Source organism: Azospirillum sp. B21, from assembly GCF_008364825.1.
GTDB lineage: Bacteria > Pseudomonadota > Alphaproteobacteria > Azospirillales > Azospirillaceae > Azospirillum.
On the sequence record NZ_VTTO01000005.1, the window covers coordinates 219,350 to 277,020 of the forward strand.

49 protein-coding genes and 1 pseudogene (2 of these 50 running past the window's edge) are annotated in these 57,671 nt (G+C 66.0%); 18 read left to right on the top strand and 32 right to left on the bottom strand.

Annotated features, from left to right (window positions below):
- From eno to FZ983_RS14515, 8 genes are all read right to left on the bottom strand, one after another.
- Positions 1-493: the start of a phosphopyruvate hydratase gene (gene eno / locus FZ983_RS14480; RefSeq protein WP_149224220.1), read on the bottom strand. Its footprint begins 785 nt before the window's first position; only the first 493 of its 1,278 coding nucleotides appear in the window; its start codon is at positions 491-493; its stop codon lies beyond the left edge, outside the window.
- A gap of 187 nt (positions 494-680) precedes the next feature.
- Entirely contained in the window at positions 681-1,562 is an 882-nt protein-coding gene (locus tag FZ983_RS14485) for a formate/nitrite transporter family protein (RefSeq protein WP_149224221.1), read from the bottom strand.
- Between the two features lie 275 nt (positions 1,563-1,837).
- The gene (locus FZ983_RS14490) at positions 1,838-3,232 is read right to left on the bottom strand and encodes a sensor domain-containing diguanylate cyclase (protein WP_188092329.1); all 1,395 of its coding nucleotides are present in this window, start codon (positions 3,230-3,232) and stop codon (positions 1,838-1,840) included.
- Between the two features lie 464 nt (positions 3,233-3,696).
- Positions 3,697-5,013, bottom strand: a complete 1,317-nt coding sequence (locus tag FZ983_RS14495; protein WP_188092330.1) for a four-carbon acid sugar kinase family protein — start codon at positions 5,011-5,013, stop codon at positions 3,697-3,699.
- A 5-nt stretch (positions 5,014-5,018) separates the two neighbouring features.
- On the bottom strand, positions 5,019-6,299 hold the full coding sequence (locus tag FZ983_RS14500) for a ribulose-bisphosphate carboxylase large subunit family protein (RefSeq protein ID WP_149224223.1): 1,281 nt from the start codon (positions 6,297-6,299) through the stop codon (positions 5,019-5,021).
- 188 nt (positions 6,300-6,487) lie between these two features.
- Positions 6,488-7,027: a VOC family protein gene (locus FZ983_RS14505; RefSeq protein WP_109075811.1), complete on the bottom strand. Its 540-nt coding sequence runs from the start codon at positions 7,025-7,027 to the stop codon at positions 6,488-6,490.
- Positions 7,028-7,072: 45 nt separating this feature from the next.
- A complete protein-coding gene (locus FZ983_RS14510; RefSeq protein WP_149224224.1) occupies positions 7,073-8,971 on the bottom strand; it encodes a TRAP transporter large permease subunit in 1,899 nt (632 codons plus the stop codon).
- A 52-nt stretch (positions 8,972-9,023) separates the two neighbouring features.
- Positions 9,024-10,052, bottom strand: a complete 1,029-nt coding sequence (locus tag FZ983_RS14515; protein WP_149224225.1) for a TRAP transporter substrate-binding protein — start codon at positions 10,050-10,052, stop codon at positions 9,024-9,026.
- Positions 10,053-10,207: 155 nt separating this feature from the next.
- Between FZ983_RS14515 and FZ983_RS14520 the strand changes: the two genes are divergently transcribed.
- From FZ983_RS14520 to FZ983_RS14530, 3 genes are all read left to right on the top strand, one after another.
- Entirely contained in the window at positions 10,208-11,296 is a 1,089-nt protein-coding gene (locus FZ983_RS14520; protein WP_149224417.1) for a LacI family DNA-binding transcriptional regulator, read from the top strand.
- 147 nt (positions 11,297-11,443) lie between these two features.
- Entirely contained in the window at positions 11,444-12,370 is a 927-nt protein-coding gene (locus FZ983_RS14525; RefSeq protein ID WP_149224226.1) for an ABC transporter ATP-binding protein, read from the top strand.
- Complete coding sequence (locus FZ983_RS14530; protein WP_149224227.1) at positions 12,367-13,128, top strand: ABC transporter permease; 762 nt, start codon at positions 12,367-12,369, stop codon at positions 13,126-13,128. Before FZ983_RS14525 ends, FZ983_RS14530 begins: the two co-directional genes overlap by 4 nt.
- A gap of 197 nt (positions 13,129-13,325) precedes the next feature.
- Here the strand turns inward: FZ983_RS14530 and FZ983_RS14535 are convergent, their stop codons facing one another.
- The 10 genes from FZ983_RS14535 to FZ983_RS14580 form a co-directional block, all read right to left on the bottom strand.
- On the bottom strand, positions 13,326-14,735 hold the full coding sequence (locus FZ983_RS14535; protein ID WP_149224228.1) for an adenylate/guanylate cyclase domain-containing protein: 1,410 nt from the start codon (positions 14,733-14,735) through the stop codon (positions 13,326-13,328).
- A gap of 8 nt (positions 14,736-14,743) precedes the next feature.
- Entirely contained in the window at positions 14,744-15,256 is a 513-nt protein-coding gene (locus tag FZ983_RS14540; RefSeq protein WP_149224229.1) for a hypothetical protein, read from the bottom strand.
- Positions 15,253-17,496, bottom strand: coding sequence for an ATP-binding protein (locus FZ983_RS14545; protein WP_149224230.1), 2,244 nt, complete (start codon positions 17,494-17,496; stop codon positions 15,253-15,255). Before FZ983_RS14545 ends, FZ983_RS14540 begins: the two co-directional genes overlap by 4 nt.
- Before the next feature lie 574 nt (positions 17,497-18,070).
- Positions 18,071-18,655, bottom strand: a complete 585-nt coding sequence (locus FZ983_RS14550) for a gamma carbonic anhydrase family protein (RefSeq protein WP_149224231.1) — start codon at positions 18,653-18,655, stop codon at positions 18,071-18,073.
- A 25-nt stretch (positions 18,656-18,680) separates the two neighbouring features.
- Complete coding sequence (locus FZ983_RS14555; protein ID WP_149224232.1) at positions 18,681-19,919, bottom strand: CaiB/BaiF CoA-transferase family protein; 1,239 nt, start codon at positions 19,917-19,919, stop codon at positions 18,681-18,683.
- Positions 19,912-20,859, bottom strand: coding sequence for a hydroxymethylglutaryl-CoA lyase (locus tag FZ983_RS14560; protein WP_149224233.1), 948 nt, complete (start codon positions 20,857-20,859; stop codon positions 19,912-19,914). The genes FZ983_RS14555 and FZ983_RS14560 overlap by 8 nt, the downstream gene beginning before the upstream one ends.
- Before the next feature lie 87 nt (positions 20,860-20,946).
- Positions 20,947-22,230, bottom strand: coding sequence for a TRAP transporter large permease subunit (locus tag FZ983_RS14565; RefSeq protein WP_149224234.1), 1,284 nt, complete (start codon positions 22,228-22,230; stop codon positions 20,947-20,949).
- Positions 22,230-22,805, bottom strand: a complete 576-nt coding sequence (locus FZ983_RS14570) for a TRAP transporter small permease (protein WP_149224235.1) — start codon at positions 22,803-22,805, stop codon at positions 22,230-22,232. Before FZ983_RS14570 ends, FZ983_RS14565 begins: the two co-directional genes overlap by 1 nt.
- A 14-nt stretch (positions 22,806-22,819) precedes the next feature.
- Positions 22,820-23,857 (bottom strand): TRAP transporter substrate-binding protein DctP, encoded by a 1,038-nt coding sequence (dctP, locus tag FZ983_RS14575; protein WP_211102908.1) that lies wholly within the window; start codon positions 23,855-23,857, stop codon positions 22,820-22,822.
- A 159-nt stretch (positions 23,858-24,016) separates the two neighbouring features.
- Positions 24,017-24,970 (bottom strand): LysR substrate-binding domain-containing protein, encoded by a 954-nt coding sequence (locus FZ983_RS14580; RefSeq protein ID WP_149224236.1) that lies wholly within the window; start codon positions 24,968-24,970, stop codon positions 24,017-24,019.
- Between the two features lie 202 nt (positions 24,971-25,172).
- Here FZ983_RS14580 and FZ983_RS14585 point away from each other — a divergent pair, with 202 nt between their 5' ends.
- Positions 25,173-25,715 carry a hypothetical protein gene (locus FZ983_RS14585; RefSeq protein ID WP_149224237.1) on the top strand — a complete coding sequence of 181 codons (543 nt, stop codon included), beginning with the start codon at positions 25,173-25,175 and terminating at the stop codon, positions 25,713-25,715.
- A 272-nt stretch (positions 25,716-25,987) separates the two neighbouring features.
- Here the strand turns inward: FZ983_RS14585 and FZ983_RS14595 are convergent, their stop codons facing one another.
- Entirely contained in the window at positions 25,988-26,413 is a 426-nt protein-coding gene (locus FZ983_RS14595; RefSeq protein WP_149224239.1) for a PAS domain S-box protein, read from the bottom strand.
- A gap of 36 nt (positions 26,414-26,449) precedes the next feature.
- Positions 26,450-27,445, bottom strand: a complete 996-nt coding sequence (locus FZ983_RS14600) for a PDR/VanB family oxidoreductase (RefSeq protein ID WP_149224240.1) — start codon at positions 27,443-27,445, stop codon at positions 26,450-26,452.
- A gap of 199 nt (positions 27,446-27,644) precedes the next feature.
- On the opposite strand from FZ983_RS14600, the gene FZ983_RS14605 reads away from it, so the two are divergent.
- The 3 genes from FZ983_RS14605 (at position 27,645) to FZ983_RS14615 (ending at position 31,652) form a co-directional block, all read left to right on the top strand.
- Positions 27,645-28,280 carry an SH3 domain-containing protein gene (locus FZ983_RS14605; RefSeq protein ID WP_149224241.1) on the top strand — a complete coding sequence of 212 codons (636 nt, stop codon included), beginning with the start codon at positions 27,645-27,647 and terminating at the stop codon, positions 28,278-28,280.
- 225 nt (positions 28,281-28,505) lie between these two features.
- A complete protein-coding gene (locus FZ983_RS14610) occupies positions 28,506-29,999 on the top strand; it encodes an ATPase domain-containing protein (RefSeq protein ID WP_149224242.1) in 1,494 nt (497 codons plus the stop codon).
- A gap of 9 nt (positions 30,000-30,008) precedes the next feature.
- Positions 30,009-31,652, top strand: a complete 1,644-nt coding sequence (locus FZ983_RS14615) for an ATP-binding protein (RefSeq protein ID WP_149224243.1) — start codon at positions 30,009-30,011, stop codon at positions 31,650-31,652.
- A gap of 122 nt (positions 31,653-31,774) precedes the next feature.
- Here FZ983_RS14615 and FZ983_RS14620 read toward each other — a convergent pair whose 3' ends face one another.
- Complete coding sequence (locus FZ983_RS14620) at positions 31,775-33,004, bottom strand: MFS transporter (RefSeq protein ID WP_149224244.1); 1,230 nt, start codon at positions 33,002-33,004, stop codon at positions 31,775-31,777.
- 98 nt (positions 33,005-33,102) lie between these two features.
- Here FZ983_RS14620 and FZ983_RS14625 point away from each other — a divergent pair, with 98 nt between their 5' ends.
- The gene (locus tag FZ983_RS14625) at positions 33,103-34,041 is read left to right on the top strand and encodes a LysR family transcriptional regulator (RefSeq protein ID WP_188092331.1); all 939 of its coding nucleotides are present in this window, start codon (positions 33,103-33,105) and stop codon (positions 34,039-34,041) included.
- Between the two features lie 15 nt (positions 34,042-34,056).
- Here the strand turns inward: FZ983_RS14625 and FZ983_RS14630 are convergent, their stop codons facing one another.
- The 6 genes from FZ983_RS14630 to FZ983_RS14655 form a co-directional block, all read right to left on the bottom strand.
- Positions 34,057-35,739, bottom strand: coding sequence for a cache domain-containing protein (locus tag FZ983_RS14630; RefSeq protein ID WP_149224245.1), 1,683 nt, complete (start codon positions 35,737-35,739; stop codon positions 34,057-34,059).
- Between the two features lie 176 nt (positions 35,740-35,915).
- Positions 35,916-37,241 carry an MFS transporter gene (locus tag FZ983_RS14635; protein ID WP_211102909.1) on the bottom strand — a complete coding sequence of 442 codons (1,326 nt, stop codon included), beginning with the start codon at positions 37,239-37,241 and terminating at the stop codon, positions 35,916-35,918.
- Between the two features lie 257 nt (positions 37,242-37,498).
- Positions 37,499-38,131 (bottom strand): N-carbamoylsarcosine amidohydrolase, encoded by a 633-nt coding sequence (locus FZ983_RS14640; protein WP_149224246.1) that lies wholly within the window; start codon positions 38,129-38,131, stop codon positions 37,499-37,501.
- Between the two features lie 11 nt (positions 38,132-38,142).
- The gene (locus FZ983_RS14645) at positions 38,143-38,844 is read right to left on the bottom strand and encodes an Asp/Glu racemase (RefSeq protein ID WP_211102922.1); all 702 of its coding nucleotides are present in this window, start codon (positions 38,842-38,844) and stop codon (positions 38,143-38,145) included.
- Between the two features lie 69 nt (positions 38,845-38,913).
- Positions 38,914-39,741, bottom strand: a complete 828-nt coding sequence (locus FZ983_RS14650; protein WP_149224248.1) for an alpha/beta hydrolase — start codon at positions 39,739-39,741, stop codon at positions 38,914-38,916.
- Entirely contained in the window at positions 39,738-40,886 is a 1,149-nt protein-coding gene (locus tag FZ983_RS14655; RefSeq protein WP_149224249.1) for an FAD-dependent monooxygenase, read from the bottom strand. Before FZ983_RS14655 ends, FZ983_RS14650 begins: the two co-directional genes overlap by 4 nt.
- Before the next feature lie 468 nt (positions 40,887-41,354).
- Here FZ983_RS14655 and FZ983_RS14660 point away from each other — a divergent pair, with 468 nt between their 5' ends.
- The 4 genes and pseudogenes from FZ983_RS14660 to FZ983_RS14675 all read left to right on the top strand — a co-directional run bounded on the left by FZ983_RS14660 (position 41,355) and on the right by FZ983_RS14675 (position 47,168).
- Positions 41,355-42,404 carry a 2,5-dihydroxypyridine 5,6-dioxygenase gene (locus tag FZ983_RS14660; protein ID WP_149224250.1) on the top strand — a complete coding sequence of 350 codons (1,050 nt, stop codon included), beginning with the start codon at positions 41,355-41,357 and terminating at the stop codon, positions 42,402-42,404.
- A gap of 106 nt (positions 42,405-42,510) precedes the next feature.
- Positions 42,511-42,993, top strand: a complete 483-nt coding sequence (locus FZ983_RS14665) for a MarR family transcriptional regulator (protein WP_247883756.1) — start codon at positions 42,511-42,513, stop codon at positions 42,991-42,993.
- Positions 42,994-43,075: 82 nt separating this feature from the next.
- Positions 43,076-43,513: pseudogene (locus FZ983_RS14670) on the top strand ((2Fe-2S)-binding protein); the annotation flags it as partial.
- A 43-nt stretch (positions 43,514-43,556) separates the two neighbouring features.
- Positions 43,557-47,168, top strand: coding sequence for a molybdopterin cofactor-binding domain-containing protein (locus tag FZ983_RS14675; protein WP_149224252.1), 3,612 nt, complete (start codon positions 43,557-43,559; stop codon positions 47,166-47,168).
- 75 nt (positions 47,169-47,243) lie between these two features.
- On the opposite strand, the gene FZ983_RS14680 is transcribed toward FZ983_RS14675, so the two are convergent.
- Positions 47,244-48,638, bottom strand: a complete 1,395-nt coding sequence (locus FZ983_RS14680) for a PLP-dependent aminotransferase family protein (protein ID WP_149224253.1) — start codon at positions 48,636-48,638, stop codon at positions 47,244-47,246.
- A 146-nt stretch (positions 48,639-48,784) separates the two neighbouring features.
- Between FZ983_RS14680 and FZ983_RS14685 the strand changes: the two genes are divergently transcribed.
- Together FZ983_RS14685 and FZ983_RS34080 are read left to right on the top strand one after the other, a co-directional pair.
- The gene (locus FZ983_RS14685) at positions 48,785-49,645 is read left to right on the top strand and encodes a DMT family transporter (RefSeq protein WP_149224254.1); all 861 of its coding nucleotides are present in this window, start codon (positions 48,785-48,787) and stop codon (positions 49,643-49,645) included.
- 73 nt (positions 49,646-49,718) lie between these two features.
- Complete coding sequence (locus FZ983_RS34080) at positions 49,719-49,895, top strand: hypothetical protein (protein ID WP_188092351.1); 177 nt, start codon at positions 49,719-49,721, stop codon at positions 49,893-49,895.
- A gap of 4 nt (positions 49,896-49,899) precedes the next feature.
- Here FZ983_RS34080 and FZ983_RS14690 read toward each other — a convergent pair whose 3' ends face one another.
- The gene (locus tag FZ983_RS14690) at positions 49,900-50,874 is read right to left on the bottom strand and encodes a nitronate monooxygenase family protein (RefSeq protein ID WP_149224255.1); all 975 of its coding nucleotides are present in this window, start codon (positions 50,872-50,874) and stop codon (positions 49,900-49,902) included.
- A 390-nt stretch (positions 50,875-51,264) separates the two neighbouring features.
- Here FZ983_RS14690 and FZ983_RS14695 point away from each other — a divergent pair, with 390 nt between their 5' ends.
- The 4 genes from FZ983_RS14695 to FZ983_RS14710 are packed head-to-tail and all read left to right on the top strand — an operon-like array spanning position 51,265 to position 55,868.
- Positions 51,265-53,535: an ATP-binding protein gene (locus tag FZ983_RS14695; RefSeq protein WP_211102911.1), complete on the top strand. Its 2,271-nt coding sequence runs from the start codon at positions 51,265-51,267 to the stop codon at positions 53,533-53,535.
- 4 nt (positions 53,536-53,539) lie between these two features.
- Positions 53,540-54,013, top strand: a complete 474-nt coding sequence (locus FZ983_RS14700; protein WP_149224257.1) for a response regulator — start codon at positions 53,540-53,542, stop codon at positions 54,011-54,013.
- The gene (locus FZ983_RS14705; RefSeq protein ID WP_149224258.1) at positions 54,013-55,503 is read left to right on the top strand and encodes an HWE histidine kinase domain-containing protein; all 1,491 of its coding nucleotides are present in this window, start codon (positions 54,013-54,015) and stop codon (positions 55,501-55,503) included. Before FZ983_RS14700 ends, FZ983_RS14705 begins: the two co-directional genes overlap by 1 nt.
- Positions 55,500-55,868, top strand: coding sequence for a response regulator (locus FZ983_RS14710; protein ID WP_149224259.1), 369 nt, complete (start codon positions 55,500-55,502; stop codon positions 55,866-55,868). Before FZ983_RS14705 ends, FZ983_RS14710 begins: the two co-directional genes overlap by 4 nt.
- Before the next feature lie 65 nt (positions 55,869-55,933).
- Here FZ983_RS14710 and FZ983_RS14715 read toward each other — a convergent pair whose 3' ends face one another.
- From FZ983_RS14715 to FZ983_RS14725, 3 genes are all read right to left on the bottom strand, one after another.
- Positions 55,934-56,452 carry a copper chaperone PCu(A)C gene (locus tag FZ983_RS14715; RefSeq protein WP_149224260.1) on the bottom strand — a complete coding sequence of 173 codons (519 nt, stop codon included), beginning with the start codon at positions 56,450-56,452 and terminating at the stop codon, positions 55,934-55,936.
- Between the two features lie 121 nt (positions 56,453-56,573).
- A complete protein-coding gene (locus FZ983_RS14720) occupies positions 56,574-57,038 on the bottom strand; it encodes a DUF2946 domain-containing protein (RefSeq protein WP_247883758.1) in 465 nt (154 codons plus the stop codon).
- A gap of 108 nt (positions 57,039-57,146) precedes the next feature.
- Positions 57,147-57,671: the 3' portion of an ABC transporter ATP-binding protein gene (locus FZ983_RS14725; protein WP_247883759.1), read on the bottom strand. It continues 153 nt past the right edge of the window; 525 of the gene's 678 nt are visible here — the last part of the coding sequence; the start codon falls outside the window, past its right edge — the gene reads right to left on this strand; its stop codon occupies positions 57,147-57,149.

Here is a 57,671-nt window from a genome sequence, read left to right on the forward strand (position 1 = left end):
ATTCCTGGATGTCGATGGGGTTGTCGGCATGGGCGCCGCCGTTGATGATGTTCATCATCGGCACCGGCAGCAGCGAGGCGAAGGCGCCGCCGACATAGCGGTAGAGCGGCAGGCCGGCATCCTTGGCGGCGGCGCGGGCGACCGCCAGCGACACGCCCAGGATGGCGTTGGCGCCCAGCCGGCTCTTGTTCTCGGTGCCGTCGATCTCGATCATGGTCATATCGAGCACGCGCTGGTCGGCGGCATCCATGCCGATCAGGGCCTTGGCGAGTTCACCGTTGACCGACTGCACGGCCTTCAGCACGCCCTTGCCGCCGAAGCGGCCCTTGTCGCCGTCGCGCAGTTCGACCGCTTCATGGGCGCCGGTGGAGGCGCCCGACGGCACCGCGGCCCGGCCGAAGGCACCGGTTTCGAGGGTAACGTCGACCTCGACGGTGGGGTTGCCGCGGCTGTCCAGGATTTCGCGGGCGCGGATTTCGGTGATGGCGCTCATGGGAAGGGATGTCCCGTATCTTGAAGGGTTGTTCGGTAGGGCCGATAGCCACTTTGATTTCGACCGTCATTCCCGCGGAAGGCGGGACTCCAGGGCATGCGGAGGGAAGCCGGCGAGGCGGCCTGGATCCCCGCTTTCGCGGGGATGACGGATTGGAGAAAGGGCGCGAAAGGACGTACGCGGCTGCTCAGCGCAGCTTGGGGCGGCGGTAGATGAACCAGTAGACCGCACCCACCATGACCGCACCGCCGATCCAGTTGCCGATGGTGACCGCGGCGAGGTTGACCAGATAATGGCCGACCGGGATGGAGGGAGCGGAGCGGCCGAGGTCGGCCCAGAAGCTGTCCGGCGCGCCCCATTCGATCAGCAGGCCGAGCGGGACGAAATACATATTGGCGACGCAGTGCTCGAAGCCGGCGGCGACGAAGGCGGCGACCGGGAAGGTGATCGCCAGGATCTTGTCGCCGACGCTGCGCGCGCCGAGCGCCAGCCAGACGGCAAGGCAGACCAGCACGTTGCAGAGTATACCGAGGAAGAAGGCCTGGCTTGTCGGCAGCGAGCTTTTGGCCACCGCGAAATACAGCGCCGATGCGCCGACCGCGCCGTGCCCGAAGGTATATTGCCCCGACAGGAAGACCAGCAGCGCCGTGCCGGCGGCGCCGACGAAGTTGCCGATCCACACCGTGGTCCACACCCGCATCATCTCGCGGGCATGCAGCCGGCCGCTGGCCCAGGCCATCACCATCAGCGCGTCGCCGGTGAACAGCTGCGCACCGCCGACGATCACCAGGATCAGGCCCATGGAGAAGACCAGCCCGCCCAGCAGCCGGGTCAGACCGTAGGGCAGCATGCCTTCCGCCCCCGACATGGTGACGGTGGCGAACAGGCCGCCCAGCGCAATGAAGGCGCCGGCCAGTACGGCCAGCGCGAACAGGGTGGGGGTGTCGTAATGTGCCTTCTTGACGCCGAGGTTTTCGGCGGCGAGAGCGATGGCGTCGGGCATCAGTGCGTCGAGAGTTTGCGGAGTCGGCTGGCTCCAGCCCCCCACGTCCTTGCTGTCCATGTTCATCGGTCGATGTCCTTGCTGCCGCGCATCGGTGCAGGCCCGTCGGCGGGAAGCGGTCCCGGACCCTGCCGGTTTCCGCTCCCGCCTTGTAGCTTTACTACATACTCCTGTCGGGGCAGACCGTGCAAGCGCGCCCCCTGGGTAATTCCGTCGCAGGGGGCGCAGGGGCGGCAGGTTGGAAAACAAGGATTTTCCAGGAAAATGCTGCGGATGCGTGCTTGGGTTGCGGCTCTGTAGTGTTGCTACATCATGCCTGGAAGGCGGCCGGCGCGCGCGGTTCAGCGGCGCGGATCGCAGACGGCATAGCGGCCCCGCCCGGCATGCTTGGCACGGTAGAGCGCGTCGTCCGCCGCCTTCACGAGGGACCGGACGTCGTCGGCATCCCGCGGGTACAGCGCGATGCCGATGCTGGCGCCGACCGCCACGCGCTCGCCGCCGAACGTGATCTCCGCCGACAGGGCGCGGATCAGCTTGCCGGCGATCCGCTCCGCATCGACGGGCGAGCCGATTCTCTCCAGCAGCACGGTGAACTCGTCACCGCCGATGCGTGCGACGAGGTCGGAGCCGCGCAGGCATCCCGACAGCCGATCCGCCGTCACACGCAGCACCTGGTCGCCCGCGCCGTGGCCCAGCCGGTCGTTCACCGGCTTGAAGCCGTCCAGATCGATGAACAGCAAGGCCAGCGGCTGGCCGATGCGGCGCGACCGTTCAAGTTCGGATTCGGTGCGGGCGAAGAACAGCCGGCGGTTCGGCAGGCCGGTCAGCGGATCGTGGTTGGCGAGATGGTCCTTTTCCGCTTCGCTGCGCCGAAGCATTTCCTCCATGGCGCGGCGGTCGGTGACGTCGCGGGAAATGCCGACGACGCCGAGAACGGTCCCTTCGCGGTCGCGGCAGACGGTCTTGACGGTTTCCATCAGCCGCTGCCGGCCGTCGGGGTAGACGAACCATTCCTCGTTGCGCGCCATTCCCTGTTCCATGGCGCGCAGATCCCCCTGCCGGCGGCGTTCCGCCGTTTCGGTGTCGACCAGATCGGCATCCCGCAACCGGTCGTCGGGAAGCGGCCGCCAGCCGACATAATCGAGGGCCGCAAGGTTGTAGTTGAGGTAGACGCCGTCCCGGTCCTTGAAGAAGACGATGTCCGGCATCGAATCGATCAGGCTTTGCAGAACCGCGCGCTCATGGTGCAGAGCCTCCAGCGTGGCGCGATGATCGGTCACATCCTCCATCAGCCAGACCTCGCCGCCCTGGGTCAGATAGGCGAAGAAGCGGATCCAGCGCCGGTTGCCGTTTTTGCAGGTGATCTCCAGGTCGGTCAGGACCGAGGCTTCGGCCAGCCGTGCGGCGTCGTAGCGGCTGCGGATCTTACGGTCATGGCCGGGGTAAGCGGTGGAGAACCATGCGTCCATGCTGGGCAGATCTTCCTGCCGGTAGCCGGTCAGCCGCTCCGCCGCCTGGTTGATGAAGATCCGCTCGTCCTCGACATAGGCCGCCGCCATCGGCAGATGTTCCACCATCCGCGACAGGTGCAGCGCGGAGGGCGCCGCCGATTCGGCCGGACGCGACCTGCCATGCACGAGCATCGCCATCCGCCCGTCCGTCAGACGGATGCCGGAGCAGTGGCAGGACAGGGAGGCCGGGCCGGACGCAGCCGCAATGATCCAGCGCTCGCTCACGCGGGCGCCGTTCGAAAGCAGAAGGGCGTATTCGGGAAGCCGCTGCCGGACCGACTCCGGCAGGATGCAATCGGCGTTCGAGGGGAGTTCATGCGGCGACCGCAATCCCCAAAGGGTGCAAGCCGCGCCGTTCGCCCAGAGGGCGTGGCCGGTCCGCAGATCGGCGACCCAGATCGGGTCGTCAATCAGGGTAAGTGCTGAAAAATCATTCGTTGACCAATGTTGGCCGGACGTATGGTTGATGCAGGCTGCCGCGCCCATGTCGGAGTACGTCCAAGATGACAATTGTAAGCATTTTATCAGACCGAAACGTTAATTTCATACGAACGCAACACGTCGGACTCTCCGAATTGCGCGGAGAGGTTGGGGCATTTCATTTGGACGCTTAAGTATTTTTATGCGGCGCGTTGGGAAATGAAAGATTGCCTTGGGTGCGGCTTTAAGGCCCACGCAACCGGCAGTCGTCAGCCAAGCAGTTGTTCGAACAGGTCGCCGCCGCCCATCTGGCCGCCTTTCAGCATCAAATCCAGCCCGTCCGCCGCGGGATCGTCGGCATGGGTGCGGCTGACGGTGACGCCGGGCGCCAAGGTGCAGCGGTAGGACAACCCCCAGCAGCCGAGCGCCCGCACCGCGAGGCTCGATGTGTCGCCGCCGGCGATGCCGACCCGGCGCAGGGGCACCGCGCGCAGCACCGCTGCGACGAATGCCGCCGTGGCCGCTGCGACCCGTCCGGCGCGGGTGGTGTCGGCGCTTCCCGGCTCGGCCGGCGCGGTCCAGACCAGCGTGTGGCGTCCGGCGGCCAAGGAGGAGGCAACCTCCCCCAGCAGACTTGCGCCATAGGTGGGATCGTCGCACAGGGCGGCGGCATCGGCCTGGATGCGGTTGTAGGACTTGGCCGCTTCGATCTGCCGGCGGGTTACCGGCGACAGGCTGCCGGCCATCAGGAAGACCGGAGCTGTCGCGGCGGCGAGCGGCGTCTCCCCGATGACTGCGGGCGGGGATTGGGCGTCCCAATGAGCGGTCAGAGCCTGGGCGACGCTGCTCGGTCCCAGCGCCAGCAGTGGCCGGCGCCGGGCATGGCTCCAGATCAGCCGGCCGACGGGGGCGAGATCGGGGCTGCGGGATACGTCCAGAAGCACGGCGGGGGGATGCTCCGCCAGCAGGCGTTCCAGCCGGATGTCCAGCGCGGCGTCGTCCAGGCAGTAATCGGGATAGTGCAGAGCCGCCGTCCCGTCGAGCCCCTGCGCGGCGAGGTGCCGGCGCAGGTCGGCTTCCGCCATCGGGGTGACGGGGTGGACGCTCATGGTCGGGTGACGGTCGATGCGGTGGACCGTGCCACCGGTGCCGGCTGCGGCGAACAGGGTGCTGAACAGGCAGTAGCGGCCGATGTTCGGCTGCCCGCCGACCACCGGGCGGAAGCGGTTGGGGAAATGGGGCGCAAGGGTGCGCACCGCCTCCCCGAGGCTGCCGATTTCAGGAGCGCTGTCGAAGGTCGAGCAGCATTTGTAATGCATCACCGGCACACCCAGCGCCGAGAAGAAGCGGCCGACCGGCTCCAGTTCCATCCGCATGGCGTCGGGTGGCATGCTGCGGGCCGCCCCGGCGATGCCGACGGCGTCGAGCGGGCCACCGGCGTTTCTCTGTGCGGCACCCAGCCGGGCGACATCGGGCACATCGAGGAACAGCAACGCCCGCCGCCCGGCCTTCGCCAGCGCGGCCAGCGTGTCGGTCGCCCCAGTGAAGTCGTCGCCGTACCAGCCGAGCTTCGGGATCGCCGCCACGGGGTTCAGCCCTTCTTTCCGAAAAAGTCCAGCGACCGGCGCAACTCCGGCAGGTCCGCCGCGGCGTCGTCGAGGGTGCGCCCGGCGCGGACGGCGTCCCAGGCCTGCCGGATGCTCTGCACGCCAGCCGCCGGTCCATCTGGATGGGCCATGATGCCGCCGCCGGACATGAACATCAGGTCTGCCGTGCCAACCGCTTCCCAGGTGACTGGCACCGTGCCGGCCCATTGGCCGGAGGAGAAGGCGGGCATGACGGCGTCCGCGGCGTCGGACGCATCGGCGGCCAGCGGGGCAAGACAGGCGCGGGCGCCGTCGATCACCTCGGCGTCGGGCTGGGCGAATTTGCCGTTCAAGCCGTGGACATGCATGTGGTCCACCCCGGTCAGCCGCCAGAGCGCCTGATAGGCGTCGAAGCCGATGCCCAGCAGCGGGTGGCGCGACAGGGCGCCGAAACCGTTGCGGTGGCCGTGCAGCACCAGCCCGCTGTGCCGGCGCAGGGTCTGCACCGCCGAATGGCCGCACCAGTTCAGGCTGACCATGATGCAGGACCCGCCTTCGCGCTCCACCAGATCGGCGTGGCGGCGCATGGCGTCGGTCTCGTCGGTGATGTTGAAGGCGACCATCACATGCTTGCCGGTGCGGTCCTGATGGCGGCGCACCCGGTCCATCACCGCGGGGATGCGTTGGACCAGGGGCGCATGGGCCGGGTCGGCGCAGATCTCGTCGTCCTTGATGAAGTCGAGCCCGGCGGCACACAGCGTGCCGACCAGATCGCCGGTCTCCTCGGCCGACAACCCGACATTCGGCTTGATGATGGAGCCGACCAGCGGCCCGTCCGCCACCCCGGTCAGCCGGCGCGTGCCGGCGACGCCGTGGCGGGGCAGGTCGAACTGCGCGCGGTAGGCCTGCGGAATGCGAAGGGATTCCAGGCGGAGGCCGGTGACTTCTCCGAGATCATAGAGATTGCCGGCGACCGTGGCGGCCAGCGTGGGCAGGTTGGCGCCGATGTTGGCGGTGGGGAAGGAGATGGTGATGCGGGCGCGTTGCCACGGGCCGGGAGTGCGCTGACGCTCCAGCCACGTGTTGGGGAGGGCAGGGGTGTCGGCGGTGTCGAGCTTCTCCACCGATTCGACGATGGCGCGGGCACGGGCGCGCAGGTCGTCGGTCTCGCCGTGGACGCGGGTGAAGGTGCCGCAGGACTGCTCGCCCGCCATCACCTCCGCCACCTTGGCCGGGGCGAGGGGGGTTTCGATCAGGTATGTGGCTTCGATGCGGTCGGCGTGCATGGGCTTGGCCTTGTTCGGTCGCATGGAGGGGCGGTGGCTGCCGAGCGCCCCCTCCCCATCCCTCCCCCGCTTCGCGGGAGAGGGGGTTGGATGCTTGCGGGGGATTTGCAAAGGAGTGGCGGCAGTCCCCTCTCCCGCGAAGCGGGGGAGGGTTAGGGAGGGGGCAAGACGCTCCTACGAAACGCCCCTTACAGCTTGCTCAAATCCGGAAACGGCCGCACCGGATCGCTGCCGTCCCAGCCCATGGACGCCTCGCGGATCAGGTCGAACATCTTGCCCTTCGGCCCGGCGACCTCCGACAACTCGATCACCGTGCCGGGGTGGTACTCGGTATCGAAATAGATGAAGCGGCCCTTCTCGCCGACCTCGCCGCTCATCACCGGCTTGAAGCCCTGGCCGAGCAGCCGTTCCAGGTCGGCGTCGTAATCCTCTGTCCAGTAGGCGACATGCTGCAGGCCCGTGTTTCCGGCCTGGAGGAAGTCGCGGTACATCGACGGCGCGTCGTTGCGGGTCTGGATCAACTCCATCTGCAGCGGACCGGAGTTGGCCAGCGCCACCGAATTGTGAACCTCGTAGGATTCGCCGCGGTAGGTGTAGTTCCGGATCGGAACCCGCTCGTTGTAGAACCAGGGACCGATGCCGAGCGTGCGGCTCCAATAGTCCATGGCGGCCTCGATGTCGCGCACGACGTAGCCAGCCTGACGGATCTGGCCGAAGAATCGGCTCATTGAAGGAACTCCGGATAAGAGGGAATTTGAGGAAACCGGCGGCTCTCAGCGAGCCAGGAAGCCGGTCGAAATCCAGGGAATGGCGGCGACGATCACCAGGCCGACCAGCAGCGCGCCGACATAGCCCCAGATGTGCTTCAGGCCGTCGTCGGGGTTCACCTTGCTGATGGCGCAGGCGCCGTAATAGCCGACGCCGAATGGCGGGGCGAACAGGCCGATGCCCATGGCGAAGATGACGACCATCGCGTAATGGACCTCGTGCACACCAGCGGCCCGGGCGATGGGGAACAGCAGCGGGCCGAACAGGACGATGGCGGGGATGCCCTCCAGAACGCTGCCCAGGATGATGAAGGCGACGATGGAGATGGCGAGGAAGCCATAGGCGCCGCCGGGGATGCCGGCCATGAAGCGGGCGAGATCGGACGAGAAGCCGGACTGGGTCAGGCCCCAGGCCATCGAGGTGGCGCAGCCGACGATGAAGATGATGGCCCCGGTCAGCGACGCCGTTTCGATCAGCATCGGCTTCAGCCGGCCCCAGTCGAACTGGCGGTAGATCAGCAGCCCGACGATGGTGGAATAGGCGATGCCGATGGTCGACACCTCGGTCGCCGTCGCGATGCCCTCGACCACAGCGGCGCGGATGACGAAGGGCAGCAGGATGGCGGGCAGCGCCACCATGGCAAGGCGGGCGATCTCGCGGCTGGGGGTGCGCTCGACATGGCTCAGATCCTCGTGCCGGTAGCGCCGCCAGACGACGAAGCACAGGCAGGCGCCCAGGACCACGCCCGGCAGCATGCCGCCGGTGAACAGCGCCGCGATCGACACGCCGGTGACCGACCCGATGGTGATCAGCACGATGCTGGGCGGGATCGTCTCGGTCTGCGCACCCGTCGCCGACAAGAGCGCCACCAGATCGCCCGGAGGGGCGCCGCGCTTCTTCATCTCCGGGAACAGCACCGGGGCGATGGCCGCCATATCGGCGATCTTCGAGCCGGAGATGCCGGACACCAGATACATCGCACCGATCAGCACATAGGACAGGCCGCCGCGCACATGGCCAAGCAGGCTGGCCAGAAACTGGATCATGGCTCGGGCCATGCCGGTCATCTCGATCAGGAGGCCGAGGAAGACGAACAGCGGCACCGCCAGCAGGATCAGGTGGCTCATGCCCTCGTCCAGCCGGCCGACCATCACCAGCAGCGGCGTGGAGGTGGTCAGCGCCAGATAGGCGAAGGTGGCGAGCGCAAAGGAGAAGGCGATGGGCACGCCGGCGAAGACGTTGGCGGCGACCAGCCCGACGAAGAAGATGATGAGGTTCAACTGCCCCAACGGCTTCAGCACAGGGCCGGCGACCCAGAAGCCGGCGACGATGGCGCCGGTCACCAGCGCAGCCGCCAGGACGGTCAGCGGCCGGGCGACCCGCAGCAGGCGGAACAGCGCGGCCACCAGCATCAACCCGAGCCCGACCGGCAGGGCCGAGGCGCGCCAGGCATTGGACACCTCCATCGCCGGTGTGGTGATGAACTGCTCCTCGATCGCGTAATCGACCGCGTGGTAGAGCACCAGCGCCAGGAAGGCGATGGGGGCGGTGATGGCGATGCATTCCAGCAGGCTGCGCGCCTGCGGGCCGACGCGGCTGACCAGCCCGGTCATCCGCATATGCTCGCCCCGGCGCAGCGCCACCACGGCCCCAAGCATCGACAGCCAGAGGAACAGGATCGAGGCCAGTTCGTCCGACCAGACCAGCGGAGTGTGGAACAGGTAGCGGGCGACGACGCCGGCCAGCAGGACGACGATCTCGACCAGCACCAGAAGTCCCGCCGCCATCTCCACCCCGACCGACAGGCCGTGGTCGATCTTGCGGACCAGCGAAGAGGCACCGCCGGTGCCGAGGCTGCCGGGTGCCTCCGCGAAGCCGTGGACCGGTTCGGACAGGTGGGACATGACGGGGGATTCCTTCATGGGTGGGAGGACCGGACGGGGCAGGGGTGGCGGATCAGGCGAGCTTGCCGACCGCTTCCTCCAGCAGGCCCCAGGCCTCGTCCCCGAAACGGCCCTTCCATTCGCCGTAGAAGCCGCTGTCGCGCAGCTTGGCGCGGAAGCTGTCGGGCGACGGCTGGTTGAAGGCCAGTCCCTTCGATTCCAGATCCGTCTTCACCGACTGGTTCAGCGCCTTGATGTCGCCGCGCTGGGCCATGCCGGCGTCGTTGATGGCGTTGGCGACGATGGTCTGCATGTCCGCCGGCAGGCCCTTCCAGGCGCGGCCGTTGGCGATGAACCAGAAGCCGTCCCAGATGTGGTTCGACAGGGAGCAGTATTTCTGCACCTCGTACAGCTTGGCGACCTGGATGATCGGCAGCGGATTCTCCTGCGCGTCGACGATCCGGGTCTGCAGCGACGAATAGACCTCGCTGAACTGCAGGCTGGTGGGGGCGGCGCCCAGGCCCTTGAACATGGCGATGCTGAGCGGGCTGACCGGAACGCGGATCTTCAGGCCGCTCATGTCGGCGGCCGAGCTGATGGCCTTGTCGCCGCTGGTCATCTGGCGGAAGCCGTTGTCCCACATCTTCTCGAAGGCGTAGAGGCCAACCTTGGAGATGGCGTTGCGGACATGGGCGCCCAGCTTGCCGTCCATCGCCTTCCACACCTGATCGTAGTCGGAGAAGGCGAAGCCGACAGCGTTGATGGCGGCGACCGGAACCAGCGTGGCGATGACCAGCGCCGACGGCGTGAAGAAGGTCAGCCCGCCGCTGCGCACCTGGGACAGCATGTCGGTGTCGCCGCCAAGCTGGTTGTTGGGGAAAATCTTGACCTCGACCCGGCCTTTCGACTCCTTGGCGATGCGCTCCGCCGCCTCGTGGGCGCGGACGTTCAGCGGATGGGTCAACGGCAGGTTGTTGCCGTATTTCAGCTCGAACTCGGCGGCGCGTGCGATGTGCGGCATGCCGATGACGGCACCGGCGGCACCAATAGCGGGGGCGGTGGCGAAGGCCTTCAGCATGGTGCGGCGGGTCAGATTGGTCATGTTCGATCCTCCCATAGGGTTCCGGCCGACATTGCTGCTTCCGGCCTTGCGTTTCTGATGTGATCTGATGTCAATTGATGATTGTTGGGTGGACGGTAGGTCCAGGGCTAACAAGTGTCAAACGCGAATGATGATGGTTTTTGATGGTTTTGCCGATGGATGATGCGGGCACCAAGGGACTCCAGAGCGGAACCCAGCGCGGTCTGCCGCGGGTGGTCGACATCGCGCAGGCGGCGGGCGTGTCCACCGCAACGGTCGACCGCGTGCTGAACCACCGGCCGGGCGTGCGCGCCGCCACGGTGCAGCGGGTGCTGAAGGCTGCGGCGGAGCTGGATTATCTGCCGGAGTCCGAACTGCATGCGGCAGCGGTGCAGAAGCCGATGCGGCTGTCCTTCCTGCTGCCGGCCGGAAACAACCGCTTCCTGACCGGGCTGGGCGAGATGATCCGGCGGGCCGACGCCATGCTGGCTCCGCACGGGGTGAAGGCGCAGGTGGAGTTCATCAAGAGCTTCAACCCGGAACTGCTGGCCCGCAGCCTGTTCCAGCATGGCCGCAGGGCCGACGGTGTCGCCTTCATGGCGCTGGAGCATCCGGCGGTGCGCGAGGCGGTGGACGCGCTGGCGGAGCGCAACGTGCCGGCGGTGACGCTGATCTCCGACATCCTCAACTGCCGCCGCGCCGGCTATGTCGGGCTGGACAACCGGGCGGCAGGGCGGACGGCCGGCTACCTGATCGCACGTTTCCTGGGGAAGCGGCCGGCGAAGGTGGCGATGATCGCCGGCAGCCTCAGCTACCGCGCCCATGAGGACCGCGAGATGGGGTTCCTGCATGTCCTGAAGGAGATCGCCCCCGACATTGAGGTGGTCGGCCTGCGCGAGGGCCATGACGACGAGGGCAAGAGCTACCGCCAGACCCGCATGCTGCTGGGCCTCCACCCCGACCTCGCCGGGGTCTACAACATCGGCGGCGGGGCGGAGGGCGTCGCCCGCGCGTTGAAGGAGACGCGGCGGGAACGGGAGATGGTCTGCATCGGCCATGGGCTGACCAACGAGACGCGCGGCCTGCTGATCGACGGTACGCTGGACGCGGTCATCACCCAGGACCCGCGCAACACGCTGTCGGCCTGCGTGGCGATCTTCACCAACCTGCGGGCCGGCCGCCCGCCGATGCAGGGGGTGGAGACGCCGCGGGGCGAGGTGATCTTCCGCGAAAACCTGCCGCAGGGCATGCTGCCGGACGAGTGACGGCTGTTTGCCCGGCGGCCTGTGGCGCGCCCTTATCGCATATGGGGTGTTACCGGTAACGCGGGTGCGGCATGGTCCATCAGACGCTATGCTGGCGCCCGCTCCAATGGCGCCCGCACCCGGCGCATCCGCAAGCCGAGGGGAGATATGCAGCCAATCATTCAGATTCGTGGGTTGGAAAAGACCTACGCATCCGGCTTCCAGGCCCTGAAGGGCGTCGATCTCGACATCCGCCGCGGCGAGATCTTCGCGCTGCTGGGTCCCAACGGCGCCGGCAAGACGACGTTGATCAGCATCGTCTGCGGCATCGTCCGGGCGACGGCCGGCAGCGTGACGGTGGACGGCCACGACATCATGCGCGACTGGCGCGCCGCGCGCTCCCTGATCGGTCTCGTTCCGCAGGAACTGACGACCGAGTCGTTCGAAAGCGTCTGGGCGACGGTCAGCTTCAGCCGCGGCCTGTTCGGCAAGCCGCCCGACCCGGCGGTGATCGAGCGGATCCTGAAGGACCTGTCCCTGTGGGACAAGAAGGACACCAAGGTCATGGCGCTGTCCGGCGGCATGAAGCGGCGCGTGCTGATCGCCAAGGCGCTGTCGCACGAGCCGCGCGTCCTGTTCCTGGACGAGCCGACCGCCGGCGTGGATGTGGAGCTTCGTCGCGGCATGTGGGAGATGATCGGACGCCTGCGCGACAGCGGCGTCACCATCATCCTGACCACCCACTACATCGAAGAGGCCGAGGAAATGGCCGACAGCATCGGCGTGATCTCCGGCGGGCGGATCATCCTGGTGGAGGAAAAGGCCGCGCTGATGGAAAAGCTGGGCAAGCGGCTGCTGACCCTGCAGCTGCTGAACCCGCTCGACGCCATTCCGCCCGAATTTGCCGGCTATCCGCTGACCCTGTCGGCCGATGGGCGGGAACTGGTCTACAGCTTCGACACCCAGGGAGAACGCACCGGCATCGCCGGGCTGCTGCGCAAGCTGGGCGACCACGGCATCAACTATACGAACCTGCGCACCGAGGAGAGCTCCCTGGAGGAGATCTTCGTCAGCCTCGTGAAGGAGCGGGCATGAACCTGCATGCGATCAAGGCCATCTACATCTTCGAGCTGGCCCGCACCTGGCGCACGCTGTTCCAGAGCATCGCCGGGCCGGTGATCTCCACCTCGCTGTACTTCATCGTCTTCGGGGCGGCGATCGGCGGACGATTCGCGTCGGTGGAGGGCGTCAGCTACGGCGCCTTCCTCGTCCCCGGCCTCGTCATGATGTCGGTGCTGACGGAGAGCGTGTCGAACGCCTCCTTCGGCATCTACATGCCGCGCTACTCCGGCACGATCTATGAACTGCTGTCGGCCCCCGTCTCCGCCTTCGAGACGGTGATCGGCTATGTCGGGGCGGCGGCGACCAAATCCGTCATCCTCGGCACGCTGATCCTGCTGACCGCGAGGCTGTTCGTGGACTTTTCCATCGCCCACCCGTTCTGGATGGTCGCCTTCCTGGTGATGACGTCGGTGACCTTCAGCCTGCTGGGCTTCATCCTGGGCATCTGGGCCGATGGCTGGGAAAAGCTGCAGATCGTGCCGATGCTGATCGTCACGCCGCTGGCCTTCCTGGGCGGCAGCTTCTATTCGATCAGCATGCTGCCGCCCTTCTGGCAGAAGGTCACCCTGTTCAACCCGGTCGTCTATCTGGTCAGCGGCTTCCGCTGGAGCTTCTACGGAGCCGCCGACGTGCCCGTCGCGCTGAGCCTCGTCATGGTCGCTCTGATGATGGCGATCTGCCTCGCCGTCGTCTGGTGGATCTTCCGCACGGGCTACAAGCTGAAGAACTGAGGGCGCGTTTCACGGGTGAGGCGGTTGCCGTTCTGGAAGCAAAAGCCTCATCCTACCATCCACAGCCGCGCCACGGCATCCTTTCGCAAAGGGTGCCAAAAGCGGGAGAGGGGCTCGATCTTCACTGCTCCACCTGGCCTCCGAACATTGTAATGGGTGAATACAGCTGGCTATCCAATCGCACGATCGGGTGGTCTTTACGGCGCTGGAAACGCGACATCTCGTGCAACAGCCGACCGCATGCGCCTTACAGCGGCCAATGCACCGGAACACGGAGCCTCCGCACCATCCTCGTTGTAGGCCAGCGACAGAGCATTTGTGCAGGTCTGTTCAATCCAGTTGCTCGATTCCGTGCTCAAAGGATGGGTTCTCGAAAGCACCCACACACGATATTGATGATCCTCGGGATATCCCTTGGCGATGAAATTCTTGGGGCGGCACTTCAGTCCAGGGCACCCACCGTCGTCCATGAAGTTGTGGAAGGTGTTGACCGTCATCAGGATCCTGCCGGCCTTGGCACCGGACGACATCCGGCAGGCATCCACCACGCCTGTACCGACCACGATCAACTGATTGTCACGGTCATTTTCCCAGTGAGCCCAATCCCGGGCAATCCCGACGCCAGCACCGAACAAACCGCTGTCGAAGCGAATGAAGGGCTGCACGGCATGCAAGAGGATGCTTGTGGCCTCGATCATCTCGTCAGCACAGGACACAGCGGCCAGAACCCCCGAACGTGGCATCTCGCCGGACAATGCTCGGATGTCTCTGACGAGGAAATGAGCGAGTATGCCGTCGCCGGTGAATTTATCGAATACACCCAGATGTCGGTGAACGATAGAACGCAAGACCTGCACCATTGCAGACAGCCATTTTGCAAAATATTCTGGTTGTACTGCCTTTTCCATCATCTGAGTGGATTTGCGCAAATCCAAGGAAATGGTGATAGTGTCAATACCATCTCCACCCTTGTCATGCCTTAGCCACGGCGGATCGAGAGCAATTCCCTTGTTTCTTCTTGTATGAGCTTGGCGGAGATAGAAAGCCGAAAGAACAGGAGGAAAGGCTTGCAATGCAGCGCGGCGCCGTCGGACCGCCTCGTCGAGCATCATGGCAATCACAAAAAGAGCAGAATCCGATCGGAAGTTTGATTGATCGCAGAAGTAGCTATCCTTTTCCACAAGCAATGCACATCGCATTTCCTGTCGATAGTTCTTCCCCTGGCTAAGAAGTCTTGCGATAAACAATATCCTAAAGTCCTCAAATTTTTCCTCATCTTGTGGGCAATCTGCATCCTGGTGGTAAAATATACCATCATCCAACTCATAGATATGGTCATTCTGCTTTAAACTCCAAGTTTTTGCCTTCATAGTAAGGCGATGTATCATTTTTTCGGCAACGGCGTCGCTGTCTTTTATGTGAGGAGCGATGACGAGCGCATCATCAATATCCTTGCCAAGGCAAGCGAAAGCGCAAATGCCGGGAATATTAATAAACGCACTGACAAGAGCGCGATCAAGATCTTTCTCTCCAATGCACCCTCGAAGCTCAACAGCCACTTGAGCGACTTCGGGTATTTCGTACGACCTTCCATCCAGTGTCATCATGTTGATCCTCATTTGGGAAGTCGCAGTCTTGAGACTACCTCATGAATAAATGCTGCCGTCTTTGGTGGTTTTGGCCAAATATTGTACTGACCAATCTGTGCAGCGATTTCCGGTGGCACTCGATCGGCATAGGCAGTCAGAAAGAATGTTCCCGCAAAGTCCTTGCCTTTACACTCATCAAACAGAGTATTTCCAACTAGCGTAAGCCCGGATTTTCCCGGACGCATCAAATCAAAAATGAGAACGCATCTTTCGGGCGTATCTACATTGCTAACAATTCCATGGAAATCATCTCTTGTTCGCGAGATCCTGTAAATGACTCGTATCCCACGTTGGGCCACGGTGATGGTCATACTGGAGCCGTCTGGAGCAATGACATTTGCTTCAGGGGCGTCTTCTAGGCCGATGTAGCGGTCGCACAGAATGTCAAATATTGTACGCCGCAGAGGGCGGATATTGGCCGGCTCATCATCGAAATGAAGAATGGTATAATCCGTGTATTCTTTAGAATTTGTCATCATCGCGCTTTCAATAGACGTGGAATGGGAATGGTGAAGCAGGTGCGCCAACTACCATCAGATTGCTCTATGGAATCGACTTCAATTTCACGCGTGGGGTCATGGGCCGTCAGGATCATGGCCGAGACGGACAGGCCCAATCCGGTGCCGGGACGGCGAGAATCGGGAGCCATTCCACTGCTTTCCCTGTGAAACAACTGGAAAATCGTCTGGCGCTTGTCCTTTGGGATGGGAACGCCAAGGTTAATCACACGAATGCGCCATTGATCTTGGCTGGCACCGATTTCTATATTTATGGTTCTGTCACGGAATGAATATTTGATGGCATTGTCAATTATATTAAAAAGCAAAATATATATCAGATCACGATCAGCCCAACCAGTTGATAGATCAGGAGAAATTTTTTTCTCAAAACTAATTCTACATCCGCGATCACTTGCTTCCGGCATAAGGCAGTTGATGGCCTCATCCAGCACACGTTCAATATCAAAAAATGTGATTTTCAGAGTGTTAGAGTTCAAGTTATCCAAAAGCAATCGAGTCTCATCGATGAAGACCGCTGTCTTCTGCACAAATAATGTTGCCCAATCCAAAGATTCGCTGAATTCCCGATCATGCACCAATACCTCATACAGCCTGTCCGGGCCTTTGCTTCGATAGCGATGGTAAATACGTCGGATCGCGTCGAGATTGGTGACCACGCCGGTCAGACCAGACCTCAATGCGTGTCTGGTCTCCGTCAAATCCTTGATCATCTTGCGATAACGCAACCGATCTCCAATCAGGCTACCGAATTCGCGGCAAAGATATCCTAGGATGGTTTTTCTATATTTTAGAATATCGTTTGTCGAAATTCCAATGACGAGCTTGTTTCCTCCGCTCTCCAGATGTGCGAGAGGTATGACATAGGCATTGCCATTTCCTACTGTGATGATGGCTTCACTGTTTTTTGCGTCGATTCTGGGAACGGCACTATCTACCGCGTCTCTGAAGGACTCATCGGACAGATGAAGAAGGTTGCCGCTCCCGACGACCGCAGAGAACGTGGAGCATGGTGCGATCTGTCTGACGAGCTTTTCCAAGCTGAAAAAAACGTTCAGAACATCCTTTCCGGTATCGATGATCGCTGTGGAATTGGATTCGATAATCTCGATTTCATCCGCAACCAGCTTTTGTGCCTCAAGCATTTCAAGGCGAGGCAGCGCTTCCGCCAGCATATTGGCGATGCCACTCACAAAATTTTCGTCTTGATTGCTGAATGAGGAATAAAAGTGGCCGCTGCTGTTTTTTCCGATCACCTCGATTACGCAGGCAACCCCTTCAATTCTCTTGGCATTTTCACCACACCAACTTTCCACCAGAACCGGCACTGCCATGGCAGCGTTTGGCGAAAGCCGTCCAGAAACAAAGTTGGAATTTGCCGTCTGGATTGCCGGGGCCTCTCCCGCCCCCCGCCGGATTGCGTGTTTCCTTTCCACCACATTCTGGATCAGTTTTTGCGAAGATTGGAGTTCGCTTCCTCGAGCGCGGCTTTCCGCTTTGATGATTTCCTGTCTGTGGTCGCATCGAGTGTAGGTGATGGAACTGTATTGCGCCCAGCATCCCTTCCGCACCGCCTCCGCCATGATCTGCAAGGCACGTTCGACCGAATCGATTGCCATCAGCTCCGCGCCGATTTCTTTCTGGCGATTCCATATTCGGTACTCACGGCTGCGTCTGATCTGATCGGCCAAGGCCCTGGTCGCAAGAGGCAGAACCACTGCATTATCCTCTCCGATGGGAAAGGCGTTTGCCGCCACCACCTGAATACAGCCGATATCCTCGCCATCGTGTCCCGCCAATGCGTGGAACGACTCATCCCCTTCGAGCGGACCAACCTCCTTGCTTATGGCTTGCAGAGGCCCGCTTTGCAATCTGTGTGAAATTGTTCGCTTGGCCAGGGCATCAATGGACTCGCACTGGCCGCCGGGTGGCAGCACCGCGAAAACACCACCAAAATGAAACTGTGATCTGGTGAATTTCTCACTGACACCATCAGGTTTCAGTTTGACGATCTGATCGAGGCGCAATTCGTTTCGCCCCTCATTTGCATCCAGCAACCAGAGGCAAACCCATACATTATGCTCGCCGAACAGAGAGCCAATAATTTCCATGAATCTCGCACGGTCCTCATAGTGCTTGTCCATGGAATAGGGGCGACACAGAAGTTCAACCAACATCTTTAAATGATCGATTCCGGCCATTTATTCTTCCTAAGGTTGATTCTATCTTCTATATGGCTGCCACCGATGTCGCATGTTCTTCTTAATCCATCTTATCATAACTGCAAGGTGCCACCACCTTGTTTTACGGTTGCATATGCAGCAGATTTCTATTTGAACGCTAAGGGATTTTTTGGGTGGATTTCGTCAGAGGGGCCGTCCCACGGCCACCTGCCGGAATAGTGCGACAACGTTGATCGAATTGTGAATGCTCAGGCTTTGTTCCCGATTCCGGCATACGTTCGGCCTGCCCGTCCTGGCGCATCATCGAACCTGGAACTCAAAAGGTTACGCACGCCGTCATGAGCTCGGCAAGGCAGGGCTCACCCATAGCGTTGCGATGGATTCGAAGCGCACCCTTCGTCACTCAGAGCGCCGAGAAGAAACTCGATCTGGTGCCCGAAGGCCGTTGATCCACCTGCCCTGCAGGCCGGCCCCGTTCTGTGTGCCAACAGGGCGGTGATGGCAGATCCAAAGCATGGCTGACGGGCGATGCCGGACGCATCAACCATCGGTGCGGCGATTTGCTGCCAATCAGCCCCGCTTCCGGTCAGCCTCACCCGCGACCCGAAGCGGTCTGCGCAAGCCCGGCATAGTGCCGGACGTCGAAGGCGATGAACTCGACCTCTGCGTCGGTGACATCGCGCAGATGCTTGGCCGGGCTGCCGGCCCAGAGCTGGCGGGCGGGGATGCGCTTGCGTGGGGTCAGGACGGCGCCCGCGGCCAGCATGGCGCCGCTTTCCACGACGGCCCCGTCCAGCACGATGGAGCCGATGCCGATCAGGCAGCCGTCCGCCAGCGTGCAGCCATGCATCCGCACGCCATGGCCGATCACGACGTCGGCGCCGATGACGGTGGGATACTCGTTCAGCATGACATGGATGATGGTGCCGTCCTGGATGTTGGTGCGCGGCCCCACCGTGATGCTGTGGTCGTCGCCGCGCAGGACGCAGCCATACCAGACGCTGGCCTCCGCCCCGATGGTCACGTCACCCACAACCACCGCGCCGGGGGCGATGTAGGCGTCGGCGGCGACGCGCGGCCACACCCCCTTGAAGGGCTGGATGATGGCGCCGGGATGGCGGGCCAGCAGGGCCTCACCGGTCTCAAAAGCCGTTTCTGTCGCGCTCTCGGAGGTCATTGCTTCTTTCCCTTTTTTGTGCCGGTCAGGAGGCGAGCCGTTCCTCCCCCGCCTCTGCCTTCGGTCCATCGGCCGGATCGGCCACCACCCCGGCGGCGAGCAGCCGCTCGATCTCCGCCTGACTATAGCCCAGTTCGGCCAGCAGCGCCGCGCTCTGCGCGCCGACCGGCGGCAGCGCCATGCGCGGGCCCAGACGCTGCCCGTCCAACGTCAGCGGCAGCAGCGGCACGCGCGTCTCTCCGCCGGTCTCGGTGGTGATGGAGGCGAGTCCGCCGCTCTGGTTCAGGTGGGGATCGTCGAACAGCTCCTCCGGCCGGTTGATCGGGGCATAGGGCAGGCCGTTGCGCTCGAAGAGTTCGGCGATCTCGGCCTTGCTGTAGGCGGCAAGGCGGCGGCGGATTTCGGGCAGCATCCAGTCGCGGGCGAGGCAGCGCTTGGTGTTGCCGTCCAGCCTGGGATCGGCCAGCAGGTCGTCGAAGCCGAATGCGGTGCAGAAGGTCCGCCATTGCACGTCGCTGACCGCGCCCAGGAAGATCTGCTCGCCGTCCTTCACCTCGAAGGTGTCGTAGATGCTGAAGGCGGCGATACGCTCGGGGAAGGGGGGCGGGGCTTCGCCGGTCACGGCGAACTGCTGCATGTGCTGGGCCGACAGCAGGACGCAGGTCTCATACAGGCCGGATTGGATGTCCTGGCCGCGGCCGGTGGCCTCGCGGGTGCGTAGCGCCGCCATGATGCCGATCACGCCGAACATGCCGCCCATGATGTCGTTGACCGAGCTGCCGGCGCGGAGCGGCCGGCCGGTGGGGCCGGTCATGTAGGCGAGCCCGGCCATCATCTGCACCACCTCGTCCAGCGCCGTGCGCTTTTCATAGGGGCCGGGCAGGAAACCCTTCAGCGACAGGTTGATGATGCGCGGGTTGCGCGCGGCAAGGCTGGCGTAGTCGAGGCCGTAGCGCGCCATCAGGCCGGGGCGGAAATTCTCCATCACCACGTCGGCAGTGTCGACCAGCTTGTGGACGGCGGCCAGCCCGTCGGGGCTGTTCAGGTCGACGGCCAGAGACTTCTTGTTGCGGTTGAAGGTGCGGAAGAAGCCGGCGGCGGCCCCCGGCAGGCTGCGGGTCTTGTCGCCGGTCACCGGTTCCACCTTGATCACGTCGGCACCGAGATCGCCCAGGATCATGCCGCAGGTCGGCCCCATCACCATGTGGGAGAATTCGACGACGCGGATGCCGGATAGCGGGAGGGTGGTATTGCTGTCAGGCATGGACGGGACTCCGGTGGAAATGGCTTTGGTCGAAATGCTTGGGCAGGCCGGCGGCGGCGATCTTGCCGTGCAGCGGTTGGCCGGGAAGAAGGGTGGCGAGCAGGCGTTGCGCCTCGATCAGGGCGTCCAGGTCGATGCCGGTGTCGAAGCCCATCGACTCCAGCATGAAGACCAGATCCTCGGTCGCGACGTTGCCGCTGGCACCGGGGGCGTGTGGGCAGCCGCCCAGCCCGCCGAGCGAGGCGTCGAACTCGCGGATGCCGATGTCCAGCACGGCAAGACAATTGGCGAGGCCGAGGCCGCGGGTGTCGTGGAAATGGGCGCTTTGCAGCCGGTCGCCGGCGATGTCCTTGACCCGGCTGTAGAGGCGGCGGACCTGCGCCGGATTTGCGTATCCGACAGTATCGGCCAGCGTCACGCGGTCGGCCCCGGCCTCCAGGCAGGATTCGGCAAGGCGCACCACCTCGTCCTCCGGCACCTCGCCTTGGATGGTGCAGCCGAAAGCGGTGGAGATGCCGGCGTCGATGCGGGTCTTGTGGCCGCCCTCATCGCGGGCGCGGCAGACGCGGGCCAGTTCCTCCACCGACTCCTCGCGGGTTTTGCGGATGTTGGCGCGGCTGTGCGCCTCGCTGGCAGACAGCGGCAGGACGATGACGTCGGAACCGGCGGCGAGCGCCGCCGCGGCGCCCTTCAGGTTGGGGGCCAGCGTGTGAACGACGATGCCGGGCAACGCACGGGCGCCGGTCACCACCTCGGCCGCGTCGGCCATCTGGGGCAGCAGCCTGGGCGGAACGAATGAGGCGGCTTCGAAGCGGCGGACGCCGGCGCGGTGTTCGGCCTCCAGCCAGCGCAGCTTGTCGGCGGTGGGCACCACGCGGTCGAGAATCTGGAGCCCGTCGCGCAGGCCGACCTCGACGATGGTCACGGGGTCTTTCGTCATGGCAAGGGTCCTCCGTTCGGATGCGCTGGGAGGTTGCACATCCGGTGGAAACGGGAAGGGAAAGGCCGGAACGGTTTTAAAGAGCGGTCAGATGCCGAAGCCCGCAGCCTGCGGCAGCCAGAGCGACAGCGACGGAACCAGCCAGGTCACGAACAGGCCCGCCATCATCAGCAGCACATAGGGCAGGGCGCCGCGCGTCACCTCGGCAAGGGATGAGGTGGTTATGCCCTTGATGACGAACAGGTTCATGCCGACCGGCGGGGTGATCAGCGCCAGTTCCAGGTTGATCATCAGCATCACGCCGTACCAGATCGGGTTGATGCCCAGCGCGGTCATCACCGGCAGGATGATGGGGGTGGTGATCAGAATGATGGCGATGGTCTCCAGGAACATGCCCAGGATGAAGATCGCGAACATCACGGCCAGGATGAAGCCGCCCTGCGACAGCCCCAGCGCCGTCACCGTCTCCATGATCTGGGCCGGCAGGCGGATGATGGTGATGGCGTGGCCGAACATGCCGGCGGCGGCGATGATCATGAACAGCATGGCGCTGGTCCGCATCGTCTGCACGCCGCAATCCAGCAGGTCGGCGAAGGAAACGTTGCGGTAGACCAGCAGCGCCACCGCCAGCGCATAGACCGCACCGACCGCCGCCGCCTCGCCCGGCGTGAAGACGCCGAGATAGATGCCGCCCAGGATCAGCGGCGGCATCAGAACCGCCCAGATCGACTCGCGGAAGGCCGCAGCGACGGCGCCGAAGCCGGGCCAGGGCTGCGACCGCACGGCATCCTGCCGCTTGGCCTGGAGCCAGCTGTAGCCGGCGAACAGAACCGCCATCAGCAGGCCCGGAATGATCCCGGCCAGGAACAGGGCGCCGATGGACGCGTCGGTGACGATGGCGTAGAGGATCATCGGCCCCGACGGCGGGATCAGGATGCCCAGCGTGCCGCCGGCGGCGATCAGCCCGTAGGTGTCGCGCTGACGGTAGCCGTAGCGCTTCATCTGCGGGATGGAGATCGAGCCGATGGTCAGCGCGGTCGCCACCGAAGAACCGGAGATGGTCGAGAAGATGGTGCAGGACAGGATGGTGGCGAAGCTGAGCCCGCCCTTGATGTGCCCGACCAGCGTGTTCGACATCTCATAGAGGTCGTCGACCACCTTGGCCTTGATCATGATATGCGCCATCAGCGCGAACATGGGGATGGTGGCGAGCAGCGGGTTGTTCAGGCTGGAGAACACCGCGTCGGCCATGCCGTCGATGCTGCCCTCGAACAGGACCAGCACGCCGAGCGAGGTGAGGGAGAGTGCCGCGAAGATCGGCATGCCGCTGAACAGCAGGAGCAGCAGCAGGCCCAGGATCAGGAACGTCATCAGTGGCCTCCCCTCGTCTCATCCGTCCCGTCGCCCGCCAGAGCGGCCAGCAGCTTGGCGAAGGCGACGATCCCCAGCAGGGCGGCGCCGATGGGAAGCGTGGCCTGCGGGATCCACATCGGCAGCTCCAGTTGGCCCGGCGAGAAGGCGTCGAAGTCATAGGAGAACATGGCGGTGTGCCAGCCGGTGCGGGCCAGCAGCACGGCGACGACCAGCACCGCCAGATTGGACCAGGCATCCAGCCAGCGCCGGCCGCGCGGACCGACGAAGCCCATGATCAGATCGATGCGGATATGATGGCCGGTGCGCAGCGCCTCCGCCGCGCCGGCCATCACCATGGCGACGACCATGAAGCCGCAGGCCTCGTCCACACCCTCCAGGGGCTGGCCCACGACATAGCGGGCGAAGACACCGGCGGTGGTCAGGGCCAGAACAGCGACGATCAGCAGGATGCTGAGCGCGCCGCCGATGAGCGACAGGACCGACGCGGTGCCGGTCATCAGACGCAGGGCGCCGTGGGCCGCGCCCCTGCCGTTTGCAGGTGTCACGGTGTCGGGGGTGGACATGCTGCTCATGGCCGGTCCCCTCTTCACTGGAGCTTGTTGACGAGTTCCAGAAGCTTGCGGCCGTCGGCGCCGGTTTCGTCGGCGAAGCCCTCGGCGAAGGCGGGAGCCATGGCGGCCTTGAAGGCGGCATTCTCCTCCGGCGTCGCGATGTGGACCTTGACGCCCTTCGATTCCAGGTCCGCCGGCGCGCTGGCGGCCGCCTCCTGCGAGGCGTCGATCGCCCAGCCGGCGGCAAGGTCGCCGGCCTTCTTCAGGGCGGCCTTGTCCTTGTCGGTCAGCTTGTTGTACCAGCCGGGATTGACGTAGCCGTGCAGATAGGCGGCCAGCACCGGCACCACGGTCATGTGGTCCTGCACCTCGTAGTATTTGCGCGACCATGCGGCGGCCACGTCGGTGATGGCGGAGTCGATGACGCCGGTCGCCAGCGCCTGATAGACCTCGCTGCCGGGAATCGCCACCGGGGTGGCGCCCATCGCCTTCAGTCCGCGGTCGAATGCCGGACCCAACCCGCGCATCTTCTGTCCCTGGAAATCCGCCGGCTTCAGCAGCGGCTTGCCCTTGGAGGTGAAGACGCTGGTGTTGGTCTGGAACATCCAGGCGACGTTCTTGACACCCTTCTTCAGCAGGCGTTCCTCAAGGAAGGCGGCCGCTTCGGAGTCCGGCCATTTCTTCCACGCCTCGATCGAGGACATGGTGTAGGGGCCGACCGTGACGTTCATCAGCGGCAGAGTCTTGCCCCACTGGAAATTCAGCGAGAAGGCGCATTCGATGTCGCCCTTGGCGACGGCCAGGATGTTCTCGTTGGCCTTGATCAGGCTGTCGGAGCCGAACACCTGGACGTCCAGATTGCCATCGGACAGGGTCTTCACCTCCGCCGCCCAGCGATCGACGACCTTCGCGATGTGATGGGACGGCGGCAGCTGATGGCTGCAGCGCATCCGCGTCGCCGCCTCCGCATCCGTCGGCAGCACCGTCAGCGCCGTGGCCGAAGCGGCGGCGAGCAGCGCCAGCATCGGCTTCGCGCGGGTAAGACCATGGGCGGACGTCTTGATGATCGTCATGTCCTGCACCTCCCTCAGGTGGTTCGTTGCGGCGTTCCGGCGGCGGAGAAGCAGGCGCCGGAAGCCGGGCCCATTCAACTGCGGGCCTTCAGATTGTTTGTCTGCGAAACAGATCACCACGGGAGGGCAGGGTCGTAAAATATAAAGAAGTGAAACGAGCTATCTGGTTTCGAGATGGGTATCGCGCCACCGGCCGGGCCAGCGGCCGCTCGCCTGCGCCTCGTGCACCACATCGATCATCAGTCGCCGGGCTTCCATCACTGCGCGGGAGGCGGTCTTGATGCGCGAGGACACCAGATACAGGGTGCGTCCCATCGTCGGATTGACCACCGGCCGGGCCACCAGTTCACCGCGGGCGATCTCGTCACCGGCCAGCGCCGCCGACTGGATGGTCACGCCCAGCCCGGCGCTGACCGCCCGCTTCAACGGAATGGCCGATTCGATTTCCATATAGACCCTCGCGGCGATGGCATTGCGCACCTCGGCGTCGCTGGCCAGTGCCTGCAGCACGGCGGTGCGGCCGGGCATGATCAGCGGCAGGCGGAGGGCGTCGGCCAGATCGATGGGCCCCCTGTCGCCGAGCATCGCACGGGTGCCGAGGCAGACCAGTTCCTCGTCCAGCAGCGGCATGCCTTCCAGGCGGTCGTCGTTGGGGGGCACCAGGGTCAGGGCGATGTCGGCCTGACCGGACAGCATCCACTGGTGCATGATCTCGCTGTGCGCTTCGATGACGCGGAGCTTCACCTCCGTCAGGGTGGAGGCGACCCGGCGGATGAAGGGCAGGCCGATGGCCTCCATCGCGGTGTAGTTGAAGCCGACCATCACCGGCCCCACCACCGCCCGCGCTAGCGACAGCACGTCCAGTTCCGCCTGCTCCAGCGCGTGCAGCACGCCCCTGGCATGGGCGTGGAGCCGCTCCCCCGCTTCCGTCCGGCTGACGCCGCGCGGCTGCCGCACCAGAAGCTGGACGCCCAGATCCTCCTCCAGCGTCGCCACATGCTGGCTGATCGCCGACTGGGCGACGTTCAGAAACTCGCTGGCTTTGGAAAAGCTGCCCAGTTCACAGACGGCGACGAAATAGCGGAGGCGGCGGAAGTCCAGTTTGGTCGACATTCGGGCTTGTCCCAGGGTTGCCCGGCAAAGATGCGCCGGATTGGAAGGTCAGGTCCGACACGGGGGCTGCAATCCTATATAGAGCGGATGCGCGGCCTGCCAGCAATCGCGGGCCGCTCATGACTGAAGCGCTGCATTTCGGTTGACGCGGCTTGCAGCCGCCCACCACTGTGACTGGTCCGCACAGACGGAGAGCGCTTCGATGGTGATGTTGACCGAACAGTTTCTGATCGACTACCTGCTGATCACAGCCGGTCTGTTCACTGTCGCCAGCTGTGTGCTGGGAGGCGTGTTTCTCGGCACGGTCTACCGGCAACCGAACATGTGGATGCGCCTGCTGCTCTGGGGAGTGCCGGCAACTTTGCTCACCACCGCTCCCTGGTCGCTCCTTCTGCCGATGCAGACGGCGCTGCTGATCGGTGCGGCCACTGCAGCCGCGATGGTCGGCGGGCTGCTTCTGATGCCCTGCCGCAACGGCCGGCCAGCGCGGGGATGGCCCGGACTGGTCGCCGACGGTCTGTCCGGCATCGGCCGGACGATGTTGATGCTTGCACCGGCGGTCGTAATCGGGGGAGCCCCGGACTGGGTGCTGTGGCTATCGCTGACCGCCCTCGTTCCATCCCTCTATTGCGCAATCGTCCATATCCGCAACGTCGGTGGCTTGCTGGCCGAGGAGAGCACGGTGTGGGGCGGCACCCAGGGCGCCGTGCTGGCTGGCGTCCCGGCCCTCCTGATGGTGCTGTGACGCTGTGGCAATCCTCTGGTTGGACCCTTCCGCCTATGCCGTTGATAAAGCTCCCGATTCGCGTCTATTGGTCTACAATCCCCGTTCTTCGCCATCTGGGCCGCCGGCATGGCGACGCCGCCGGTCAACGCCAAGCTGCACCCGCGCGAACTGGTGCAGAGCCTGGAGGATTCCGTGGCGTCCACCATCTTCGTTTCATCGAAGCTGGCCGGCAGGTTGGAACAGGCGCTGACCGGGTCGCCGGCGGGGCGTAGGGTAGGGCAGGGCCTTTTTCAGCGTCCGGCCGCCTGCCGCCGCAGGGTCTTCAACTCGTCGAAGCGGGCCGATACGTCGCGCATGACCGACGCCATTCCCATCATCGCCCCGTCAGCGTCCTTCAGGGGCACGATGGTGAACTCGACGGAGATGCGGCTGCCGTCCTTGCGCAGCGCCGGCACCGACAGCAGATCGCCGCTGCCATAGCGGCTCACGCCCGTCCGCATCACCTCGTCATAGCCCTCCCAATGGCGTTGGCGCTGGCGTTCGGGGATGATGATGTCCAGCGACTGGCCGAGCGCCTCTTCGGCGGTGAAGCCGAACACACGCTCCGCTCCCGCGTTCCAGAACCGGATCAGGCCCTCCCGGTCGGAATAGACGATGGCCTCCGCCGGGCTGTTCAACAGCGCCAGCCCGAGCCGCTGCAGGTCTTCCTCGGTCATCATTCCTCCCAATGTCTTGTGGTGAACTGTCGGATATCAAACGTCCAACACCAATCTTGCGCTTCGGGCACGCGACACGCACAGCATCATCGTCTTGCCGGCAGCACGTTCGGCGTCGGACAGGACGCTGTCGCGGTGGTCGGGTTCACCCTCCAGCACAGCCGTCTCGCAGGTGCCGCAGATGCCCTGCTCGCAGGACGAATCGACCGCAACGCCCGCGGCATAGAGCGCTTCCAGAATGCTGGTCCCCGCCGCCACGGTGACGGTCACGCCGGAGCGGGCGCAAACCACGTCGAAGCCGTCGTCCGACGCAGCCTTGGGGGCGGTGTCCGCGCGCGGGGCGAACCACTCGAAGCGCACGTCTTGCATCGGCCGGGCGGCGGCGGCCACGGCTTCCATCAGCCGCTGCGGACCGCAGCAATAGATCAGGACATCTTCCGGGGTATCTGCAAGCAGCGCATCCACCGTCAGTTTCTTGCCTTCGTCGGCAGCATGGACCTCAACCCGGCCGTTGGCGCCTTGGGCGTCGGCCAAAGCGCGGAGTTCGCCGAGAAACGGCGCCACGGCTGCGCTGCGCACGCAATAGTGAAGAACCCAGTCGGCCTCCCGGCGCGCCGCCTCGCGGATCATCGGCAACAGCGGTGTGATGCCGATGCCCCCGGCGATGAACAGGTAGCGCGGCGCTTCGTCGAAGCGGAAAGTGTTGCGGGGCAGGGCGATGGTGATGTCGGTGCCCGGTTCCAGATCCCCGTGGACGAAGCGCGATCCCTGCCCGCCCGGTACGTTCAGAACGGCGATGCTATAGGCATGCCGATCCGCCGGATCGCCACACAGCGAATAGGACCGCACCGCCCCGTCCGGCAGATGGACGTCGATGTGGGCACCCGGTTCCGCTGGCGGCAGCAATTCGCCATCGGGATCGCGCAGTTCCACCAGCAGGACTTGCGGTGCAACCCTTTCCAGACGGTGCACGCGCAGCGTCCGTGTTGTCGGGGGAGAGCGCCGCGGCGTTTCCAGCTGTACACTGCTCATCGTCTTACCTGCCTCAGAGGTTAATCGGCCGGGATCGGTTATGAAGCCTGGTATGCCAGATCCCAGGCAGCAAGCCTAAAACCTCAAGTTAACTTCAGGTCAAGCGGAAATACCGGAAGGCCGTTCATGGATCATCCACCCGTTGCCGAGTGTTGTTCGCAAAACGGTGCCCACCAGCACCCCAGCGGGAGGAGCGGTCATGTCACGGGAAATTATGTTTGTCCTGGTTGCGGCACTCGGCTTGGCGGGAACGCCGATGGTTCCAGCGTTGGCCGCATCGGGTGATGTTCATGCAGTGGTGGGGGAGAAGGTGAACCTGCGCGCCGGCCCTTCCGACGACGCGGCGGTTCGCTCCACCATCGCGCGCGGGGACGAAGTCGTCGAGTTGAGGCGGGAGGGCAGTTGGCTGGGCGTCCGGGTGCTGCGCACCGGGGAGGAAGGGTGGCTGTTCGCCGATCTGGTCAAGCGGAACTCTGCCAGCACGCTGGGCGGCGGCGATGCGGCCCCGGCGCAGGCCGGCTTCGGACGGCTTTCGCCGGGCTTCGACGGACTGGTCGCAAACATCAGCGACAAGCTCGGCTACCGTTTCGCCGAAAAGGTTGAACAGTCCGGCAACGGGACCCTGCGCGTCGTGCCGACCCAGGAATGGCAGTACAACACCAGCCGCGACGGCAAGATGTTCGCGGCACTGGCCCTGTACCAGATGTGGAAGAACTACAACAATGGACGCCCGGTGACGATGACGCTGGGCTCCCAGGGCCCGACCGCCATCACCATCGCGGACGCCGCGAACGGCCCCGAACTGACCGGCCCGATGCTGAACCCGGCACGGTGACCGTGGGGGGCAGCGCTCGATTGAGCTCGACCGCTGCCCCCACAAAGAGACACATAAGTAAAATTATGGAAATGATGTTCAGGTGACAGGCTCACCTTCTGCCGGGTCTTGTCTCGCCCCGAACTTCACAATGCCATCTTTCAATTTCAGGCCGTGAACAGGCCCTGACGGAACATTCCCGCCGCACCGTGTTTGTCAGCAGGTACGGAAGTGAAGGAGCCATTGGTGGCTGAGACGATCCCGATTGAAAAAGTGCAGACCGGAATTCCGGAGTTGGATTTGATTTTGCGCGGCGGGCTGCCGCGAGGGCGAATGCATCTTCTGGAAGGTGCGCCAGGCACAGGAAAGACGACCATCGCACTGCAACTTCTGATCCAGGCGCGCGAGGAAGGCAGAAAAGGTCTCTACATCACGCTGTCGGAAAATGTGAAGGAACTGGAGGCAACCGCCCTCAGCCATGGCTGGAGGCTGGAGGGATTTGCGGTGTTCGACATCGTTCCGGTCGAAGCACAATTGGACCGCCAGCAGAGTGTGCTCTACCCGTCGGAGGTGGAACTCGGCGAGACCGTCAGCCTGATCATAGACCGCATCGAAGAAGAAAATCCCGAGTTGGTGGTGATCGACACCGTATCCGAACTGCGGCTGCTCACGCAGGACCAACTCAGCTACCGTCGGCAAATCCTGGCACTCAAGCAGTTCCTGCAGGGCCGCCATTGCACCACCCTGATCCTCGACGATCTGACCCAGCAGTACGGCACGAACGAGTTGCACAGCCTGATGCACAGCGTGATCGTGCTGGAGCAGATCGAACGTTCCTATGGCGCGGCACGGCGTCGGCTGCGCATCGCGAAGATGCGGGGTGCCGAGTACCAGAGCGGCTGGCACGACTTCGCCATTACCAGAGAGAATGTGCTGGTCTTCCCCAGCCTGATTGCCGAGGAGCACAGGAGCGACTTCGAGCCGGACACCATGGAAAGCGGCCTGTCGGCCCTGGATGAACTGATGGGCGGCGGCCTGACGCATGGCACCACGACGATGCTCGTCGGGCCGTCGGGAGTCGGTAAATCGTCCATCGCCCTGCAATATGTCACGGCTGCGGTCAAACGCGGCGAACATGCCGCCTATTTCTCGTTCGATGAGACCTTCAAGACTCTGGAACTGCGCAGCATCGCGCTGGGGATCGACATCGCCGAGGCGGTGAGCCAGAAGCGGGTCGGCTGGCAGCGGGCCAACCCGTCCCGCCTTTCGCCGGGCGAGTTCGTCTGGCAGGTGCGCCGCGAGGTCGAGGACCGCAACGCGCGCATCGTGGTGATCGACAGCCTAAACTCCTACCTCAGCACCATGCCCGAGGAGAAGGCGCTCGCCCTCCAAATGCATGAATTGCTGACCTACCTGAACAACAAGGGCGTGGTGACCATCCTGATCCTGGCCCAGCAGGGCATCGTCGGCGACGTGCAGAATCCGGTCGACCTGTCCTTCATGAGCGACACCGTGGTCCTGTTGCGGTTCTTCGAAGCGGGAGGCGAGGTGCGCAAGGCCATTTCCGTGGTCAAGAAGCGCACCGGCGTCCACGAGCTGTCGATCCGCGAATTCCGCCTGTTCCCCGACGGCATGCAGGTGGGGCCGCAACTGATGGATTTCCGCGGCGTGCTGACCGGAGTGCCCGAATATCAGGGAGCGGCGGACCCGCTGCTCGGCGGCTCGGTCGAGAGTGGCTGAGCGAAGCCGATGCGCACGTCATTACTGATCCTGGCACCCGAGGGGCGGGACGCCGAGGTGATCGCCTCAGTCCTCAGCGAGGGTGGACTGGAGGCGCGAGCCTGTGCCGATATGGCGGCGCTCCGCAGGAACCTGGACGATGCGACCACGGCGCTGGTGCTCTCCGAAAGCGCGCTGACGGACGTGGAGCCTCTGGTCGTCTGGCTGGAGGCGCAGGCCCCGTGGTCGGATCTGCCGATCATCGTCCTGACCTCCCGCCGCAGCCGTCAGGCCGGGATGGGGCGGCAAGCGTTCTTCCAATCGCTCGGCAACGTCACGCTGCTGGACCGGCCCCTGCACCGTGAAGCGCTGCAAAGCGCCGCACTGGCGGCCGTGCGCAGCCGGGCGCGCCAGCACCGGACCCGCTGCTATCTGGAAGAGATCACCCAGGCGTCCAACCGTCTGGAGGAGCGGGTTGCGGACCGGACGCGGGAACTGCAGGCCGAGATGGTGGACCGCCGGCGTACGGAGTTGGCGCTGCATCAGGCCCAGAAGATGGAAGCGCTGGGGCAACTGACCGGCGGCGTGGCGCATGACTTCAACAACCTGCTTCAGGGCATCGTCAGCTGCCTCTCCGTTCTCGAACCAACAGTGCCCGACGGCGTGCCGCGCCAGCTGTTCGAGGCAGCCAACAGTTCCATCGAGCGTGGCGCACATCTGACGCAGTCCTTGCTGTCCTTCGCGCGGCGTCAGACGCTGATACCCGAGCCCACCGATCTGGGGAGTTTGATGTCCGCCATGAGCTCCCTTCTGGAGCGCACGTTGGGCGGCCAGATCATGGTGACCATTCAGGCGCCGCCCGATCTTCCGGCTGCGCTGATCGATCGGGCACAGCTGGAATCCGCCATCCTGAACCTTGCGATCAACGCGCGCGACGCGATGCCGATGGGCGGGCGTCTGTCCCTGACCGCCTTCGTTGCGGAGGTCGGCGGGAACGGGGGGCCGGGTGCGTCCGCCGGCAGGCCGGCGGAACTGGAGGACGGCACATACGTGGCGATCCGGGTCGAGGATACCGGCACCGGCATCGATCCATCGGTGCTGCCGCACGTCTTCGAGCCATTCTTCACCACCAAACCGGTCGACAAGGGGTCCGGCCTCGGATTGTCGATGGTCCATGGCATGGCGACGCAATCCGGCGGCGGCGTCCGCATCGAGAGCACGCCCGGCGTTGGCACCGCGATCACGCTGTATCTGCCGAGCGTTCGCGGCGCCGTCGCCACGACGGATCAACCCGTTCCCCGGATAGACCGCGAGATCGGGCGCACCATCCTGCTGGTGGAGGACGACGCGATCGTACGGATGGGAACGACGGCGGTGCTGGAAGCGCTCGGACACCATGTCATCGAGGCGGGCGGCGGGGAGGAGGCGCTGGTGGTTCTTCGCGATGGGACCGAGGTCGATGCCCTGGTCACCGACTTCGCCATGCCCGGCATGAACGGAGCCGCCGTTGTGCGGCACGCCCGGCAGCTGCGCCCGGGGATTCCGGCACTGATCGTGACGGGCTACGCCGATACGCCGGAATTCGGGGAGGCCGTGCGCCTGTTGCGCAAACCTTTCTCCCCCCACCAGATCGCCGATTGCCTGGCGGCCATGCTGGCAGAGGTGCCGGTGTGACGTAGGGGTTTCGCTCCCCCCTGCCCCGCCTTCGGACACTGAAATGCCCTGGGATCATGCGACGCCGCATGATCCCAGGCCATATGGACGGACGAACCTGAACCTTGGTGACGGCCGCCGGCTTACCGCTCCGGCCGGGTGAAGAGCCGCAGGATCAGTGCGCCGATGGAGGCGATGGTCGCCACCGCGATGACGCCGTTCCAGCCCCAGTTTGCCAGCGCTTGGCTGCCCAGCGTGGCGCCGGCCGCCATGCCGATGAACATGCCCACCATCAGCACCGCGTTCAGTCGGCTGCGGGCGGCCGGATCAATGCCATAGACGATGGTTTGATGGGCGATCAGCGAAGCCTGGACGCCAAGGTCGAAGCCGACGGCACTGGCCACCAGCAGCCACAGGCGGCCGCCCTCCGGCACCAGCGGCGACAGGAACATGGCGGCGAAGGACAGCGCGGCGAGGCCGGCGCCCAGCCGGGTCATCAGTTCCGGTCCGCGGCTGTCGGCGATCCGTCCGGCGACCGGCGCCACCAGCGCGCCCGCCGCACCGGCCAGCCCGAAGGCACCCGCCGCGGCGGCGCCCAGATGGAACGGCGTACCATGCAGCATGACCGCCAGCGTCGACCAGAAGGCGCTGAAGCCCAGCGACAGCAGGCCCTGCGCCATGGCGGCGCGGCGCAGTGCCGGATGACGGCCCCACAGCACGGTCAGCGAAGCCAGCAGTTCCCCATAACCGAGACTGGTCGTCGGTGCGAAGCGCGGCAGGCCGCGCCACAGCGCCACGCCCAGCAGCGCGATGCTTCCCGCCGCCGCCACGAACACCGCGCGCCAGCCGAAATGCTCGGCGATGAGGCCGCTGACCACCCGCGACAGCAGGATGCCGAGCAGCAGGCCGGTCATCACCGTGCCGACCACCCGGCCGCGGTGTTCCGCCGGCGCCAAGGTCGCGGCGGCGGGCACGATGTCCTGCGCCAGGGTCGCCGACAGGCCGAGAACCAGGCTCGCCGCCAGAAGGCCCGCGATGGACGGCGCGAAGCCCGCCGCCAGCAATGCCGCGACCAGCATGGCCGCCTTGGCCAGGATGATCCTGCGCCGGTCAAAGCGGTCGCCCAGCGGCGCCAGCAACAGGATGCCGGCGGCATAGCCGAGCTGGGTCAGCGTCGGCACCCAGCCGACCGAGCGGCCGTCGGCCTGGATGTCGGGACCGAGGATGCCCAGCATCGGCTGGCTGTAATAGAGCGATGCCGCCGCCAGACCGGCACCGGCGGCCAGCAGGAAAACCAGCGGCCGGCTGAGCCCGGCATCGGAGGGCGCCGGCATCGCGGCTGCGGCGCTATGCGCGGTTTGAATGGTCGTCATCGTGAGACCCTCCCAAGAAACTGAACGAGAGGGACTATGGCGGCCGGGTTCCCAGGACGGTAGCCGGATCAGGTGTAGATTTGCTATACGTAGAGCGTATGAGCATAGACCTTCCGTTGGCCGGCAGCGACCGCATCGCCTTGTTGGAAACCTTCGTCCGTATCGTGGATGCCGGCAGCCTGTCGGCCGCGGCGGCACAGCTCGGCAGTACCCAGCCGACGGTCAGCCGACGCCTGCAACAGCTGGAACGGATGCTGGGCGTCCGCCTGCTGCAGCGCTCCACCCACCGGATGGCGCTGACCGACGACGGGTCGCGTTGCTACGAGCGTGCCAAGGATCTGCTCGCCGGATGGCAGATGCTGGAAAGCGACGTGCGCGGGGCGGACGACCAGCCGTCCGGCCATCTGCGGGTGGTGGCGCCGCATGCGTTCGGGCAGCAGCAGCTGATCGGGCCGGTGGCCGACTATCTGCAACGCTACCCGCGGATGACGGTGGAATGGCTGCTGCACGACCGCATGCCCGATTTCATCGGCGAGGGCATCGACTGCGCCATCCGCGTCGGCGAGGTCGGCGACCCGTCGGTGATCGCCCTGCGGCTGGCGGAGGTGCCGCGGATCGCCGTCGCCTCCCCTGCCCTGCTCGATGGGCGCCCGGTCCCGGCGCATGCGTCCGAGCTGGTGGATTTGCCCTGGCTGGCGCTGCGCACCTTCTATCGCGACGAGGTGACGCTGACCCATGCCGAAACCGGCGAAGCGGTGACCTTCCCCATCCGTCCGCGCCTGTCCACCGACGGGTTGCAGGCGATCCGCAACGCGGCGCTTCGCGGGCTGGGGGCGGCCATCGCGTCGGAATGGGCGCTGGTGGACGATCTGGCGACCGGGCAGCTGGTGCATCTGGCGCCGGAATGGCAGGCAGCGGCGCTGCCGGTGCATCTGGTCTATCCGCCGGCCCGGCACCAGCCGACACGCCTCCGCCGCTTCATCGAGGCGATGCGCGTCGCGGTGCCCATCGCCTTCCGGACGATCCAGGCACCGTGACGGCGAACCGCAAGCTCAGGCGGCGCGGACGGTGGAGAGGAAGTCCTCGACCTCGCTGCGCAGCTTGACAGTCTCGCGCACCAGACCGCTGGCGGCTTCCAGCACGCCGGATGCGGCGGTGCCGGTCTGCCCGACGGTCTGGGCGACGCCGGCGATGTTGCTGTTGACCTCCGCCGTGTGGCGGGCGGCCTGCTGGATGTTGGCGCCGATGTCCTTGGTGGCGGCGCTCTGCTGCTCCACCGCCGAGGCGATGGCGGTTGCGATGTCGCTGACCGAGGTGATGGTGGCACCGATGCCCTGCACCGCCGTTACCGTGCTGCCGGTGAACTGCTGGATTTCCAGCACCTTGGCCTGGATGTCGTCGGTGGCGCGGGCGGTCTGGTTGGCGAGCGCCTTCACTTCCGACGCGACGACGGCGAAGCCCTTGCCGTGTTCGCCGGCGCGTGCGGCTTCGATGGTGGCGTTCAGGGCCAGCAGGTTGGTCTGGCCGGCGATGGCGTTGATCAGCTCCACCACCTGCCCGATCTCCTGGGCGGCCGATGCCAGGCTGTGGATCATGCCGTCGATCTTCGCCGCCTCGTCCACCGCGCGGCTGGCGACGGAGGTGGACATCGTCACCTGACGGCCGATCTCGGCGATGGAGGCGAACAGCTCCTCCGTTGCGGCGGCGACGGTGTTGACGTTGCTGCTGGCCTGCTCGGAGGCCTGTGACACTGCATGCGCCTGGGTGCCCGACCGCTCGGCGGCGCCGGCCATGCCGGTGGCGGTGCTTTCCATCTGGTGGGACGCCGCAGCGACGGCACCCACCACTCCCATCACGCGCGCCTCGAACCGGGCGGCCATGTCGAGCAGGGCGGCGCGGCGTTCGGCTTCCGTGCGCTCCTTCTGCGCCTCGGCCTCCGCCTGCAGGCGGCGCACCTCGAGACCGTTGCGCTTGAACTCATCCAGCGCGCGGGCGAGCGTGCCGACCTCGTCGCCGCGGTCCTGGTGGCCGATGGCGACCGACAGGTCACCGGTGGAAATGCGGTTGGTGGCCTGGGTCAGCTGCAGGATGGGGGTGGTGATGCGCCGGCCGATCCAGACGGCGAGGCCGAGGCTGATCGCCGCCAGCACCGCGATCACGCCGGCGATGTTCAGCATGGTCTGCAGCCGCGCGGCGGCCACGGTGTCGAGATAGACGCCGGAACTGACGACCCAGCCCCATCCCTTGGTCAGCTTGGAATAGGCCGACTTCTCCACCGGATCGCTCGATCCCGGCTTGGGAAAGAAGAAGGAGGAATAGCCGCCGCCGGATTCGGCCGCCGCGATCTCGTCGCGCACGAACAGCCGGCCGGTCTTGTCGGTGCTGTCCCACATGGCCTTGCCTTCGACCTGCGGGTTCAGGTGGGCCAGGATGTTGCCCTTGCGGTCGAGGATCAGCGCATATTCCGACCCGTCGTAGCGGGCAGACCGCGCAACGTCGAGCGCCAGCTTCTGCGCGTCGGCGACCGGCAGCTCGCCGGACGCGGCCCGCTGTTCGAACCGTTCGATGACTGAGGTGACCATCTCCACCGCGACGCGGGCGCGGGCCTGGCGCTCCTCCATCATCACGGTGCCGAGCGACCTTGCGGTCATGGCCCCGGCGCCGACCAGCGCCAGGACGGTGATCAGGGGCAGCAGCAGCAGGCGCCCCCGGATGCCACGCAGTGCGGAAATCATGTCTCTGTTGTCCCCGGCGACTGGCTTTTTTGCGGCATGCGTCTCGGCCGCGCCGTGGCCGGACACACCGGAACGGCCGACCGGCGCCGCACCCCTCTGGGCGGCGCCGGCTTGACCGTTTACGCACTCATATCGCGTGATCTTTCACAGATGGTTTACACGCTGCACAAAACCGGTCAGCGGTTCACCACCTTGGGCGGGAGCGCATAGACCAGCAGGGCGCCGATCACGAGACAGCCGGAGAAGAACCACAAGGCCGCGCTGCTGCTGCCGGTCAGGTCGATGACGATGCCGATCAGCGAGTTGCTGACCAAACCGGCGATGCTGGCGAGCGAGATCGCCATGGCGAAGCCGGTGGCCGCCGCCGTGCCCTTCAGGAAAGTGGCCGGCAGGCTGAAATAGGCCGGAAGCGGACCCAGCACGCCGACCGACGCGACGGTGAACAGGGCCACGGTGGCAACGAGGTTGTCGGCGAAGAAGGTGCTGGTGGCCATCGCGGCCGAGGCGGCCAGGAAGGGGATGATGATGTGCCAGCGGCGCTCGCGCATCCGGTCGGAACTGGCGCCGATCAGCAGGATGCCAACCACGGCGACGATGTTGGGGATCATCGTCAGCAGGCCGATGTGGAACGGATCCATCACGCCGGTCTTGCGGATGAAGGTGGGCAGCCAGAAACCGATGGCGTAGGCGGTCAGCAGGATGGCGAAGTCGATGCCGCCGAGCATCCAGACCTTCAGGTTCAGCAGGCCTTCCTTGAAGCTGTGGCCGACATTCTTGGCCTCGGCATCGTCGCCGCGCAGGTCGACGGCAAGGCGGGCCTTCTCATCCTCCGACAGCCACTTGGCATCCCTGTAGGAATTCGGCAGGGCCACGAAGGTCAGGAAGCCCAGGAGCACGCTGGGCAGCGCTTCCAGCAGGAACAGCCACTGCCAGCCGCGCAGGCCCTGGACATTGTCGAAATGGCTCATGATCCAGCCCGACAGCGGGCCGCCGATCACGCTGGACAGCGGCAGGCCGATGACGAACAGCGCCATGATGCGGCCGCGGCGGTAGGTCGGGAACCACAGCGTCAGGTAATAGAGCACGCCGGGCAGGAAGCCGGCCTCGGCGGCGCCCAGCAGGAAACGGACGATGTAGAACTGGGTCGGCGAGGTGACCAGCATGGTGGCGGCCGACAGCAGGCCCCAGGTGATCATGATGCGGGCGATCCACAGCCGCGCGCCGACCTTGGTCAGCACGAGGTTGCTCGGCACCTCGAACAGGATGTAGCCCACGAAGAACAGGCCGGCGCCCAGACCATAGGCGGCCTCGCTGAATTGGAGGTCGCCCATCATCTGCAGCTTGGCGAAGCCGATGTTGATGCGGTCGAGATAGGCCGCCAGATAGCAGAAGCAGAGGAAGGGAATGAGGCGCCAGGTGATCTTCTTGTAGAGCTGGTCCGCATCGACGGACTGCGCCGCGCCAATTGCGGCATTCGCTGTTGTCGTCTGGGCATAGGACATGTCGTCTGTCTCCTTACGCTGATCGCGTTGTGAACCCGTCCTGTTTTTTCATGCCGGCGCCGCCTGTCTCGGGTGCGGCGCCGGGTGTTGGCCCCAGTTTGTTTTTTTGTTGGTCCTGAAGTGCCCATCCCCCTCTCCCCCCCGGGGAGAGGGTCGGGGTGAGGGGGATGCATGGCGTGGATTCTTGAGGAAGAGCCGCCGCGCGTCCCCCTCACCCTAACCCTCTCCCCGGGGGGAGAGGGGATTCCACCGGTATCTCACCGGCCGAACCGGTCGATCACCTCCTGCTTGTTCACCACATCGCCGTATTTGCTGTCGATGTCGAACAGGTTGGCTTCGTGCGGGCCGTCGTGGCGGTCGCCGACGCATTCGCGCACGACGATGGTGCGGAAGCCGTGCTGGACCGCATCGACGGCGGTGGCGCGGATGCAGCCGCTGGTCGAGCAACCGGTCAGCACCACCGTGTCCACCCCCATCGCATGCAGCATCGGGGCGAGGCTGGTGCCGAAGAAGGAGCTGGCATACTGCTTGGAGATCACCACCTCGTGCGCAAGCGGCATGACCTCCGGGCAGAAGGCGGCGAGCGGGTTGCCCTCCACCATGTCCTTCATCACCGGGGCCTTGCGCACCCACATGCCGCCATCGGCGAAATGGCCGGGGTGATAGCGGATGTTGGTGTGGACGACCGGGATGCCGGCGCGGCGGGCGGCGTCCAACAACTCCACCGTCTCCGCCACCGCGCTCACCACACCGGGGGCGTAGAGCGGCGCGCCTTCGGTGGTGTAGCCCTGCATGAAGTCGATCACCAGCAGGGCCGGCCGCTCGCCGAAGCCGATCCGGTTGCCCCAGACGCCCTTGTAATTGTCGGATACGCTCTGCCCGTCGGTCATGTGGCCGCTCCTCAGTAAGCGCCGGACAGCAAGGCGCCGGCGCCGGGAACGATCGGTTCCAGCTTCAGCGCCTTCAGCATGGCGTAGGTCGTGGCGATGGCGGCGGTCAGCACCGGCTTGCCGGTCTCCGCCTCTACCCGCGGCACCACCGGCAGCGACGGCATCTGCACGCAGGCGGACAGCACCACCACGTCCACGCCCTCCAGGTTCATGCCGCGCACGATGTCCGGCAGGTTGTTCGGGTCGTGCCGGGCGACGTCGAGGTTGTCGGGAATCTCCAGAGCGCGCCAGTCCTGCACCTCGAAGCCCTCGGCGCGGATATAGTCCACCACCAGTTCGGTCAGCGGGCGCATGTAGGGGGCGACGATGGCGATGCGCTTGGCGCCCATCACCTTCAGCCCGTCGACCAGAGCGCCGGCGCTGGTGACCACCGGGGCCGGGGCGTCGTTCTCCAGCGTCTTGCGGGCGAGGCGAGCTTCGGACTCGCGGTGATAGCCGAGGCCCATCGACATGATGGCGACGAGGCAGGCATAGCCCAGCACATCGACGCGGGCGTCCGACAGCTCGACGGCGCAGCGGTCGGATTCGGCGTCCATCGCCGCCAGCTCGTCCTTCTTGACCGTCTTCATCCGCATGCGGGCGGAATGGAAGGTAAAGCGTTCCGGGCGGATCGCCTGACGCGCGGTCAGCATGGCCGGGATTTCCGTTTCCATGGTGACGTTGGAGCTGGGGACGATCTGGCCGATGCGGTACAGCGAAGACATGCGGGTGGTTCCTATCAATCAGGTGGGCGGGGTGCCGAGGCTGTCGCCGAAGGCGGCGAAGAAGCCGTCGAGGTCATCCCAGGGGATCATGTGCCCGGCATTGGGGACGCGGGCGATGCGGATGGCGGGCTGGAGGCGGGCGATCTCCTCCTCGTCCTCCGGCTGGATCACGCCGCCGCGGCCGGCGACGATCAGCAGGGCCGGAACCGGCAGCTTCGGCAGGTCGGCGTGGATGTCGTCCTGGTGGAAGCCCTCATAGGTCCGGACGATGGCCGGCTCGTAGCAGGTGTGCAGCCATTCCGCGCGCAGCCGCAGCTGCTCCTCCGTCCAGGTCGGGCAGAAGGCGCGCATGGCGTCGGCGTCCATGCCCTTCAAGGACTGGCGGATGGAGTCGACGTACCAGGGCAGCCCGCTGGGATAGGCCCGGCGGCCGGGGCCGGACACCGGCGGATCGATCAGCACCAGCTGGCGCAGGCCCTTCGCGTCGCCGCGCACCGAGGCGCGGATGGCGAAGCGGGCGCCCATGGAATGGCCGACCAGGATGTAATCGGTCAGGCCCAGCGCCGCGACGAAGGCATTCACGTCGTCGGCGCAGGCATCGATGCCGTAATCCAGATGCGGCCCGCTCTCCGACAGACCGCGCCCGCGCACGTCCAGCACATAGGTGTCGAACTGCTGTCCGAAGCGCTCGGCGACGAAGCCCCAGGTGACGGCCGGGCTGGTGATGCCGGGGATCAGCACGATGGCCGGGCGCCCGGCATGCCGCTCCCCGCCATAGCGCAGGTAATGCTGGCGGATGCCGTTGGCCTGGACGTTGGCGCCGTAGAGGAAGGTCGAGGCGGTCATGCAGCGATGCCTTCGCGCAGCGGCTGCTCATAGACGTCGTAGCCGAAGACCCAGGCCGGATCCTCCTGCGTGCGCAGGAAGGTGTTGGCGTTGGACACCGCCTGCACGCGCGTCGCGCGGTCCTTGCGGTTGGCCTCGTATAGCGCGAAGGCGGTGCGGTAGTCGGTCAGGCCGGTCTCGGACAGGCAACGGGTCAGCATCGCCGCGTCCTCGATCGCCATGCCGGCGCCCTGGGCCATGTGCGGCTTCATCGGGTGGCAGGCGTCGCCCAGCAGGACCAGCCGGCCGCGGCTCCACAGCGGCAGCGGGTTGCGGTTGCGCAACGGCCATTTGGTGACCTCCTCCGTGCACTCGATCAGCGCCTGGACGGTCGGGTGATAGCCCTGGAAGGCCTCGTACATCTCCTCGCGGCTGCTGTCGACGAAGGCCTCCTGGAAGTCCCAGGCCGGATGCGGCACACCGGTGACGTAGTAATATTCGTCGCGCTTCCCGGTGGTGAAATAGACCATCATGTGACGGTCTTCGGTCCACCACTTGATGCAGTCCTCGAAGGTCAGGTCGTATTTTGCCAGCTGGTCGCCGCGGATCAGCGCGCGGTGCGCGACCCAGCCGCTGTAGTTCGGCGCCTCGACACCCAGCAGGGCCTCGCGGATGCGGGAGTTGATGCCGTCGGCGCCGATAACGATGTCGGCGCGCGCCTCGGTCCCGTCGGCGAAGGTCAGATGCACGTCGTCGCCGCTGTCGGTGATCGTCTCCAGCCGCTTGTCGAACTGGACGGTACCGGGAGCCAGCGTGTCCATTTGCAGCAGGTGCATGTCGCCGCGGTGGACGGTGACATAGGCGGCACCGTATTCGCGCTTGGCGAAGTCGCCCAGCGGGATGCGCGACAGGTAATCGCCGGTGAAGCCGTCGCGGCTGAACCAGAAGTCCGGCTTGGAGCCCATCGCCTCCAGCGGCTTTTCGATGCCGAGGCGGCGGAACACCTTCATCACGTTGGGACCGACGTGAATCCCCGCGCCCAGCCGGGAGAATTCAGGGGCCTGTTCGTAGACATCCACCTGGAACCCGGCCTGCTGCAGAAGCCCGGCGGCGGCGGCTCCGCCCAGGCCGGCCCCGACGATAGCGATTCTCTGAGTCTTTCCCATGGGTATGGCCCTTTGCTGAGGTGGGGTGTTCGGTCGGCGCCGCCGAAGGGCTCGCGACCGGATGCAAGGGTGCGGGAGGAGTGTCCGGGGGCTTCTCGCCCCGGCTCCGGCCGTCGACCGTTGCATTGAACTCGATATGGAGTGTGTACGCTGTTTCAGCTTGCCACGCAACACAATTCGTCATACAACGCTACTCAGGCTTTGCAGGGCCATTCCGGTCGTTGGCGGCATGCAACTGACAACGAAATAGCCTTGTGCAGCCTCATTTTAAATCAGTGATGCCTATTTATCATTCAGATCGACACAGCGACAGCGAAGGGTTTACCCCCACACTGTTCATGGTCGAATTAAGCTTATACGCTCTATATACCCTGGTCAGCCCGCCACGATGACGGCGGATGTCCACCCGGAAACAAGGCCCGGAACGCGCATTCAGCGGCTGCGGCCACCAAGGTTGGGAGAGATGAGATGCCGGTGAGCGATCGCGAACTCACGCAGATGTTCGAACGGGTTCTGACCCTGTCCAAGGTGGACAAGACCCAGAGCGTCGCTGTGCTGAAAAGCGACTATTCCAACCCGCGCATCGTGCGTGCGGCGATGGACGCGGCCCAGCGCCTGGGGGCGAACGTCTACGGAGTCGAACTGCCGGCCTTCAACCACCCGCGCGCCATGGGCATGGACATGACCGCCTATTGCGGCGACACGCCGCTGACCGGCAACCTCGCCGCCCAGCGCGCGTTGGAGGCGGCGGACCTGATCGTCGACACCATGATGCTGCTGCATTCGCCGGAGCAGGAGCAGATCCTGAAGACCGGCACCCGCATCCTGCTGGCGGTGGAGCCGCCGGAGGTGCTGGCCCGCATCATGCCGACGGAGGAGGACAAGATCCGCGTCAACGCCGCGGCGGAACGGCTGAAGCGCGCCCGCTCCATCGCCGTCACCTCCAAGGCCGGAAGCGATTTCCGCGCGACGCTGGGCCAGTATCCGACGGTCACGGAGTACGGCTTCGCCGACGAGCCCGGCCGCTGGGACCATTGGCCGAGCGGGTTCCTGTTCTCCTGGCCGGACGAGGGCAGCGCCGAAGGCACGCTGGTGCTCGACGTCGGCGACATCCTGCTGCCCTTCAAGACCTATGTGCGGGAGAAGGTGACGCTGGAGATCGAGGAGGGCTTCATCCGCCGCATCCATGGCGGGTTCGAGGCGGAGTACCTGCGCGACTACATGGCCTACTTCAAGGATCCGGAGGTCTACGGCATCTCCCACATCGGCTGGGGCCTGCAGCCGCGGGCGCAATGGACGGCGATGGGCCTGCACGACAAGAACGACGGCATGTGCATGGACGCCCGCGCCTTCTACGGCAACTTCCTGTTCTCCACCGGCCCGAACACCGAGGTTGGCGGCAGCCGCAAGACTCCCTGCCACATGGACATCCCCTTGCGAGGCTGCGACATCCTGCTGGACGGCGAACCGGTGGTGCTGGCCGGCGACGTGGTGGCGCCGGAAGCCTCCAGGGCATGAAGTGGGGCATGAGGGCGGAGTGAGACCGAAAGCCTGCCGCCCTTCCCTGCCCCCGCCGCCGCTGCTATCGTCCGCCACACACCCGGTCCACCGCATGTTGTCCCCGATGACCCAAGACCTGCTGCCTGAAGACGGCGCCGAAACCGGACCCGGTGAAGCCGATTACGTCTTCTCCGACCAGATCGGCCATTTGCTGCGGCGGGCCTATCAGCGGCACCTCGCCATCTTCCAGCGCAACGCCTGCGACCCTCAGCTGACCTCGGTTCAGTTCGTCACGCTCTGCGCCATCCGCGACAACGGGCCGAGTTCGCTGATCGAACTGGTGAAGTCCACCGCCATCGATCAGGCGACGATCCGCGGCATCGTCGACCGGCTGAAGGCGCGCGGGCTGATCCGCCAGACCTCCGACGCCCAGGACCGGCGCAAGGTCATCAACTGCCTGACTGACGAGGGGCGGCAGCTGCTGGAGGACATGGTCCCCTGCGCCAAGCGGATCAGCGAGATGACCATGGGACAGCTGAACCCGGCGGAACGGCTGGCCGTCACCCATGTCCTGCAGAAGATGATCGCGCAGGACGGGGAGGAGTAACCCACCGCAGGATGGCCGACATGCCACGTCACCCTGCCAATGCCGCGGGGATGCGGATCCCATCGCACCGGACGGACGCCTTATGGAAAAGACCATCGCGCTGCGGGTGAATGGCCGCGCCGTCACGGTGACGGCGATGGCCGACACGCCGCTGCTCTACATCCTGCGCAACGATCTGGCCCTGAACGGGCCGAAATACGGCTGCGGGCTCGGCGAGTGCGGTGCCTGCACCGTCATCCTCGACGGCGTCGCCGCCCGGTCCTGCGTGATCCCGCTGGCCGGCGCGGAAGGGCGAGAAGTGGTGACCTTGGAAGGGTTGGGCAGCAGCAGCGCACCCCACCCGGTCCAGCAGGCCTTCATCGAGGAACAGGCGGCCCAGTGCGGCTATTGCATGAACGGCATGATCATGACCGCCAAGGCCCTGCTCGACCGCAACCAGAATCCGACGATGGACGAGGTGCGCCGCGCCCTGTCCGGCAACCTGTGCCGCTGCGGCACCCATGTCGAAATCCTGCGCGCCGTCATGCGGGCTGCGCAGCTTCTCTCCTCCCCCGGAGCACATCATGACGATCAACCCAACGCCCGGCCCGACGCCCGAAACGCAATCCCAGCCGACGCCGACCCGTGCGGAGCTGATGGCGGCGACCGGCGTCCTGCTGATCGTTGACGAGATCCAGCCGCCCCCAGGCCTGGTCGCCAAGGGCGGCACCGCGACGCCGAAGCCGCCGGAAACGGCGCTGTTCCTGGCGCTGCGCGACGATGGGCAGGTCTTCGCCTTCAACGGCCATGTCGATCTCGGCACCGGCATCCAGACGGCGCTGACCCAGATCGTCGCGGAGGAGCTGGACCTGCGCATGGACCAGCTGCGCATGGTGCTGGGCGACACCGGCCGCACGCCGAACCAGGGCGCCACCATCGCCAGCGCCACCATCCAGATCTCCGCCGTGCCGCTGCGCAACGCCGCGGCGGAGGCGCGCCGCTTCCTGCTGGAGCGCGCCGCCGCCCTGTTCGGCGTGCCCGCGGGAGAGCTGCGGGTCGAAGAGGGGGTGGTGATTGCAGGCGACGGCAACCGCCGCATCTCCTACGGCGAACTCGTGCGGGGCGAGCGGGTGGAGCTGCGCATCAGCGGCAAGGCCCCGCTGAAGCCGCGGGAACAGTACAAGCTGGTCGGAAAGGGGGCGCCGCGCGTCGACATTCCGGCCAAGGCGACCGGCGAATTCTCGTATGTCCACGACCTGCGGCTGCCGGGGATGCTGCATGGCCGGGTGATCCGCCCGCCCTATGCCGGCATCGACAGCGGCGAGTTCGTCGGCAACAGCCTGGAGAGCATAGACGAATCCTCCATCGCCCACATCCCCGGCGTCATCAAGGTGGTGGTGCTGCGCGACTTCGTCGGCGTGGTGGCGGAACGCGAGGAGCAGGCGATCAAGGCCGCACGCGAGCTGAAGATCACTTGGAGGCCCTGGACCCGCAAGCTGCCGGATCTGTCGAACCTCGCCCAGGCCCTGCGCGAGAATCCGAGCACGCCGCGCAAGGTGCTGGACAAGGGCGACGTCGATGCCGCGCTCGCCGCCGCCGACCAGCGGATGACGCGCACCTATGTCTGGCCCTACCAGATGCACGGCTCCATCGGTCCGTCCTGCGCGGTGGCCGACTGCAAGGCGGACCGCGCGACCGTCTGGTCCGGCACCCAGAATCCGCATCTGCTGCGCGCCGACCTCGCCTGGCTGCTGGAATGGCCGGAAGAGCGGATCGACGTGGTGCGGATGGAGGCCGCCGGCTGCTATGGCCGCAACTGCGCCGACGACGTGGCGGCCGATGCGCTTTTGCTGTCGCAGGCGGTCGGCCGTCCGGTTCGCGTCCAGCTGACCCGCGAGCAGGAGCATCTGTGGGAGCCGAAGGGCACGGCCCAGTTGATGGAGGTCGATGGCGGCATCAGCGCCGACGGCGGCATCGTCGCCTACGACTTCGCCACCAGCTATCCGTCGAACGGCGCGCCGACGCTGGCGCTGCTGCTGACCGGGCGGGTCGATCCGGTGGCCGCCGTGTTCGAGATGGGCGACCGCACCTCCATCCCGCCCTACGATTACGAGAACATGCGGGTGGTCATCAACGACATGGCCCCCATCGTCCGCGCCTCCTGGATGCGCGGCGTGTCGGCGATGCCCAACAGCTTCGCCCATGACAGCTACATCGACGAGTTGGCCTTCGCCGCCGGGGTCGATCCGGTGGAGTTCCGCCTGCGCCATCTGACCGAGGACGAACGCGCCGCCGACCTGATCCGCGCCGTCGCCGGCCGCGCCGGCTGGCAGCCGCGCACCGCCCCGCAGCAAACCCCGCCGGAAGGCGACGTGCTGCGCGGGCGCGGCTTCGCCTATGCCCGCTACATCCACAGCAAGTTCCCCGGCTTCGGCGCCGCCTGGGCGGCCTGGGTGGCGGACGTGGCGGTGGACCGCAAGACCGGCGAGATCGCGGTGACGCGCGTGGTGGTCGGCCATGACGCCGGGCAGATGATCAACCCCGATGGCGTGCGCCACCAGATCCACGGCAACGTCATCCAATCGACCAGTCGCGTGCTGAAGGAGCAGGTCGAGTTCGAGGACTCGGTCGTCGCCGCCAAGGAATGGGGCGGCTACCCGATCATGACCTTCCCCGAGGTGCCGGACATCGACGTGGTGATGATGCCGCGCGAGAACGAGCCGCCGCTGGGATCGGGCGAGTCCGCGTCCGTCCCCAGCGCGGCGGCCATCGCCAACGCCATCTTCGACGCCACCGGCATCCGCTTCCGCGAACTGCCGATCACCGCGGAGCGGGTGCGCGAGGCGCTGAACGGCCCATCCGAGCCGGTCCCGCCCTCCCCGCCGGAAGCCGCCAAGCCGCGCAAGCGCGGGTGGAAGGCATGGCTCGGCGCCTCGCTGACCGGCTTATGCGGGGTGATGATCGGCATGGCGAGCAGCGCCCTGCCCTTCCGCGCCGAAATCGCTCCGGTCTCGCCACCGTCAGCTGGACTGTGGTCGTCGGCCACCATCGAACGCGGGCGGCAACTGGCGGCGCTCGGCGACTGCGCGGTCTGCCATACGGTTGAGAACGGCGCCACCAATGCCGGCGGCCGGCCGTTCGAGACGCCGTTCGGCACCGTCTACAGCACCAACATCACGCCGGACCCGGACAGCGGGATCGGGCGCTGGTCCTTCGCCGCCTTTGACCGGGCGATGCGCGAGGGGATCAGCCGCGACGGCCGGCATCTCTACCCGGCCTTCCCCTACACCGCCTTCCGCAACATGACCGACGACGACATGCAGGCGCTCTACGCCTACATGATGACGCAGCAGCCGGTGCGCAGCGAGACGCCGGCCAACACCATGCGCTTTCCCTTCAACCTGCGCCCGATGATGGCGGGGTGGAACACCCTGTTCCTCAACCGCGAGACCTATAAACCGGACCCGCAGAAGACTGCGGAGTGGAACCGCGGCAACTATCTGGTCAACGGGCTCGGCCATTGCGCCGCCTGCCACAGCCCGCGCAACGCGCTGGGGGCGGAGAAGCTGGGCGAGGCTTTCCTGGCCGGCGGCACGGTCGACGGGTGGGAGGCGCCGGCCCTGACCGGCCTGTCCAAGGCGCCGAAGCCCTGGACGGAAGACGACCTGTTCACCTATCTGCGCACCGGCTTCTCCCAGCGGCACGGCGTCGCCGCTGGCCCGATGGCCGCGGTGGTGCACGAACTGTCCACCGCCCCGGAGGCGGATGTGCGGGCGATGGCAGTCTATCTCGCCTCGCTGGGCGGCCATGTGGGCCGCGATGCCGTGGAGACGCCTGCGATCTCTCCGGCCCCCGTCAATTCCGCCAATGGAGAGCGCATCTTCAACGGCGCCTGCCAAGCCTGTCACAGCGACGGCAATGGGCCGACGCTGTTCGGTGTCAGTCCGTCGATGGCGGTGAACAGCAACGTCCACAGCGACAGCCCCGACAACCTTGCCCGTGTCATCCTGCACGGCATCCAGAACCCGGCGACCCGCGACCTCGGCTATATGCCCGCTTTCCGCGACAGCCTGTCCGATAAACAGGTGGCGGATTTGATGGCGTACCTGCGCGGCCGTTTCGCGTCGGACAAACCGGCCTGGACGGACATTGCAAATGTGGTGGCCAAGGCGCGGGCAAATCCGGGTACGCACTGACGCGGCCGCATGCGATGTCGCATAGCGCGCGGGATGGGAGGCCGGATCGACGGAGCGGTGGAGCGTCCGCCGTGTCTACTCTCCTGCCGCCATCGCGCGCGCCAGCACGTCGAACACCCGCGGGTCCTCCATCTGGGCGACATTGAAACGCAGGAACGCCGAAGCCGATCGGGACACGCTGAAGACGTCGCCGGGGGCGAGAACCACAGTCTCGCGCAAAGCCGCTTTGGCAACCTTGGCAGCGTTCCGGCCGTCGGGCAGGCTGCACCAGAGATAGAATCCGCCGCGCGGCATCAGCCATGGACGCAGGCCGAGCACGTCCAGCTTGGCCGCAACCTCGCGGCGGCTCCGCGACAGCCGCCGGCGCAGGGCGTCGAGATGCTTGCGATAGCTGCCGTCGCTCAAGGTCGCCAGGACAAGCTCGGCGGCGACGGGGCTGGGGCCGCCGAAACTCGTCGCCACTTGCAGATCGACCAGCGCCTCCACCCAATCCGGCCGGGCCGCGATGTAGCCGCAACGGATCGAGGCGGACAGCGTCTTGGAAAAGCTGCCGATGCGGATGACCTGAGCCAACCCGTCGAGGACCGCCAGCCGCGGTGACGGCTCGAGCTCGAAGCCGGCGAAGATGTCGTCCTCCACGATGGTGAGATCGTGGGCGGCGGCGGCGCTGAGCAGCTTGTGCGCCGTTTGCGGTGACATCGTCGCGCCGGTCGGGTTGTGGAGCGCGGAGTTGGTGATGTAGAGCCGTGGCCGATGCGCCGTCAGGGCTTCGGTGAAGAGGGCCACATCGGGTCCCTGCCTGGTATAGGGAACACCGACGATCCGGGCCTGATGGGCGCGCAGCAGCGCCTGGAAATTGAAGTAGCAGGGATCGTCGACGAGCACCACGTCGCCGGGGCGCAGCAGGAAACGGCAGATCAGGTCGATGGCCTGGGTCCCGGAGCCGGTCAGAAGGATTTGGTCGGCACCCGCCGATATCCCTTCGTCCGCGAAGTGGCGGGCCAGCAGACGGCGCAGCGGCAGCGATCCGCGCGTGCCGCCATACTCCGCCAGCACGGCATCGTCAGCAGTTGCAAGACGGCGGATCGCCCGTCGGATCGCGGTGTTCGGCATCCAATCGGCCGGCAGCCAGCCGCAGCCGGGCTTCAATGTCTCTGCCGACGCATCGAGCGACTGGCGCGACACCCAGAACGGATCGATGGTCCGGTCGGGGCGGGGCTCGACCTCGGCCAGGGCGAGCGGCGGCACGGCGCCGGACACGTAGAATCCCGAGCCGGGGCGAGAGCGGATCACGCCTTCGGCGGCGAGCCTGTCGTAGGCTTCCACCACCGTCGATGGCGACACGCCCATGGTGGCGGCGAAGCTGCGGATCGAGGGCAGCTTATCACCTGGCGACAGCGTGCGGCTTGCCATCCTGCGGCGGATCGCCTCCATCACCTCGCTGGTCCGGGTTCCGGTCCGGCTGTTCATCGTGCAACCGCCGCCATCTGCGCCGTTCCCATCCGTGTGGCCTCCGTAACCAATACAGTTTGGTCGAATTGTATGGGACTGTCGCTGTCTTCGCCAGCGGATGTGACGCTAGGATCGCCGCGAATGGAGTGGATCGGGGGGGCAGGATGCGGTGGGTTTCGGCGGGATGGGGCAGCGGAATGCTAGGTGTGGTCATCTTCAGCGGTTCGCTGCCGGCGACACGCGTCGCGGTGGCCGGATTCCCGCCGCTGTTCCTGACCTCGGCGCGGGCGGTGATCGCGGCCGCACTGGCGGTCGCGCTGCTGTCGATCCTGCGGCAGACGCGGCCCGCGCGCAGCGACCTGCGCCCGCTGGCCATCGTGGCGCTCGGGGTTGTCGTCGGCTTTCCCCTGCTGACCGCACTGGCGCTTCAACGGATCACCTCGGCGCAGTCGATCGTGTTCATCGGGCTGCTGCCGCTCGCCACCGCGTTGTTCGGCGTGCTGCGGTCGAGGGAACGGCCGAAGCCGGCCTTCTGGCTGTTCTCGACCGTCGGGGGATTCGCCGTCGCCGGCTTCGCCCTGGCCCAGGGGGGCGGCGCATCGCTTGCCGGCGGCCTGCTGATGGTCGCAGCAGTTCTGCTCTGCGGGCTCGGCTATGCCGAGGGTGCCGTCCTGTCCCGGCGGCTGGGCGGCTGGCAGGTCATTTCCTGGGCGCTCGTGCTGGCATCGCCGGCCATGGCGGTGGCCGCTGTCCTGACGATGCCGGAAAGCTGGGCCGGTGTCGCTGCGCCGGCCTGGATCGGGCTGGGTTACGTCTCGGTCTTCAGCATGCTGGTGGGGTTCGTCTTCTGGTATCGCGGGTTGGCGCTCGGCGGCATCGCAGGCGTGGGGCAATTGCAGTTGCTTCAGCCCCTCCTGGGCCTCGCGCTGGCGGGGTTGCTGCTGCACGAGCCGGTCGCCTGGACCATGATCGCGGTGACCGGGCTGGTGGTGCTGTGCGTCGCCGGCGCCCGGAAGTTCGCGTGAGCGGCAAGCAGCCCGGCCACCTATCGCGGCGGGTTAACGACTCCGCCCACACGTCTCCCGCGGGAACCGAAGCGTGGCTGGCGGGTTGATCCAAGCATGGGCGTGGCGTCACCGGAATACGAAGACGCCATGTCGTGAACGAAGCCACACAGGGACCACCACCATGCTCAAGATCCTCGGTTGGGCCATCCTGATCATCTTCATCATCGGCCTGCTGGTCGTCACCGGCATTCTGAAGCTGATCTTCTGACCGCCTACTCCTCGGCCATCGCCAGCGCGCGGCGCAGGTGGGTCCGGCACTCCGCGACCATGCGGCGGATCAACTCGTCGCAGGTCGGAATGTCGTCGATCAGGCCGATGACCATTCCGGCCGACACCACCCCGGCCTGGACGTCGCCGGACTCCAAAGCCGCCCGGCCGCGCTGGCCGGCGACGAGAGGACGCATCTCCTCGAACCCGGCGCCGCCGGGACGGCGTTCCAACGCAACCACCTCGTCCGACACCGCATTCTTGAAGACGCGGGCGGTGTTGCGCAGGCTGCGCAGGATCAGGTTGGTGTCGCGTTCGCCGGCCGCGACCAGCGCCTGCTTGATGGCGTCATGCACCGGCGCCTCCCGCGTGCAGAGGAAGCGCGTTCCCATGTTGACGCCCTGCGCGCCCAGCGCCAGCGCCGCCGCCATGCCGCGTCCGTCCGCGATGCCGCCGGAGGCGATGACCGGAATCTTCAGCGCCCGCACCGCCGCCGGGATCAGCACCAGACCGGGAATATCGTCCTCCCCCGGATGGCCGGCGCATTCGAAGCCGTCGATGCTGATGATGTCCACCCCGGCCCGCTCGGCGCTCAACGCGTGGCGGACGCTGGTGCATTTGTGCAGGATGCGGATGCCGTGCGCCTTCATGCGCTCGACGAAGGCGCGCGGGCTGTTGCCGGCAGTCTCGACGATGGTGATGCCGCTGTCGATGATGACATCCAGATAGCGCTCGTAGGGCGGCGGCGTCACCGCGGGCAGCATGGTCAGGTTCACGCCGAAGGGCCGGTCGGTCATGCCGCGGCAGCGCCGGATCTCCTGTGCCAGATCCTCCGGCGTCGGCTGGGTCAGCGCCGTCAGGATGCCCAGCCCGCCGGCGTTTGATACCGCCGATGCCAGTTCCGCCAGCCCGACCCACTGCATCCCGCCCTGAACGATCGGAAAATCGATGCCCAGCAGGCGCGTCACCTCGGTCTTCATTGCGCCAATTCCTCCCCTTCCCCAGCCTTATCGTTGCCGCTTGCCCACCGCTCCCGCCTTGCCATGAGGCACAACGGGAGTACCCGAACCTATAAGCTGATCCATAAGATGAAATCGCATATGATTTTCGGCCTATGATTAAAGCGCAGATCAGACAAAATTCTGGGAACAGGCCGAAAACTTGCCCTATGATAATGAAAGTATAGGGTCTGATGAATATCCTGCCGTGCCGGTCGCCGCAACGCGACGCGTGCGGCCGGAGCCGGGTTTTGCATCGTGGACTGTTCAGACTGCCGTCGAAATTCCGACGGGAATCCGGCAGACTCTGGTGACGAGGGCCTGAGTCAAGCAGGCCTGCCGGACTGTGACCGAGACGAGCAAAGGACGATCGTGACGCCTGCAACCGGACCGGAACCGTGGCCCCAGACCATGGCGGGCAGTTTTGACCTCGACGCCTGCGCGCGCGAACCGATTCATATTCCCGGCAGCATCCAGCCGCACGGCCATCTCCTGGCGCTGGAACCCGACGGCCTGCGCCTGATCCGCGCGAGTGCGGAAGCCGGCCCGGTGCTCAACCGCCCCCTCGACGAGGCTTTCGGACAGCCGATCGACCGGCTGATCGACGCCGACGGTATGACGTCGCTCGTCCGCCGGCTGCGTGCCGCCCCGGCCGAACCGGTACAGCTCGACATCCTGCACCTGCGCGGCGGCAGCGACCATCAGGCCATCGCCCACCGGTCCGGCGGGCTGGTGATCCTGGAGCTGGAGGATCTCGAAGCCACTGGCGTCGGCACGCTGGAGGCGCTCTACCCGCAGATGCGCGAAGGCATCCGGCGCATGCAGGCGGCCCATGATTTCGAGACGCTGCTGACCTGCACGGCGGAGGAGGTGCGGTCGCTGACCGGCTTCGACCGCGTACTAATCTATCGGTTCGACGAACAGTGGAACGGCACCGTCATCGCCGAGGACGGCAACGGCCGCCTGCCCTCCTACCGCGGCCTGCGCTTTCCCGCCTCAGACATTCCGGAGCAGGCGCGGCGCCTCTACGCGCTGAACCGCTTGCGGCTGATCACCGATGCCCGCTACCGCCCGGTTCCAATCCTGTCGGCAGATCGGGCGGCAGAAGGAGTGGCGGAGCCGCTCGACCTCAGCTTCTCCGTTCTGCGCAGCGTGTCGCCCGTGCATCTGGAATACATGCGCAACATGGGCACTCCGGCCTCGATGTCGATCTCCGTCATGGACGGGGAGCGGCTGTGGGGCCTGATCTCCTGCCATCATGCCGAACCGCGGCAGGTGTCCTTCGCCATCCGCACCGCCTGCGACCTGCTGGGCCAGGTGCTGTCCAGCCAGATGATCGCGCTGGAGCGGGCGGAGGATGCCGATCACCGCATCCGCTCCAAAAGCATCCAGGCCCGGCTGCTCGCCCACATGGCCGCGGCGGAACGCTTCATCGACGGGCTGGCAGAGGATGGCGAGGATCTGCTGTCGCTGGTGAATGCCGACGGCGCCGCCATCCTGTTCGACGGCGATTGCCGACTGATCGGCCACACCCCGCCGCAGACGGTGGTCGAGGCCATCGGCGCGGAACTGGCCGGTCAGGGCATCAAGGATCTGTTCGCCAGCCACCAGTTGCCGGTGGAGATGCAGGCCGCCGCCGGGATGGACGCCAGCGCCAGCGGGTTGCTGGCGATCTCCATCTCGCAGCTGCATCCCAGCTATCTCCTGTGGTTCCGGCCGGAGATCGTGCGCTCCATCGAATGGGCCGGCGATCCCAACAAGCCGGTCGACGACAGCGGCCGGCTGTCGCCGCGCAATTCCTTCGAGACCTGGAAGGAGACGGTGCGCGGCCAGTCCCTGCCCTGGCGCCATGGCGAGATCGAAGCCGCCGGAGACTTCCGCAACGCCATCGTCAGCATCGTGCTGCGCAAGGCCGAGGAGATGGCCGCGCTGAACGAGGAGCTTCGCCGCAGCAACGGCGAGCTTGCCGCCTTCTCCTACTCCGTCTCGCACGACCTGCGGGCCCCCTTCCGCCACGTCTCCAGCTATGCCGAGCTTCTGCGCTCCCGCGCCGCCGACAAGCTGAGCGACCGGGAACGCCATTACCTGGACAGCATCATCGAGGCGGCGAGTTCGGCCGGCACGCTGGTCGACGGGCTTCTGCACTTCTCGCAGCTCGGCCGTGCCACGCTGGCGCGGGTGGAAGTCGACGTTGCCCGGCTGGTGGAGGAGGTCCGCAACCTGCTGGAACCCGACCTGCGGGGGCGCAACGTCCATTGGACCGTGCATCCGCTGCCGACCGTCACCGGCGATCCAACCATGCTGCGGCTGGTGGTGCAGAACCTGCTGTCAAACGCCATCAAATACTCCCGCGACCGCGCCGAACCGGAGATCGAGATCGGCTGCCGCAGCACGGCCGAGGCGCACCAGTTCTATGTGCGCGATAATGGCCGTGGATTCGACATGGCCTATGCCGGTAAACTCTTCGGCGTTTTCCAGCGCCTGCACCGCGAAGAGGAGTTCGAAGGCATCGGCATCGGCCTCGCGAATGTCCGCCGCATCGTGGAGCGCCACGGCGGCCGGGTGTGGGCGGAAGGCGAGCTGGATCACGGTGCGACCTTCCATTTCTCCCTGCCGCGGTCCGCAGCCGCCGAATCGAGGTAGCCCAATGGCCACGCTGAAACCGATCCTGCTGGTCGAGGACAACCCGAAGGACCTGGAGCTGACGCTGGAGGCCTTCGAGGAGGCGCAGCTCGCCAACGACATCGTCGTCGCCCGCGACGGGGCGGAAGCGCTGTCCTATCTGTTCCACGCGGATGGAGAGGCGGTGTCCAAGCCGACCGACCCGAAATACCCGGCCGTCATCATCCTCGACATCAAGCTGCCGAAGGTGGACGGGATCGAGGTGCTGCAGCGGATCAAGGCCAACGACAGCACCCGCGCCATCCCGGTGGTCATGCTGACCTCCTCCAAGGAGGAGCAGGATCTTGTCCGCAGCTACCGGCTGGGGGTGAACGCCTTCGTCGTCAAGCCGGTCGGCTTCAAGGAGTTCTTCGACGCCATCCGCGACATCGGCAGCTTCTGGGCGATCCTGAACGAGCCGCCACCCGGCTGCCATCCCCGACGTCCGCGCGGCACCTGATGACCAGGCTGCTCGACCCGCCCGCAGGGACCCACGTATCGGACGGCACGCCCGCCGATCCAAAGCTGCCGATTCCCTGCCGCGTCCTGCTTTTGGAAGACAACGGCATGGACGCGGATCTGGTGCGCGAGCACCTGCTGATGATCGACGACCATGATTTCGATGTCCAGCGGGTCGATACCCGGCAGTCCTTCATCGCTGCGGTCACGAATGGCGGCCCGTACGATCTGATCCTGTCGGACTTCGACCTGCCCGATTTCGACGGCATGTCGGCGCTGGCCATCGCGCGGGAGCGGCTGCCGCGGGTGCCCTTCATCTTCGTGTCCGGCATGCTTGGCGAAGAGAACGCCATCGAAGCGCTGAAGAAGGGCGCTACCGACTATGTGGTCAAGCTGCGGATGGAGCGCCTGCAGGTCGTGGTGCGCCGCGCCCTGGTGGAGGCGCGCGACCGCAACGAACTGGCCGATAAACGCCAGGCCCTGGCAGAGAGCGAGGCACGGCTGCGTTTCGCGCTGGAGGCCGGGCGGCTCGGCTCATGGGAATTGACGCTGGCGGACAACCGGCTGCGCGTGTCCTCGATCTGCGCCGCCAACCTGGGCCTGTCGGATCCGGATGAACTCGCCAGCTACGACCGGCTGCTGGAGCATGTCCATCCCGAGGACCGCGACTATCAGCAGGCGATGGTTCGGCAGGCGGTGAGCAGCGGTTCTCCACTGGACATGGAGTACCGTACCGTCTGGTCCGACGGCAGCGTCCATTGGGTGCAGGTGCGCGGCCGCGCCGTTTACGACCGGGACGGCACGCCGACCGGACTGGCCGGCGTCTCGCTGAACATCACCGACCGCAAGAAGGCGGAGGAGCGGCAACTCCTGCTGCTGGAAGAGTTGAACCACCGGGTGAAGAACACCCTGGCGATGGTGCAGTCCATCGCCAAGCAGACCTTGCGCGCCGCCCCGTCGGTTGAGGCGTTTCCGGATGCCTTCCAGTCCCGTCTGCGCGCGTTGGCACAGGCCCATGACCTGCTGACCCGCCGCCAGTGGCAGGGCGCCTCGCTGAGCGAGATCGCCGCTCTGACGCTGGAACCCCATGTCCATGCCGGCCGCGTCAAGGTCGGCGGGCCGCCGGTCAACCTGACGACCGGGGTCGCGGTGTCCCTGCACCTCGCCTTCCACGAGCTTGCCACCAACGCCGCCAAATATGGCGCCCTGTCCGCGGAGAACGGCCGGGTGGAACTGGATTGGGAGATCGCGAAGCCGGCCCAGCCGCCGGTCCGCGCCGGCAAGGACGGTCATGCGGGCGCGCTGGTGCTGCGCTGGCGCGAGAGCGGCGGGCCGCCGGTGGTGATGCCGACCCGCCGCGGCTTCGGCTCCCGACTGATCGAAAGGGGCCTTGCGCATGAGTTGGAGGGCGATGTGGCACTTGCTTTCGACCCTGCCGGCGTGCGATGCCGGCTGGTGATCCCCTTGTCGTCGCGAGTGAGCCCGCAGTGACCGACGCGAACATTTCCGACCTGACCGTTCTGATCGTCGAAGACGAGCCGCTGATCGCCATGAGCCTGGAGGACGCCCTGCTCGACCAGGGCGTAACCTGCCTCGGCCCGGCCGGCTCGGTGGCGGCGGCGCTGGAGATGATCGAGGCGGGCGGCTTCGACATCGCCCTGCTCGACGTCAACCTCCGCGGCGAGCGGGTGGATGCGGTGGCCGACCGATTGGCCGTCGCCGGCATCCCCTTCATCTTCACCACCGGTCATGGGGCGGAGGGGCTGCCCGACGCCCACCGTGCGCGTCCGGTGATCGGCAAACCCTTCCGCGACCTGGACATCACCGACGCGCTGGCCCGTCACCGTCCGCGCTGACTGCATCCCGTCAGGGTCATTCCAGGGGTCCGCCGGCAGGGGATGACCTGCCGGCGGGCTTTCCGTTACTGCTTCTGGGGCTGCCCATGCGCGGCGCCGACCGCCGCACCCATGTGGTTATGGCCGTGGTCGGAGCCGCTCTGGCCGGCGGCCTCGACGGCGAGTTCGACCTCGACGCTGCCGGCCTTCTCGAAGCTCAGGGTCAACGGTACGCGCTCGCCCTTCACGAGCGGCTTTTTGAGGCCGAGCAGCATGACGTGCAGCCCGCCCGGCGCCAGCTTCACCGATTCACCGGGTGCGATGGCAATGAAGGGCACTTCACGCATCTTCATCACGCCATCCTCGTTCAAATGGGTGTGCAGCTCCGCCTTTTCGGCGGCGGGGGTGGAGGCGGCGACCAGACGGTCTTCCGCCGTGCCGGTGTTGGTCAGCGACAGATAGGCACCGCCGTTGGGCGCCGACGGCGCGGTGGCACGGGCCCAGGGATGGCCGATGTCGATCGGACCGGCCTTATAGCTGTGGGCCAGGGCGGCACCAGCGCCGAACAGAGCGAGAGCGGTGGCGATGCCGAAAATGCGCTTCATTGACTTCTTCTCCTGAAGACGGATGTGGGCATGGCATGCGGCCGGCACGGATCCCACCGGGATCGGGGCACGCGATGCGCAGCGAATTGAATGGCTGAATAGGAAGGTCAGGCGTGCGAGATCACGCGTGAGACGGGGGCCCACGGGCCTGGAGCGTCGACAGGAACCAGCCTGCGGCGATGCGCTCGCCCGGCAGCAGGCGGGTGTCGCTGGCGACGGCCATGGCCGGCTCGACCGTCAGGGGCGGCGGCGGCAAGGCAAGCCCGGCGATCAGCGGGCAGAGCGGGCAATGGCCGCTGCCGAAGGGTGTCGGGTCGGAGGTGCCGCCGTGGCCGTCATCGGCGGCATGATCCTCGCCGGTCAAGGCGATGCCGTAATTCGCCGGTCCGAATTCCGCAGGATCGACGTCGATCGTCGCGAAGCCGCCGGCCGAACAGATCTGCAGGGACGTCGTCTCTCCGGTCCCGGCAGCGGCGATCGCGACCGGCAACCAGCCCCAGGCGATGACCTGCAGCAACAACGCGGCCATCCCGGCCAACAGGCCGAGCCTCCGCACCTGCCGCACTGTCCACCGACCGAACGCCATCCGGCTCCGCCGTCTTTCAACACCGCCGGACCGAACCGGCACCGGAGGCACCATAGCGCACCCGGACGGACCGGACGAGGGGGCAAATGCACCGGAAACCGGCAGGGCTCACGCCAGCAGGCGGAAGGCCGGTTCCGGACGGGACAGCAGGTCGCGGCGCAACGCTTCGATGGTGGCATCGTCACGGGCGGCGCGAGGGATGGGCACCGGCACCTCGGCCACCACCCGCCCCGGCGACGGCGCCAGCAGCAGCAGCCGGTCGGCGAGCGCCAGCGCCTCGCGCAGATTGTGCGTCACCAGCAGGACGGTGGTCGGCCGCCGGTCCAGCAATTCCGCCAGCAGAGCGCGCAGCCGGAGCGCCGTCGGCTCGTCCAGTGAAACGAAGGGCTCGTCCATCAGCAACAGGTCCGGTTCCACCACGAAGGCGCGGGCCAGCGCCACCCGCCGCGCCATGCCCAGCGACAGCTGTGTCGGGAAGCGGTCGGCGAAGGGGGTCAGTTCCAGCGCGTCGAGCATGGCGCCGACCGCCGGCCCCCTGCGCTGCGCCTTGGGCAGGACCAGCGCCAGATTCTGCCGCACGGTGCGCCAGGGCAGCAGCCGCGGTTCCTGGAACACATAGCCCAGCCGGGCCGG

Excerpts from the sequence above, each read along its gene's own strand:
- FZ983_RS14485 (WP_149224221.1), bottom strand. The coding sequence starts at position 1,562 with ATGAACATGGACAGCAAGGACGTGGGGGGCTGGAGCCAGCCGACTCCG.
- FZ983_RS14500 (WP_149224223.1), bottom strand. The coding sequence starts at position 6,299 with ATGCACGCCGACCGCATCGAAGCCACATACCTGATCGAAACCCCCCTC.
- FZ983_RS14505 (WP_109075811.1), bottom strand. The coding sequence starts at position 7,027 with ATGAGCCGATTCTTCGGCCAGATCCGTCAGGCTGGCTACGTCGTGCGC.
- FZ983_RS14510 (WP_149224224.1), bottom strand. The coding sequence starts at position 8,971 with ATGTCCCACCTGTCCGAACCGGTCCACGGCTTCGCGGAGGCACCCGGC.
- FZ983_RS14515 (WP_149224225.1), bottom strand. The coding sequence starts at position 10,052 with ATGACCAATCTGACCCGCCGCACCATGCTGAAGGCCTTCGCCACCGCC.
- FZ983_RS14520 (WP_149224417.1), top strand. The coding sequence starts at position 10,208 with ATGGATGATGCGGGCACCAAGGGACTCCAGAGCGGAACCCAGCGCGGT.
- FZ983_RS14525 (WP_149224226.1), top strand. The coding sequence starts at position 11,444 with ATGCAGCCAATCATTCAGATTCGTGGGTTGGAAAAGACCTACGCATCC.
- FZ983_RS14530 (WP_149224227.1), top strand. The coding sequence starts at position 12,367 with ATGAACCTGCATGCGATCAAGGCCATCTACATCTTCGAGCTGGCCCGC.
- FZ983_RS14535 (WP_149224228.1), bottom strand. The coding sequence starts at position 14,735 with ATGATGACACTGGATGGAAGGTCGTACGAAATACCCGAAGTCGCTCAA.
- FZ983_RS14540 (WP_149224229.1), bottom strand. The coding sequence starts at position 15,256 with ATGATGACAAATTCTAAAGAATACACGGATTATACCATTCTTCATTTC.
- FZ983_RS14545 (WP_149224230.1), bottom strand. The coding sequence starts at position 17,496 with ATGGCCGGAATCGATCATTTAAAGATGTTGGTTGAACTTCTGTGTCGC.
- FZ983_RS14550 (WP_149224231.1), bottom strand. The coding sequence starts at position 18,655 with ATGACCTCCGAGAGCGCGACAGAAACGGCTTTTGAGACCGGTGAGGCC.
- FZ983_RS14555 (WP_149224232.1), bottom strand. The coding sequence starts at position 19,919 with ATGCCTGACAGCAATACCACCCTCCCGCTATCCGGCATCCGCGTCGTC.
- FZ983_RS14560 (WP_149224233.1), bottom strand. The coding sequence starts at position 20,859 with ATGACGAAAGACCCCGTGACCATCGTCGAGGTCGGCCTGCGCGACGGG.
- FZ983_RS14565 (WP_149224234.1), bottom strand. The coding sequence starts at position 22,230 with ATGACGTTCCTGATCCTGGGCCTGCTGCTGCTCCTGCTGTTCAGCGGC.
- FZ983_RS14570 (WP_149224235.1), bottom strand. The coding sequence starts at position 22,805 with ATGAGCAGCATGTCCACCCCCGACACCGTGACACCTGCAAACGGCAGG.
- dctP (WP_211102908.1), bottom strand. The coding sequence starts at position 23,857 with ATGACGATCATCAAGACGTCCGCCCATGGTCTTACCCGCGCGAAGCCG.
- FZ983_RS14580 (WP_149224236.1), bottom strand. The coding sequence starts at position 24,970 with ATGTCGACCAAACTGGACTTCCGCCGCCTCCGCTATTTCGTCGCCGTC.
- FZ983_RS14585 (WP_149224237.1), top strand. The coding sequence starts at position 25,173 with ATGGTGATGTTGACCGAACAGTTTCTGATCGACTACCTGCTGATCACA.
- FZ983_RS14595 (WP_149224239.1), bottom strand. The coding sequence starts at position 26,413 with ATGACCGAGGAAGACCTGCAGCGGCTCGGGCTGGCGCTGTTGAACAGC.
- FZ983_RS14600 (WP_149224240.1), bottom strand. The coding sequence starts at position 27,445 with ATGAGCAGTGTACAGCTGGAAACGCCGCGGCGCTCTCCCCCGACAACA.
- FZ983_RS14605 (WP_149224241.1), top strand. The coding sequence starts at position 27,645 with ATGTCACGGGAAATTATGTTTGTCCTGGTTGCGGCACTCGGCTTGGCG.
- FZ983_RS14615 (WP_149224243.1), top strand. The coding sequence starts at position 30,009 with ATGCGCACGTCATTACTGATCCTGGCACCCGAGGGGCGGGACGCCGAG.
- FZ983_RS14620 (WP_149224244.1), bottom strand. The coding sequence starts at position 33,004 with ATGACGACCATTCAAACCGCGCATAGCGCCGCAGCCGCGATGCCGGCG.
- FZ983_RS14625 (WP_188092331.1), top strand. The coding sequence starts at position 33,103 with ATGAGCATAGACCTTCCGTTGGCCGGCAGCGACCGCATCGCCTTGTTG.
- FZ983_RS14630 (WP_149224245.1), bottom strand. The coding sequence starts at position 35,739 with ATGATTTCCGCACTGCGTGGCATCCGGGGGCGCCTGCTGCTGCTGCCC.
- FZ983_RS14635 (WP_211102909.1), bottom strand. The coding sequence starts at position 37,241 with ATGTCCTATGCCCAGACGACAACAGCGAATGCCGCAATTGGCGCGGCG.
- FZ983_RS14640 (WP_149224246.1), bottom strand. The coding sequence starts at position 38,131 with ATGACCGACGGGCAGAGCGTATCCGACAATTACAAGGGCGTCTGGGGC.
- FZ983_RS14645 (WP_211102922.1), bottom strand. The coding sequence starts at position 38,844 with ATGGAAACGGAAATCCCGGCCATGCTGACCGCGCGTCAGGCGATCCGC.
- FZ983_RS14650 (WP_149224248.1), bottom strand. The coding sequence starts at position 39,741 with ATGACCGCCTCGACCTTCCTCTACGGCGCCAACGTCCAGGCCAACGGC.
- FZ983_RS14655 (WP_149224249.1), bottom strand. The coding sequence starts at position 40,886 with ATGGGAAAGACTCAGAGAATCGCTATCGTCGGGGCCGGCCTGGGCGGA.
- FZ983_RS14660 (WP_149224250.1), top strand. The coding sequence starts at position 41,355 with ATGCCGGTGAGCGATCGCGAACTCACGCAGATGTTCGAACGGGTTCTG.
- FZ983_RS14665 (WP_247883756.1), top strand. The coding sequence starts at position 42,511 with ATGACCCAAGACCTGCTGCCTGAAGACGGCGCCGAAACCGGACCCGGT.
- FZ983_RS14675 (WP_149224252.1), top strand. The coding sequence starts at position 43,557 with ATGACGATCAACCCAACGCCCGGCCCGACGCCCGAAACGCAATCCCAG.
- FZ983_RS14680 (WP_149224253.1), bottom strand. The coding sequence starts at position 48,638 with ATGAACAGCCGGACCGGAACCCGGACCAGCGAGGTGATGGAGGCGATC.
- FZ983_RS14685 (WP_149224254.1), top strand. The coding sequence starts at position 48,785 with ATGCGGTGGGTTTCGGCGGGATGGGGCAGCGGAATGCTAGGTGTGGTC.
- FZ983_RS14690 (WP_149224255.1), bottom strand. The coding sequence starts at position 50,874 with ATGAAGACCGAGGTGACGCGCCTGCTGGGCATCGATTTTCCGATCGTT.
- FZ983_RS14700 (WP_149224257.1), top strand. The coding sequence starts at position 53,540 with ATGGCCACGCTGAAACCGATCCTGCTGGTCGAGGACAACCCGAAGGAC.
- FZ983_RS14705 (WP_149224258.1), top strand. The coding sequence starts at position 54,013 with ATGACCAGGCTGCTCGACCCGCCCGCAGGGACCCACGTATCGGACGGC.
- FZ983_RS14715 (WP_149224260.1), bottom strand. The coding sequence starts at position 56,452 with ATGAAGCGCATTTTCGGCATCGCCACCGCTCTCGCTCTGTTCGGCGCT.
- FZ983_RS14720 (WP_247883758.1), bottom strand. The coding sequence starts at position 57,038 with ATGGCGTTCGGTCGGTGGACAGTGCGGCAGGTGCGGAGGCTCGGCCTG.